Origin of the sequence: Polaribacter sp. Z014, from assembly GCF_023555435.1 — a bacterium.
Classification (GTDB): domain Bacteria; phylum Bacteroidota; class Bacteroidia; order Flavobacteriales; family Flavobacteriaceae; genus Polaribacter.
The window spans coordinates 1-57,671 of sequence record NZ_JALCZP010000020.1; the positions used below are offsets into that span (position 1 = coordinate 1).

Below are 57,671 nucleotides of genomic sequence, written 5' to 3' on the forward strand. Positions count from 1 at the left end.
TATTCAGTATTCAGTATTCAGTATTCAGTATTCAGTATTCAGTATTCAGTATTCAGTATTCAGTATTCAGTATTCAGTATTCGAAAATTAAAAAATGAACTTTTAATAACAACATTTATTCTTCTTTTTTTTAGTCATACGTCTTACGTCTAAATCTTTGTTTCTTCTTTCTTGTTTCTAAAAATTTAAAAAAATCAACACATAAAAACATAGATTTAGTCTTATGTCTTTTTTTTAGTCCTTAGTCCAACCACTTTAGTCTTGTCTCTTGTCTCTTGTCTCTAAAATAAAAACTTACGCTCTTAAACTTAAATCTTGCATTATTTTATTAAACTCTTCTGTGGTAGGTGTTAAATACACTTTATCGTCTACAAACAACGTTGGATATTTTGCAACGCCATCATACAATTCTTTACTATGTTCTCTTGCTTCTGTATCTTTAGAAATGTCTTTATAGATATAAGGAACATCGGTTGAATTTAGAAAATTTTTAAATGCTACGGTATAAGCGTGTCCTGCTCTTCCGTATAAAATTATTTTCATTCTTTATTGATTTACAGCGTTTTCAAATTGAGTTACTTGCTCTTTTAAGCCTGCTAATAATTCGGCATTTACAATTTTACCTTCTTTAAAATTATCGTAAAAACTAGGTAACGAGAAAGGGATTAATTCTTTTGCACCTTGCCACGAAAATCTAGAAAGTGCTGTTTCTAATACAGATTGTCCTCCTCTCGCTCCTGGTGAAGTTGCCATTAATAATACGGGCTTATCTCTAAATACTTTTGCTTCGATTCTAGAACTCCAATCGAAAATATTTTTAAAAGCTGCGGTATAACTTCCATTATGTTCTGCTAAAGAAAGTATAAAGCCATCGTAATTATCTAATAAAGCACTAAACTTAACTGCCTCTTCTGGAAAACCATTTTTTTCTTCATCCTCACTAAAAATCGGCAATGTATAATCTCTTAAATCGATGACATCAAAAGAAGTATTTTCTAAGTTTTCTGCAGCAAATGTTGCTAATTTTTTATTGATAGAAGTAGAACTTGTACTTCCTGCAAATGCTAATATTTTCTTCATATTTTTATTTTTTTACTGAATACGGCTAACTATTCTCGTTTCTCCTTTTATCATTCTTGCAACAGGACATTTGCCTGCAAAGACTAATAATTTTTTTCTTTGTTCTTCTGTAATTTCTTTTTCAAAGGATATTTCTTCCGTTAAATAAGGTCCGTTTTCATCTTTAAGCTCAGAAACGTTAACCGTTATTTCTCCAATATCCCAACCTCTTCTTTCTGCATACGTTCTTAAAGTCATTGAAACGCAACCGCCAATTGCGGTTAATAAATATTCTACAGGAGTTGCACCACTATCACCTCCACCTGCTTCAACAGATTGATCCATTGTAAGAAAGTGGTTTCTAATTTTTGCTTCCGCAAGAAAATTCTTGTTTGTTAAAACTACTTCGGCCTTTTTAACTTCTGACATTGGTTATTTTTTTATGCGTAATATAAGACGTAATTAAAAAGACCATGGCTGCAATAGAAGCTCCTTGTTCTCCATCTCCTATCATTACATGCGCAAAAAATGCAAAAATAAATGCGAAGAAAAAACCTGCATAGGCCCATTCTTTTATCGTTTTATTTGATAAAAACCATAAAGCCACTAAACCTAAAAGTTTTGCCGCTGCATAAGGGTAAATTATATAGGTTGGATACCCAAAATTGGTGAACATACCTGCTACTGCTTCATGATTAAAAATATACATTCCGGCAGAAAAAAGCATAATTAATGTTAATAATGCTGTGGAGATATAATATATAATTTTTGTCGTCTTCATCTTAAATGGTTTTTAAATTCTCGACAAAATTACAATAATTACTTTTATTTTCCAAGGAAAATAAATCCAAGGAAGTATTTTTAAATAAAACTACAACACTTATGAACCAATTAATTTAAAAAAAATTAATCATTGCCATATACAAGGTCTATAAATTCTGAATTTTCTAATTTCCCAAAATAATCTGCAATAGTTATATGATGTAGCTTCTTAGTGATTTTATTTTTATCATAAGGAACACCAATTAATAAGTTTTCAAGATCAACAACGGGTTGCCTACCAAAGAAATCTCCAAAAATTTTAAAATCAGAAATATGTCCTTTTTCAACAAAAATACGCACATCTATTTCTCCTATTGGAAAGCGTTTATTGCGTTGTATATTAAACTTTGGTGAGTTTCCAAAATTCCAATCCCACAAATCATATTTTGCTGCTTTTAATTCTTTTACAGCTTTCCACTCTGCTTCGGTTAATTTATGAATTTCAAAATCTTCTTTAGCTTCATACAAACCTGTTAGTAATTGCTTTTTAAAATGATCCATTGTAATAGGTTCTTTTAAAAATTCACTAATATTTGCCACACGACTTCTAACCGATTTATGTCCTTTAGATTTAATTTTACTCATTTTTACTTGAAGCGCTTTCCCTACTTCGCTCATATCTGTATCGAACAATAAAGTACCATGACTAATCATTCGTTTTCCTGTAGAAAATTGAGCTGTTCCAGAAATTTTCTTTTCATCAACTAGGATATCATTTCTACCTTTTAACTCGGCATGTACACCTAATTCATTTAAAACACGAATTACAGGTTCTGTAAACTTTTTAAAATTACTAATACTTTTTCCGTCGTGATTGGTAATAAAACTGAAGTTTAAATTTCCTAAATCATGATAGACAGCTCCTCCTCCAGAAATACGTCGAACTACTTTTATATCGTTTTTATCGATATATTCTTGGTTAATTTCTTCTAAAGTATTTTGATTACGACCAATAATAATGGATGGTGCATTAATATAAAACAATAAATAATCTGTAGAAGCATCAAAGTTTCTTAACGCATATTCTTCTAATGCTAAATTTAGTTTAGGATCTGTACAACCCTCATTATCAATAAAAATCATAGAATTAGTCTATTTATTAGGAATAATACCAAATAAACATCAAAATGATCGATTAAATTCGTTTCTTTTTCCTTAATATTTTAATATAAAATAGAACTATAACTAAGGCTATGATTAGATTTTCTATTTCATATTAAGAAAAAATAATTCAAATTTATCATCAATTATTTTAAAATTCATTTGGCATAACAAATATAAAGATTTTCTAAAACTGTTTTACATATTTTAAACCCTAAATAATACAGAAAAATCGTATTTCAGAATCAGAAAAAAGCCAACTTATATAAAAAAAACATTGTCTATTTTTTATATAAGTTGGCAAATATGTTTAGCCCCGATTGAATGGTATGTTTGAGCTCTTTTTTGTTTTTTCGACAAAAAAAGCGAGTAATGAAAGCGGGAAATAGCTACAAAAACTATTGATTATTCTTTATAGAATCTATTTGCTTTTGAAGTTTTTCTATTTCTAATCGTTTTTTATCTTTTGCTGAGATTAACTTAATAGAGTCTAAAATTTGCTGATTTTTATCTAGGTTAGAAATTAATTTAATAGAATCTAGAACTTGTTTATTCTGCTCTAAAATAGATTTCTCTTTTTCGAAATATACATTTTTTCCTTCGCTAGTTCTCCACGCTTCATTTAATTGGTTGTAAACCTCTTCATTCCAAGTACTTGGTTTTTTAGCGTTAATCCAAACTACGTCTCTGTATTCACTATCTACCAAAGCTAAATCTGGTGTTGCAGAACCATCGAATTGTTCTGGATTATCGTCGCTAATTGTAGAAACCGTACCTAAGAAAAACATGCGTTTTCTACCTGCAATATTTTTAATATAAGGTCTAAATTCTACGGGCGTATTTGAGCTCCAATCGTACTCTTTTTTAGATTCTTTCACCTTTAAAGGCATTGCAGAAACCCCTGCATATCCTTGTTTTTTTGAAGCATGGTCATAATAATACAACTTGTCTGTACCATCTGCCGGAATAAAAACACTGTAACTTAAACTGGTTCTTTCTTTACCCACAGGCTCTAAACCAAACCAGTGATACAAACCACTATAAGCTGGCGTTTTGGCATCTGAAAAATCGAAATCGGTAACATAAGGTTGTGCGTTTTGATCTTTTGGTGCTGTTGGAATTTTAACAGCACTTTCCATGTTCCAAGGTAATGGATCCGAAAATCCTGCTAAAAACTTTAAACTTTCTGCTTGTAAACGAGATACGCGTTCTGCTAATGTATTTTGTTTGGTTAAATAGGCATAATTTTTGGTTTCATCTGGCGAAATATAAGTTCCTTTACCAATGGTAATTCTTTCTAAATAATCGGCCATATCGTGTTCTCCGTTGTCTATGACCATTACGCCACCAAAAGTAGGATATGGAAAAAAGAATCCTTTCCATTTAATTAAACTAACCACTTCTACCCAAGCTCCTTTATCATTTTTCATGTAGTAAGTATCGCTTGGTTCGTAATTAAACAACATCCAAGGATTAAAACGCTGCACTACGGCATTGTAGGTATTTCTACTAAATTTTAAAGATTCTCCGATAGAAAAGGTAACCGGAATTCTATTTTCTGATGAAAAACGCGGAAAAGGTGTGGTACTAGACACAGAAAAAATTTCTTCTGTATTGTCTTTTAATCCTTGCCAGTAATACTTTTCTGTAGGCTGAATAGCCATTGTCCATTGGTTCTTTTCATCTACTCTTACCAAATGTGGTAAGGAAACATCTTTGGTTTCGCCAACAGACTCGTTTGCCATAGAAAAAATGTTTCTTAACGGCTGAATTCTTTCGTTTTGTGTTAGCGGTAAATCGTTAATTTCAATTTTATTTAAATCGTTAAATACGTTGTAGGTTTTCATATAATCGTAGAATTTCATGTTCCAACCTACATAGTATAGAATTCCGAAAAAGATGGATAAGAAAAATAAAATTCCGATTCTTTTTCCGACACCCACAGATTTTCTAAAACCTCGTAAACCTAAAAACAAGACTACAAAAGATAATAAAATGATGAAAATAAATTTTCTGACAAATATTAATCCTGGTTGATAATCGTCTCTAAAAAAGAACAATAATCCCAATAGTATTATAAAAAAGATAATGACTCTTTTCTTTTGCTTTGCTCCTTTACTCCAATAATTTTTAATCATAATTACACGTTTAAAGTATGAAGTTTGAAGCTGGAAGTTTCTTACTCATACTTACTATTTTATTCTAATTAATTTTTTGTTGTCATTGCGAGATTTTTGACAAAAAGTCGTGGCAATCTATTTATTTTTAATACCAATTTATAGATTACTTCGTCGTAAAAACTCCTCGTAATGACGAATCTTTACAATAATCCTTTATCTTTCAATCGTTCTCTTGCACTTTTCTCATTTACTTTAGGAGCTTCTTTTGTTACCTCTACTTCTTTGGCCTCCTTTGTTTTAAAATCTTCAATAAAATCTTTTCCTTTCTCTACAACTTCATGAAATTTTTCTTCTATAGAATCTGTTTGCTCCTCTATAATTTCTGATGATTTAAAAACGGCTCCTGCAATATACGTTCCTATCAAAGTTCCGACAATCATCGATGCAAACAATGAAATTGTTGCATAATTTATGGGAATTAAAAATTGCACAATTAAAATTCCGATCAGAAATAAAACAGCGATATATACAAATCTTAAAACAAAATTTTGTTGAAACACAAATCCTTTAGTATCGGTATCTTTCATTTGTAATTCTTCTGAATTCATTAACTTATTGAAAAACAAATAGATTTTATTAGTTCTAGATTCTCTCCAGTAAATAACAACTCCAAATAAAATTGCTGCGATAAATATGATAATTTCTAATGTCATTTTGTATAGATTTTTCCTGCAAGGTTTTTTTTAACCTTGCAGGTTTATTGACTAACTAGCACTTATTATACCTACAAGGTTTTTGAAACCTTGCAGGATTTAGTATTTAATTTATTTTTCCTTTATAAAAATACACAAATTTAAAACTATAAAGCCTAAAACCCACTCTTAACTGTTTCTATTACCCAATCTTGTGTTGAATTTTCTAAGGTTTTAAAAACTTTGTAAAACTGTTCTTTATCATACCAATACAAAAACAACACGTCTTTTGGCGCAATATTAACCAATAAATACCAAATTAAATCTTGATGATTAGGTCTTAATGATGAATGCGGTTTGTGCAGCGCAATATACATTTCTCCATCAATAATATCTTTCGGATTTGTGTTTTTTGAAATCTTCTGTTTTTCTAAATAGCGTTCTAATCCCATTACTTTTTTTCTTGATGAAATATCAATTTTATTTAAATAGCTTTTAAATAAAATAGGTTCTTGCAAAATATCTTTTATGGGATGTGCTGTATCTTTTAAATAAGATGAAAACATATATTTCTGAATCCTCTTATGTCTCTTTTTAGTTGTTTCTTCTATTAAATCTAACTCTAAAACATTATAACTGATTAATTTCTCAATCATTTCTGTGTGTGAGATATGATACATTAAAACATCATACGTAGTATCTTTTATGGCTTCTTTGTACGTTGCCTCATTTTCGAAAATAAGCACAGAAGTTACTAAATCTCTTAATAAATAAACGCCGCCAAAAGCTTTTGTATAAAAAGAGTCTGTTGTAAACGTAATTTCTTCGACACTAAGATTTCGTTCCCTTAAATCTCCATATTTTTTTGCTGATGTTAAAAGTTTTTTATGAATATCTTCATCAATAAAATTGTTGTCAGCATTAAATAAAGCTATTAACTTTAATTGTTCTTCCCTGGCTTTACTTAAGTTATCAATTAAATGAAACTTAATGGTAATGTCTTTATACCTTAAAACATCTAAAGGTTCGTAAAAAACATCTATTTTTTGATCAAACTCTACACAAATAGCCGAATCTCTTGTAATATCATTAATCGTTTTCTCGTGCTTTTTAAACACCGTTTTCATCAATTCTCTATCAAAAGAATTAAACGGATTATACACCGGTAATCCTTTTTGTCTTGGAGTAATAATTATAGCATACGTATTAGATTCTCCATTATTTAAATAAAAAGGTTCCTTTTTTTCTTCTGCTATTTCCGGACTCCAACCTACTCCATCTATCGTAAATGAAGTTAATTTCGTTTTTGTAAATCCAAGTTTTACCAGACATTTATTATAGCGTTCTACCAATTTTCCATTAACGGAAATGGATTCACTTCTATATAATTTAGCGTTTATTAGTTTTTGCATTTTTTAATTGTTACACAGAGTTTCACTGAGAAAGCACAGAGATACACGGAGTATTTTAATTTTTTACTTTTTATTATCCTAACAATTTATGAATAATAGCATATTGCAACAAAACAATGGTTCTTGTATCTACTATTTCTCCTTCATTTAGCATTCTTACAGCTTCCGTAAACGGAATTTCTAAAACTTCTATGTCTTCGGTTTCACTTTCTAAACCTCCACCTTCACTCACTTTCATATCGTCTGTATATTCACCTACAAAAAAGTGCATTTTTTCTGTTAATACACCTGGTGATGAATAACCTTCATATACTTTTATGACAGATTTTAAACGGATTCCAACTTCTTCTTCTGTTTCTCTTATGATACATTGTTCAGGATTGTCTAAATCTAATAAACCCGCAGGAATTTCAATTAAAAACCCATCTTTGTTATCATGTAAATAAGTAGGCAATCTGAATTGTTTGATTAAAACCACTGTTTTTTTGGTGGTATTGTACAACAAAACCCCTGCTCCATGTCCACGTTCATAGACTTCTCTCATTTGATGTACCCAACTTCCGTCGGACATTTGATAATCGAAATTAAATTTGTTTAACGTGTAATAATTATCTGATAATAACGTCTTTTTACTATTTTTTATTCTGATGTTACTCATTCTCAAAAGTTTTTCTTGCTTGCAAATCGATATTCATTTGGTTGACTCTCGAATCTACTTTTCTCTTAAAATCTGTATCTGCAATGGTGGCAACATTGTCTAAATAACGCACCACTTCTTGTCTTCTTATTTCAGAAAAATTAAGTCCTTTCATATTGCTTTTCATTAATTCTTGCAACATATTAAACTTGGTTTCATATTTCTGTTTGAAATAAATTTCAGGATTTTCAAACCAATCTTGTTCTAAATCGAAATCTGTTAATCGCAATGAAATTGCAGACTGAATATTACGCACATCTCTAGATGAAAAGAACGGAAATATCTTCTGAATTTCTTTGTATAAAATGGCAAAGAATAAATGCTCATTCGATCTATGGTTTTTCTCTGCTCTGTCATAAGCTTCTAAAACCCTTCCTTCAGATGGTTTTTCTATTGAACCCAAAATTTCCCCCATACTTTTTGTCAATCCTTGGTCTTTTAAAAATTGATAATTAGAGGGATCTTGCATGTTCACAAAATCGGGCATTGTTTTTTCAAATTTCTTCCACCAAATATAATCTTGGTCTAAAAAGTCGTGTTCTGTTCTTGCTCCATCAATTTTAAATCTTCCTTGTACACGAGAAATAACTGCCTTATCTAACATTTCTGGTAAATTAGTAAATAATCCGATAGATGAATTTCCATAATTTACAGCATAAGCGCCTTCTGTGTATCGTAAGAAAACACCGATTACTTCTTTTACACCAGCAGAAACTCCTTGAGTTGTTCTTTCTTGTAAATTGTTTTCTGCATCATCAATCGGCGCAAAAATTAATTTTGTTGGGTCTTGCATTGGCTTCATCCATTCTACCATTTTTTCTGCAGATCCTCCTTGAAAAGTAGAAATTAACGTGTCTGGCATTGGATGAAATAAAAACGGAATGTCTAAATTATCTGAATGTTCTTTTAGTCGGGTTGCAATAGCTGCAATTAACATGGATTTTCCCGTTCCTGGGATTCCATATCCCATAAAAACAGGCATAAAACCACCGAGTTCTTGAAACGGATTCTTCTTTGCTTCAAAATCGTAACTCAGCATTCTTTCTGTTAATCTACGTGCAAAATGTTTGGCATCTTTATTCCCTACAATTTGCTCGAACTGAATTTTATTGAACTCTATACTTTTAGCAGTTCCAGAAAATGCATTATCCCAACCAGAAACGGCAAAATCAGAATTTTCTAATTTATACGTTCTGTCGATAATGGTTTCTGTGTATTCTAAACTGCTTTTTCTAAGTTGAATTTCATCAATTAAAGCCTCGTAAAAAACCACCGTAAAATCAATCACATCCTTGTCCGATTTTACAATCTCTGGATGTCCTAAATATTTATCAAAATAAAACAAAGAACACGCTATTCCTTTTAAAGGTGATAAAAGCGAAACTTCTGGAATACCTGCAAACTTTTGCTTCATTACCGATAAATCATCTGAAGCATGTGGTTTTAAATCATGTAAAATTTTATAAGAAGTCGCAAATAATTGAAAAGCTGTTGCTGTTTGCATCTTACTTTCAAATTCTCTTTTTCCTTGAGAATCTAAAGCAGATTTTCGTTCATGTAAAGATGATAAACCAGATGAATCGTAATAATTATCTTTAATCCAAATACCTAAAGTGAGTCCTTCTTGCACTGCATACAAAGTCTGATTTAGATATACCGGAATTGCAATAGAATCTGGCAATAAACGCTTTTTTAGAGCTAAAATAGTTTTAGAAACTGAAGTAACTTCTACATTGCTTCCTGAATTAGCTCTTGACAAATACAATAAAATCGATTCGTCTTTTGCTTCTTTATCCTTATTTTTTGCTCTGTCACTTTGTTCCCATTGAATACTTTTTAAATAACCAGAAGCTTCATCTCGAAGCATGTCTAGTTCGTTCTGTTTTATTGGGAAAGTTGAATTATGATTCATGATTAAGTCTTCGGTAAGCAGTATTCAGTTGGCAGTACACTCTGCTTTTCTTATACTAGGTTATTTTTCTATTTCTAATTTTCATTTTTCAGACCTCACAGGTTTTTAAAACCTGTGAGGTCTTGGTCTTGTTTTTATTTTCAAACTCTATTTCACCTCAATTTTCAAACTCGCCAACTCAATCGGTGGTTTTGCCAATTTATCTAAAGTTCTTGGTGTTTGATTATACAATAATTGAATAATTCGGTGAGGCGCTAAAACGTATTTTTGCTGAATAACTTCACTCCATTTCTGCATGGTTTGCTTCGAGAAAAAACTTCCTTCTGTAAACGTATCACCAGAAAAAACCTCGTCTATTTTTAAGGATAAAGCATACGATTCTAAAGGAATTTCTTTCTTAGCAATTCCACCTAAAATAGTGTGTGTAATTTCGTTTTCGTCTTTTGCAAAGACATTATGAAAAGGTCCTAAATCTATTCTTTTTAGATGCTTTGGTTGAATATCCGGTAATTTTCGATCAATATTATATGCCATTGTATCTAAAGACATTTCTCTATCGGCACTTTCTTTTAAGACTTCGTAAATTTTTTCTTTGTTTATTTTACCATCGTAATCAAAGTATAAATAACATATAAAAGGTCGGTTATGACTTACATCGTAAAAACTCCAACTGGTCATATATTGATAATTATCTCCTTCCTTTGCTGTTGTAATTTTACCTTGTACAAAACGGTTGAAAATGTATTTTTTTTCTACGGATGTATAATAAACAATAGAAGAAGCTTTAAACAAATCTAATCTTCTGATAGGTTGTTTTTTCTGTAAAAGGGTATTTAAAAACTCTGCTTTTAGAATTTCTGTATCCTTTAAATTATCTACATAATCGTTTTTCAACTCTAAATCGTTGTACAAAAAACGAAATTCTAAATAATTAGGGAAACCTGAATCAGTTAAATCGACTTTCATATTATCTTCTTCGTCGTACATATATTTAATACGCATGGCTTCTATAGAGTATAAAAGTAAATCTGAATATTGCTTAAAAAGTAACAACTCTTGGTGTGTACATAATTGTTCTTGTTGTACACTTACAATGAGTTCTTTTAATACAAAATCTACCATTTTATGGTAAAAAACATATTGTTCTTTCGAGTCTAAAAGTGCAGAATCTAAAGGTGTTGTAATCATACTTATTTAAGTTTTCAGTATTCAGTTACAGTTTTCAGTTTGTTTCTAACTGTAAACTACTTCCGTAAACTTTTTACTATATTTTTAAAATTTTAATTTAATTAACAAACTAGCCTGCGTTAAGGATTGAAATGGTATCCTTTTTTCTTTTTCAGAAAAAAGATATAATGGAAAGCCTGACCCCAATTTTTCATTGGGGTAACGCCCAAATTATTTTTCTTAACAACAATTTTCATGCATAAGCTAACTGCTTACTGCAACAGAAAACTGCAAACTATTTTACCCTAACAAATCATCATTAGAAGTATCTGCTTTTGGTTTTGCTGCCGGAGCATCATCACCTTTTGGTGCAGTTGCATCTGCTTTGTAATAGTCTTCGAAAATTTCTTTCATGTCTATTCCGTAACGGTCTGCAAAGTTCTTTTGGATGTCGATATCTTTCTCTCTAATTTCATGCAAAGCCTCTGCGTAAGAGCTATAAACACCAGTCATCACTTTTTCATGCACCGGAATATTGTCCATCATTTCTTGACGTGCTCTAGCACTTGCAGAATGCATAGATGCTAACGTTTCTCCGATATGCTCATCTGTTTTTACACCTAAATGCTCTAAAATTGCGGCAAATTCTTGATCTGTTCTTGCTTTTAACGCAACCACATAACCATCGTAATACTTTAATCTTTCTTCAGTATCCGACTTTAATTTTGCTCTGTGGGTTTGTAAATTAGAACGTAAAGAAGTCAATACTTTAATAGTTAAATTATGCTTGTGCACAAAACTATCTTTACTTGCAGCTAAGGTTGTATAGGCATTTTTGAGACCTTCTAACTCTTCTACTTTTTGCTCTATAGTAGTCATTTTACCAATCGCTTCTGAATAAGCAGTAGATTGTTTGTCTGCAATTTCTTCTAATTCTTGACGAGATTGTTTTAACAGCGCATATTGTTCTTCTAATTGACCTTCTACTTCTTTCTTTTTTGCTAACGCTTTTGTATGGTTTTTAGAAGCCTCTACAATAGCATCCTTTAACTTCTCCTCTACTTCTTTAATTTCTACTTCTCTATTTTTAAGACGTGTAACGGCAGCTTGAGATTTGTAAGAAAGTTCACTTAATAAGGTTTGAATATCTGCACTTTCTATACGTTGCTGAAACAATGCTTTTGCTTTATTATCTGCTCCTGCACGTAATTTTTCTGCTGCAGCAAATTCTATTTCTTCTTTTTTAATCTTCGATTTTCTTCCCCAAAGATTATTCCACCAAGTATCTGCTTTATTTTGGGCATCTTCTAATTCTATTCTTGCTCTTTCTAATCCTTTTTGAGCATCGTCAATCACTTTTTGTTCTGATGGATTTAAGGCCGAAAATTTTTCGAACATAATACCAACTTCGTCTTGGTAATCTGTTAAGTCTTTAATAGCATCTAAGAGCGTACTTCTGTCTTTTTCTGCCATGTGCACAACATCATCTAAGGTTGCGTTCAATATTTTCTGACGAGATTCTGGATCGTCTTCTTGCGCCAATTTAGATTTCATGGTGTCAATTGCTTTTCCCCAATTTACATCTACTTTTTCAGTTTTTTTGTTAGCACTCGTTTCTAGTAAATCAAAATCATCAGACATAGTATTTTTATTTTTTTTAGTTGAATATTTTATTAGACAAGCAATTTCGTTAAAAATTTTGAAATAAAAACAAAATTACCTCTAAATATAGGTAGCTCAGATTCTTTATTTGTTACAATAAATTGAATATTTATTAAACATAACTGACTAACCCCCAATAAAACAAGCTATTTATATACATGTAGCACAACCAATTCACTTACTTTTTTTGAATAAAAAGCAGCTATTTAAAGAAGATTAAAACACTTTTTTATAAAGTATCCGTATTTTTACAACATGGAATTTAAATTGGTATCAGAATTTTCTCCTACGGGAGATCAACCACAAGCTATAAAAGAACTTACGGCAAGTATTAATGATGGCGAAAAATATCAAACGCTTTTAGGTGTAACCGGTTCTGGTAAGACGTTTACCGTTGCAAATGTGATAAAAAACGTAGATAAACCTACCTTAATTTTAGCACACAACAAAACATTGGCGGCACAGTTGTATTCTGAGTTTAAACAATTTTTCCCTAATAACGCCGTAGAATATTTTGTTTCTTACTACGATTATTATCAACCAGAAGCCTACATTCCTGTAACAGGAACTTTTATTGAAAAAGATTTATCTATTAATGATGATATAGAACGCTTGCGTTTAAGCACCACCTCTTCCCTACTTTCTGGTAGACGAGATGTTATTGTAATTGCTTCGGTTTCTTGTTTGTATGGTATTGGAAATCCTGTAGAATTTAAGAAAAACGTCATTCCTATTCATGTAGATCAGCAAATTGCCAGAACAAAATTCTTACATCAATTAGTACAAAGTTTGTATTCTAGAACCGAACACGAAATAAAAAGTGGAACCTTTAAAGTAAAAGGTGATGTGGTTACTATTTATCCGTCTTACGGAGATAATGGCTACAGAGTGCATTTTTTTGGTGATGAAATTGAAGAAATAGAATCCTTTGATTTAGAAAGCAACACTGTATTAGAAAGTTTTCAAGAACTGACCATTTATCCTGCAAACTTATTTGTTACCTCTCCGGATGTGTTACAAAATGCCATTCATCAAATTCAGGAAGATATGATGAAGCAAGTGGATTATTTTAAAGAAATAGGCAAGCATTTAGAAGCAAAACGTTTAAAAGAACGTACAGAATTCGACCTAGAAATGATTCGTGAATTAGGCTATTGTTCTGGTATTGAGAATTATTCTCGTTATTTAGACGGACGAGAACCAGGTACAAGACCGTTCTGTTTGTTAGATTATTTTCCGGATGATTATTTAATGGTCATTGATGAAAGCCACGTTACCATTCCGCAAACGCACGCTATGTATGGTGGTGATAGAAGTAGAAAAGAAAATTTAGTAGAATATGGTTTTCGTTTGCCTGCGGCGATGGACAATAGACCATTAAAATTTGAGGAGTTTGAAGAAATTCAGAATCAGGTAATTTATGTATCTGCAACGCCTGCAGATTACGAACTCGAAAAAACAGAAGGTGTTTTTGTTGAGCAAGTAATTAGACCTACAGGTTTGTTAGATCCGGTAATTGAAATTAGACCTAGTTTGAATCAGATTGATGATTTAATTGAAGAAATTCAACAAAGAGTAGAAAAAGACGAACGTACTTTGGTAACTACCTTAACCAAAAGAATGGCAGAAGAACTGACCAAATATTTGGCAAGAGTAGATATTCGTTGTCGTTACATTCATTCTGATGTAGATACTTTAGAGCGTGTAGAAATTATGCAAGATTTGCGTAAAGGTTTGTTTGATGTTTTAATTGGTGTCAACCTTTTGCGTGAAGGTTTAGATTTACCAGAAGTTTCTTTAGTCGCTATTTTAGATGCCGATAAAGAAGGTTTTTTACGTTCGCACCGTTCTATTACACAAACCGTTGGTAGAGCTGCAAGAAATGTAAATGGTTTGGCTATTTTATATGCTGACAAAATGACCAACAGCATGCAAAAAACCATTGACGAAACAGACCGAAGACGAGAAAAGCAAATTGCTTACAACACCAAACACGGCATCACTCCGACTCAGATTAACAAAAAAATTGATGATACTTTGTCTAAATCTGCCGTTTCTAGTTATCATTATGACAATGCAAAACAGGTTGCCGCAGAACAAGATTTACAGTATTTACCTAAAGAAGAAATAGAAAAACGTATTAGAGAAAAACGCAAGCACATGGAAGCTGCCGCTAAAGAACTAGATTTTATTGTTGCCGCTAAACTGCGTGATGAAATTGCGGTTTTGAGAGAGAAGTTGTAGTGGTTTGATTGTAAATAAGAAGCTTAGAAACTTTTTTTGTATTTTTGCTTAAAAGGATATACTATGCACACAATACAATTAAAAATCAGCGAAAAAGTTTATGACAAATTTATTTGGTTGTTAAGCAAGTTCAATAAAGACGAAGTTGAAATTATTAGTGAGAGCGCTGATTTTAATGGGACAAAAGATTATTTACAACAAGAATTAAATGAAATTGAAAGCGGAAAAGCTAATTTTATTTCTCAACAAGAATTTGAAGATCGGTTAAACGAAATAGCCTAACCTTCTTATGAATATTATTTATAAAGATACTTTTATCGAAAGGTTAGAAAAGCAATTAAAATACATTTCTAAAAATAGTCCGAATTCTGCTCAAAAATTAAAAAAAGAACTAATTCAAAGGATAAAGGACATCCCTAAATCTCCGTATTCATTCCGAAAATCAATTTATTTCGAAAACGACTCTATACGAGACTTAATATACAAAGGCTATACGATAGTCTTTAGAATTAATGAAAATCAAATTGAAGTATTTGGATTCACAAAATATCAAAATAAACCTATAGAATGAACATCATTATAAAAAAATACTTTAAAACGTTATTCAGAGACAGCAACTTTCTTATATAATGCCAAGTAACGCTAGAATAATGGGAGTAAATATGGCAGTAAACAATCCGTTTAAAATAAGCCCCATACTTGAATATGCTCCAAATCGTTGACTTATAGCCATCGCCTGAGCCGTTCCAAGCCCATGACTTGCGGTGCCCATTGAAAGACTTTTAGACATTGGATTACTTACTTTAAATAGTTGTAAAATTTTAAAACCTGCTACCGAACCAAAAATTCCTACCATAACAACCATTGATGCAGTAAGAGATGGAATCCCTCCTATTGACTGGGAAATATCAATAGCAAGCGGAGTCGTAACAGACTTAGGTGCTATCGAAATTATTACATCATTTGAAGCTCCTAACCACTTAGCAATAAGAACTCCCGAAATGATACCTACAATAGAACCTACTAATTGTGAAATAAAAATAGGGATCACTTGTTTTTTAATTTTACTTAATTGAAGATATAGAGGTACTCCTAATGCTACAATAGAAGGTTTTAGAAAAAACTCAATAAACTTACCTGCCTCATGGTAAGTCTCATAAGAAATACCAGCTAATTTTAAAATGCCTATTACAGCAATTATTGTTATTAATATAGGATTTAGTAGAACTGAGTTGATTTTATTTTGAAGATATTTTGTCAACCAATAAATACCTACAGTTATGGTTAATAACATATAAGGTTCTGAAATCAGTTTCATTTTTTATCTTTTGTTAGTTTCTTCAACCTTATTTTTCTCAACACTTGATGTGTAAAACTAGTGCTTAGTAAAACTAAAACAGTACTCCCCAGAATTGCTGCTAGTATTGGTACTAATTCTTTTGAAATTAAATCTAAATAACACATAATAGCTACGCCAGGTGGTATAAAAAAGAAGACCATGTTATCTAAAAGAAAATCAGCAACCTCCTGTATCCATTTAAGTTTAATGATTTTAAAATGAAGTCCTGCTGTTAATAACAACATCCCTATGATACTTGAGGGGATTTTAATTCCAGTGAAATAAACGATGATCTCACCTAGAGCAAGACACATGAGTATTATGAATAATTGTCTAATCATACTATTATTTTTCTACTACAAAAGTAGTGTTCTATCAAAAGATAGAGCTGATAATTCTCATGAAACAACAATATTATTTTCTGTAATATTTAATTAAAAAAGAAAGATTCATTAATAGAATTTAAGGATTAAGAAAATACTAACGGCATTAAAATAAAATTGACACCAAACTAATAATAATCCAATTTTATCATTTGTATTAAATCAACAACTTATTGAAGAAAAACCAAACAACCATCCCTCAAAATTAAACTTCAAAAAACTGAAGCATTTTTTTCACCATAGAATCCCCTATAAGAAACCTTCTGTTATATGTCATTAAAAATACATGCATACTAGTCACAAAAAATTAAAGTTTATCATAATTCCAAAACTATTACTTTTATTATATAAAACTAGCCCGTTTCTGTTTGAAAAAAAAAGTATTCTAACTCTTGAATTTTAACTTCTAAAAACTAACTTAGCTAACTTTGAATATAAAACATTGAAACATTGCGTATTCATATTATCATTAGGCACAAGGCGAAAAAAAATCGGAGAATAAAATATATAAAATGCAAAATCAATTAGTAAATCACTTAAGCAAGTTTGGAAAATTATCAGAAAAGGATAGTGACCTAATAGCTAATAATACAACTTTAGTGAATTTTAAAGCAGGAGAGATTTTTGTTGAAGCTGGTAAAAATGTAAATAAAGTTGGTTTTGTAGTGTCTGGTGTTTTTCGTTATTTTTTTTATGATAAAGAAGGCAACGAAATAACCTCTTTCTTTATGTCTGAAAACGATTTTGTAACCAATGTTAATAGTTTTTATGAATACACCCCAAGCTCAGGAACTATTATTGCCGAAACAGACTGCAGTGTAATTTTAATTTCAAGAGAAAATTGGGAATTGTTTTCAAAAGAAATTCCTAATTGGAATTCTATTTTACAAACAATAACCAACAAGACTTTATTATCAAAAACCAATTTCCAACGGAAATTAATAAGTCAGGATGCTACTTCTTCTTATCTCGATTTTTTAAAACAATATCCAACCATTACCCAAAGAGTTTCATTGATACACGTTGCTTCTTTTCTAGGCATTACAAAATTTTCTTTAAGTAGAATTCGTAAAAAAATAACGTTAGAATAGTATTTGTTGCCAATTGGCAATTTAAACCGAATTTATAGTTCCGATATTTGTATCATAATAATAGACAAAATAAAATATGAAAAAAATATTGAAAATAATTGGAGGTATTGTTGCCTTACTAGTTCTTACTGTAGGAATTATCTATTTCTTTTTTCCGAAAAAATTAGTAGATTTCACTAATTCTCAAAATGCAAGTGCTGCTAATTTAAAATTAAAAACTACTGAAGTTAATGGGTATCAAACACATTATTACACCAATGAAAATAGCGTAGCAAAAGACACCTTGGTATTGTTACACGGTTTGGGAGATGACAAAAACAGTTTTGTGCAGTCTGCTAAATTTTTAAGTGCTACTTATTATTTAATTCTTCCTGACCTTTTGGCTTCTGGAGAAAACAACAAAAAAGAAAATTTAGATTTAAGTATTAATGGACAAGTAGAATTTTTACATCAGTTTCTAAATCAAATAGGTGTAAAAACATTCAATTTAGCAGGAAATTCAATGGGTGGTCATGTTTCGGTTGCTTATACAATTGCGTATCCAAAAGAAGTAAAATCTTTAATTCTAATAAATGCACCTGGTTTAAAATTAGATAATCATGTAGTATACACAGGATTTGGCGAAGTTTTGAAAAATGAAGAAGACTTGAACAATGTTTTTTCTCGTGTATTTTACAAAGTTCCAGAAATGCCAAGTCCTTTTAAAAAAATGTTTATCACCCAAATAAATGAAAGTCGCGATTACTTAAACAACACAATTATTCCACAAATAAAAAACGGAAAATATTTCGATTTAAAAGAGCAAATAAACCAAATAAACAGTCCAACCCTTATTCTTTGGGGAAAACACGATAAGGTGGTAAAATTTAATGTAGCTGAACGTTTTAAAAGAGACATTCCAACATCAGAAATAAAAATTATAGAAAACGCATCGCATTCACCACAATTAGAAGTGCCTAATGAAGTAGCAATAAGTATAGATACATTTATTCAAAAATCTAAAAAGAAATGAAAAGGCTAACTACTAAAGACCAACATTTAGCTAAAGTTCAATTATACAGATGGTATCAATTGTATGAAAGAGAAATGACTACAGAAAGAGTAAATAATCAATTAGATATTTTAACAGATGATATTTATATGAAAACTTCGGCTGGAGAAATGAACGGAAAGCAAAATTACCCGGAAAGACTTACCGCTTACAAAGGTTGGCAAAACGCACATCATGTAGAAAGTGTGAAAGTTTCATCTTTAGTAAAAGACGTATTAATGTTGGAAGCAGACATTCGATATCAAAATATTCAGCCAAATGGCGAAAAGAAAAGTTACGCGATTCAGTACCATACAAAATTAACTAAAAGTAAAGAGTTGTTGCCTAAATTTTCTTCCATAGAAATTGCGCCAACAGGTGAAACAAACGAAACTTTTAAAGACGCATATCCAGAAAATAGAACAAAGTCTTTAATGTATTATTGGTTGGCTTCTATGGAAAGTTTAGATGGTAACGTAGCTCATTTTGTAGAAATGCTTGCAGATGATTTTACGCTAAATTTCTCAACAAGTAGTGAAATTAAATCGATTAAAGATTTAGAGACTTGGTTGAATGGCGCACCTTTGCAGCTCAAAGAAAGCAGCCATTATCCTGAAAATTTTTCGATTAAAACTATTATGGAAAACGAATATGAAGTTACTGTAGAGTTTGATTGGAAAGGCATTACAAAAGATAACAAACAGGTAAAAGCAAGAACAAAACACATTTGGTATGTAGTTAACAATCCGAACGAACGCTTTGCTAGAATTTTAAAAGCTGATGTTTCTCAAATAAAACCTTTAGAAATAATTAATTAAAAAATGAATAAATTGGACGTAATTTTAGCGTATTTATCAAGTGAAAGATCACTTTTTTTATCTGCAGGAATAATAGGTAGTGTTTCTTTGGTTGTTGGTTTACTTTTTTTAATGTTCTCAAATTACAAAAGTTTTGCGATTACAATGATTGTTCTTGGCATACTAGAAATGGCAGTAATGCTTCCAACTTATATTAAATATCAACAAAAAATAGACCTTAAAATTTCTACGTATGAAAGTGGAATTCCTGCATTCACAAAAGCGGAAATTATAAATACTGAAAAAGCTTTAAAATCTTTCTTTAGATTAAAATTATTCTACGGAATTTTAATAGTCTTACTTATCTTGACTATGTCTTTTTTAAGTTCAAAATCATTACTTTTTGGTATTTTTACGGCATTAATTATACACTTAGCATTTGCAATTACTATTGATAATTTTGGAGAAAAATATACTAATAAATATCTTACAGAACTACTTAAAAATTGAAATAGCAATAAAGTTTATTAAATATGAATTTTAAGCCAAAATAAAAACTTTCTGAACAAAAAAAACGCTACACCTAACACAACTAAAAACAGACACACTAACCACTTCACAAAGTTTTTACAGACTTTCTCAGGTAGTTTTTATTTATTAACTTTAGTGCTTCACTATGCAATTAATGATAAACAACAACGTCAGCAGCAATTAAAATGACAAAAAAAGAATCTTTAACTGAACAAACAGCATCAGAAGAAACGATATACATTGCAGGCGGCTGCCTTTGGGGAGTACAAGAATTTTTAAAGTACATACCTGGTGTACTTGAAACTGAAGCCGGAAGAGCTAATGGTATTACCAAATCTACTAAAACAGCCTATGATGGTTTTGCAGAATGTGTTAAAACAGTTTTTGATCCTAAGGTTATTTCTGTTGAAGATTTAATTCATCACTTATTAGAAATTATTGATCCTTATAGTATCAACCAACAAGGAAATGATATCGGAGAGAAATATCGCACAGGGATTTACAGTGATAATCAAAGTCACTTGTTACAGGCAAAAAAATGTATTCAAAAAGTAGAAGAAAAACTAAACCATAAAAATAAATCCATAAAAAAAATAGTTCTTGAAGTGCTTCCTTTAACAAATTTTATCCCGAGTGATGAAGAACATCAAGATAGATTAACTTTGCTTCCGAATGACCATTCTTATTGCCACATTCCTTTAGAGGTACTGCATAAGTATAAAAAAACAGCAACTAATAGTTAGCTAGAGTTCGTCAATACTGTAATTTAAACGAAGTATAGAAAAGAGAACCTTAATCAGCCTTTATACTTTTAATTAATAAGGATTTAGAGCGATTTCTTTTATTGAGGTATTCATTAAGCGCAAGAGAAGCGAAAATAAGACTTCCACCAATTAAAATCTTTTGAATATCTGCCTCTTTATTCCAAATAACAAGATTGACAATTAAACCTATTGGAACTAATGCATTATTCATAATTGCTAACGAGCCTGCATTTACCATGACAACACCTTTGTTCCAAAAAAAATAACCTACACCAGAAGCCACAGCTCCTAAATATATTAGTATTCCCCACTGAACGAATGTAGTTGGCAACTTTTCTGTTGAACCAAAAATGAAAAAAGCAATAAGCGCTACTATAAACGCACCAATAAAAAACAATCCAAAAATAGTATGCTTTGGGGTACTTTCTAATTCAGACGTAGCTTTTAATAAATGCTTGTAAGCAACTTGACCAACAGCAAAGCAAAGATTAGCTCCCTGCGTAATCATAAAACCTAAAAACACATTTTCGTTAATACTTGAGTATTGAATATAAGCTGCTCCTAAAACAGCAATTAAAGCAGTAAGTAAATGTCTTTTATGAAACCGCTTACTTAAAATATCATTTAATAAAGTAATGTAAATTGGTGTCAGCACACTAAAAAGTAATACTTCTGGCACCGTAAGAAATTGAAACGATTGAAAGTAAAAACAATACATTAACCCTAATTGCACCGATCCAATTGCGATAAGTTTTAAAATTGTGTCTACTTTAATTTTCTTCAGCTTTAAAAAAGGTAAAAATAACATTGTAGCGATACCAATACGCATCAATACAGAAAACCATGCATCTACATACCCAGAAAGATATACACCAATTAAGCTAAACGAAAAAGCCCAAATCATAGTAACGCCAAATAAATACTTCATAAATAAATCCTAGTTAAATAATAAATTAATCAGACATCTCTTAAAGCTACTCAATACTTTTTTCAAATAGCATTCCTACTTTATACATTCCTTTTAAAACAGGGCGAATATCGATTCCTAATTGTGTTAAACTATACTCTACCCTAGGAGGAACTTCCGGAAAAACCGTTCTAATAATTAAACCATCATTTTCTAACTCTTTCAGTTGTTTAGACATCATGCGTTCGCTAATATCCGGCATAAGCCGAACCAATTCACTATACCTTTTATCACCTTGAAAAAGATGCAAAATAATGGTACCTTTCCTTTTTCCTTTAATGGTATTTATAAAAGTATCTATAGGGCAATAACTTTTTTTCATTTTTTTTTTAGGCTTATACGCTATATAAACAGACAAAACAGCACAAAATGTTCGTTAGCGTACAATTTGTAAGTTCTTGTTTATCAGTTTAATTTAAACGAACTTTGATGTAAAAATAAGAATAATACACAAAAGAACAATATGGATAATCAATCGAATTACAAAGCTTTTAGAGTAGAAGAAAAAGATGGAAACTTTATTTCTTCCGTTAAAGAAATTGCCTTTACACCATTAGAACAAGGAGAAGTCTTAATAAAAGTACAATACAGTTCTTTAAACTATAAAGACGCTTTGTCTAGCATTGGAAATAAAGGCGTAACAAGAAACTATCCGCACACCCCAGGAATTGATGCTGCCGGAACAGTAGTTTCTTCAGAATCTACTAAATTTAAAGAATCGGACAATGTTATTGTCACTAGTTACGATTTAGGAATGAATACAGACGGAGGCTTTGCGGAATACGTTAAAGTCCCTGAAGATTGGGTTGTAAAGTTACCCGAAAATCTTTCTATGAAGGAAGCAATGACTATTGGAACTGCAGGATTAACCGCAGGTATGTCTGTATTAAAATTAACTGCATTGGTAAAACCAGCAGATGGCGCTATTGTTGTTTCTGGAGCTACAGGTGGCGTTGGATCTACAAGTATTGCTATCTTAAAAAAACTAGGTTACAAAACAATTGCCATTACAGGAAAAGAGTCTGAAATTGACTTTTTAAAGAAACTTGGTGCAGATGAAATTATGATGCGAAAAGATGTTGAAGACATGGCTAAAAGACCTCTTTTAAAACCTCTTTTTGCTGGAGGAATTGATACTGTTGGAGGCGTGATTCTTGAAAATATTATTAAAGCAACAGCGCCAATGGGTGTGATAACTTGTTGCGGAAATGTAGCTTCTCCAAAACTAGATTTAACTGTATTTCCTTTTATTTTAAGAGGAATTACATTGATAGGTATTGATTCTCAGAATTACCCAATGACATACAGAGAACAAGTTTGGAACAAACTAGCTAATGATTGGAAAAATGACGGTTTAACCGAGGCTTCTGCAGAAATTTCTTTGGATGAATTAAGTGATAAAATAGATTTAATGTTGCAAGGAAAACTGAAAGGAAGAACCTTAGTTAATTTAGATTTGTAAATGATATAAAGTTCCCCCAATGCAAAATTTAGAATAGGTTATTTACTTTAATACTATAACCTTTATATTTTGTAGAACTTAGAATGCCTCTTAAATGTGAGGCATTCTAAGTTTATTAAAATAATACACGAAAGACATATTGTTAATTTAAAACATATCGATCCCAAAATTTAGAATTGCTATCAGCCTTTGCTCCTAAATTAAAAATCCACCAATTTTCTACGCAATCAGAATAATCGACACCGTCATTATGAATGTAAGACCATTCATGCGGAAATCCATCAGGAAACATTTTTGTAATAATCGCATCCGCCTCTACCCATAATTTTCTTGCTTTTTTGTTAGGTGATGTTTTTGCTAACTTTATCCATTTAGCTTCTTTAGCTCTATACGCTGGAGTTTTATAAGGGCCTCGATTTCCCCATGCTTCTTCTTTATCAGCGTTTCCGTCATCCAAAGCAAAATAAGTCGCTTTCTCTTTTACATACTGTAAATCCAAAGCTTCTGTATGATCTTCATTCCATTTGCTATGCTGCACCACAATTACATTCGCCTTTACAATTTCTTCAGAAACCGTTTTAAGCACTTCAGCAATCCAATCTGCCGTAATATTTGATTGTCCTGCTTCTTGTACCCAAACTTTACCTCCTTTATTTAAAACTGTAATCGCTTTTTTGGTTATCTTTTTTACAGAACCCTCCCAGTCTGTATGTGCATTTGTCCATTTTCTACCAAATACCATCTTAAATAATTTATCTGAAGGAATAAATTTTCCTTTCTGAATGCCTACCGCCCCTGCAACGGCATAATATTTAACGCCTTTAAAATCTTTATGCAACAACAAACTACCTAAAGCTGCTTGCGCATGAATGTCATCTGGATCTGGTTTGCTATCAAACTGAGCAATCAAAAGGTCTTTATTTTTATCAAAAAACGGACGTTCAGTTGCTGAAATAAAATTATAAAAAAGGACAAACGTGATACATAATACGGCTTTTAATTTCATAATACTTTTAAAATAATTGTTAATTGTTTTCATAAAGATACTATGAACACCTTAATAAACCAAATTCTACAACCAAACAATTCACTATAAAAATTTCTTTTATAAACGTTCTAAAATAATTTTGGTGAAACAATCATTAATCGTAATATTGCAATGAATAAATAAAGATAAAATATGGGACTAGCAAAAACCGAAATGTTTACCGACCAACAAAATGAAATTGCCTTGTTTGCAAAAGTTTTTGGGCACCCAGCAAGAGTAACTATTTTACAACATTTGTTTAAAATTGATTCTTGTGTTTGTGGAGATTTAGTCAACGAAATCGGATTGGCGCAACCAACAATTTCTCAACATTTAAAAGAATTAAAACATTTAGGGTTGATAAAAGGAAACGTAGAAGGAACTCGCGTTTGCTACTGTATTCACAAAGAAAACTGGACTGCAATGAAAACAGTAATGTCAGAGTTTTTAGATCAAGATGTATCTCAAAAAACAGATTGCTGTTAAAAAAATTTACAAATATTAATCGCAAAATTGCAATAAACAAATATAACAATATGAAACTATCAGAAGTAAAAGTAGCTTTAAAAGCTTTAAAAACAATTGGTTTTCAATTACCAAACGGAGAATTAGTACCAAATCATTTTCATGTTACAGAAGTTGGTAAAATTACCAAAAATTTTATTGATTGCGGCGGAACCGTTAGAAACGAAGAAGTAGTAAACTTTCAACTTTGGAATGCAGATGATTATGACCACAGATTGCATCCAGAAAAATTATTAAACATTATAGAACTTTCTGAAAAGGTTTTAGGCATCGGAAATTTAGAAATTGAAGTGGAATACCAAGCAGAAACCATCGGTAAATTCGGATTAGATTTTGATGGAACAAACTTCTTATTAACGTCTAAACAAACAGATTGTTTGGCTAAAGACAATTGCGGAATTCCAGAAGAAAAACCAAAATTACAATTTTCAGACATACCAGTTGCAAACACTTGTACACCTGGAGGCGGTTGTTGCTAAAATAGAACCTGAGGTTCTATTAATTATAATACTCAAAAAAATCTGCGAACATCTGCGCAATCTGCGGGAAATAACCCCGCAAATTTCAAAGATTTAAGCAGAATAAAAACAACAATTTATTATTTATTAGTGTAGAAAAAACCATCTAACTAATTGATTTAAATCTCCGAAGTGTTTTACAGTACAAACAACAAAAATCAACTTAAAAAAAATGATCACAACACAAACTACCCTATTTTCAGAAATTGAAAAGGTAATTAAAGGTTTAAACTTTGCCTCGATTACAGAAGAACGTAAAACTGTTTTACAACCGTTAGCAGATTTTATTCAAGATAAGGTTTCTAATCAGCAAGAAATTAGAATCAACTTTATTTGTACCCACAATTCTAGAAGAAGCCATTTATCACAAGTTTGGGCACAAGCAATGGCTAGCTATTTTAATGTTAAAAATGTATTTTGTTATTCTGGAGGAACAGAAGCTACTGCTCTTTTCCCGATGGCTGCAGAAACGTTGAAAAATCAAGGTTTTCAGATTAAAACAATTGCTGAGGGTAAAAACCCTATTTATAGTATAAAATACGGAGAGAATGCACATCCTATAATTGGATTTTCTAAAAAATTAGATGACGATTTTAATCCGAAATCTGAGTTTGCAGCAATTATGACATGCTCTCAAGCAGATGGCGGTTGTCCGTTTATTGCTGGTGCAGAAAAACGCATTCCAATTACTTTTGAAGACCCAAAAGCATTTGACAATACACCTCAACAAGCAGAAAAATACCAAGAAAGAAGTTTGCAAATTGCAACGGAATTATTTTACGTTTTTTCACAAGTAAATTTATAAAAATGGCTTCAAAAAAATTAAGTTTTCTAGATAGTTATTTAACTTTATGGATATTTGTTGCCATGGCAATTGGAGTGAGTTTAGGGTATTTTATTCCTACTTTTCCAAACATTATAAATTCATTTAGTAGTGGAACCACCAATATTCCTATTGCCATTGGATTGATATTAATGATGTACCCGCCTTTAGCGAAAGTAAACTACGCACTTTTACCTAAGGTTTTTAAAAACACCAAAATCTTATCCATTTCACTAATTTTAAACTGGATCATTGGTCCTGTTTTAATGTTCATATTGGCAATTACATTTCTACGTGACTATCCAGAATACATGGTCGGACTTATTTTAATTGGTTTGGCGCGTTGTATTGCCATGGTGTTGGTTTGGAATGATTTGGCAGAAGGAAGTGCTGAATACGGAGCAGGATTAGTCGCTTTAAACAGCATATTTCAAGTTTTTGCATACAGTTTTTATGCGTGGCTATTTATCACCGTGCTTCCACCCTATTTTGGTTTTGAAGGTGCAATTGTAGATATTTCAGTTACAACCATTGCAGAGAGTGTGGCTATTTACTTAGGAGTTCCGTTTGTTCTGGGCATTTTAAGTCGACTTATTTTAGTAAAATTAAAAGGAGAAGATTGGTACACCAACAAATTTATTCCAACTATTTCTCCATTAACATTAATTGCATTGTTATTTACCATTGTAGTCATGTTTTCTTTAAAAGGAGAATTAATTGTAGAAATACCAATGGATGTTTTAATTATAGCCGTTCCATTATTAGTCTACTTTACCTTAATGTTTATCATTGGGTTTTTCTTTACAAAAGCTACCGGAGCAGAATATGATAAAACGGCAGCCGTTGCTTTTACTGCAGCAGGTAATAATTTTGAATTAGCAATAGCAGTTGCCATTGCCGTTTTCGGTTTAAACTCCGGACAAGCTTTTGCAGGAGTTATTGGGCCATTAGTAGAAGTACCTGCTTTAATATTATTAGTACGTGTTTCTTTTTGGTTGCGAAAAAAATACTATTTAAAAGCAGAAGGATAGCCAAATAATAAAATCAATTGATTCAAATAAAAATACATTCATAAAAAAAACGCCTCATTTTCATGAGGCGTTTTCAATATATGTAAAACTTCTTACTTAGAAGCTTCTAAAACTTCAGCAACTTTATCTGCAGCTTCTTGAAATTCTGTAGCAGAAATAATTTCCATTCCAGAATTGTCAATTAATTCTTTTGCTTCTTTAGCATTTGTTCCTTGTAAACGACAAATAATAGGTACATTAATTTTGTCTCCCATACTTTTATAAGCATCTACAACACCTTGTGCAACTCTATCACAACGTACAATACCTCCAAAAATATTTACTAAAATAGCTTTTACATTTGGGTCTTTTAAAATAATACCAAAAGCAGTTTCTACTCTAGCTGCATCTGCAGTACCACCAACGTCTAAAAAGTTAGCTGGCTCTCCTCCAGATTCTTTAATTAAATCCATAGTTCCCATTGCCAAACCAGCACCGTTTACCATACAACCAACGTTTCCATCTAAATCTACATAGTTTAAACCAGCAGCTTTTGCTTCCACTTCAATTGGATTTTCTTCACGTAAATCACGCATTGCTGCATAATCTCTATGTCTATATAATGCATTTTCATCTAAAGAAACTTTAGCATCAACTGCCATAATTTTAGAATCAGATGTTTTTAAAACCGGGTTAATTTCAAACATAGAAGAATCTGAACCTATGTAAGCTTTATATAAATTAGTAACAAATTTTGTCATTTCTTTAAAAGCAACACCAGATAAGCCTAAGTTAAAAGCAACTTTACGTGCTTGAAAAGGCATAATTCCTAATAAAGGATCTATTTCTTCTGTAAAGATTAAATGCGGAGTTTCTTCTGCAACAGTTTCAATATCCATTCCACCTTCTGTAGAATACATAATCATATTTTTACCAGTTGCTCTGTTTAATAAAACAGACATATAGTATTCATCTGGCTCAGAATCTCCAGGATAATATACATCCTCACAAATTAAAACTTGGTTTACTTTTTTACCTTCCGCAGAAGTTTGTGGCGTAATTAGCATCATTCCAATAATGTCATTGGCAATACTTTCTACCTCTGCTAAGTTTTTAGCCAACTTAACTCCTCCTCCTTTTCCACGCCCACCTGCATGAACTTGCGCTTTAATTACGTGCCATCCTGTACCAGTTTCTGCAGTTAATTGTTTTGCTGCATCTACAGCCTCTTTATGGTTGCTTGCAACAATTCCACGTTGAATTCTAACGCCAAAACTGCTCAAAATTTCTTTTCCTTGATATTCGTGTAAGTTCATTTGTAAAAATTTTATTATCGATTCAAAAATACAAATTCAATTATAAAAAGATGCATAGTTTTCATTAAAAAAAATTATCAATGCTATTTTGCCTTAATTTCATAAAAAAATAAAATTAAAAGTGTAACAATCTAAATTATGAAGCGTCTTTTAAATAGTTAAAACCCACTTTGATTTTCTCATTAAAAAATAGAATCAGTTTGTAATCTTAACACATAATCAACCAAAAATTATATGTTTAAAAAAACCATTTTATTGCTAATTGTCGTGTTGTCAATATTTCAACTATCCGCACAACAAAAAGAAAATCGTAAAACTATAAAAACCACAAGAGTAACAAATGCGCCTAAAATAGACGCCCTATTAAATGATGAAGCATGGAAAAACACTGAAACATTAACAGACTTTGTCATTTTAAGACCAGACAATGGCACACTTGTTCCAGAAGAATATCAATCTATTGTAAAAGTTATTTATGATGATGATGCCATTTACATTTCGGCACAAATGAATGATCCTGACCCAGAAGGAATTCCGAAAGAGTTTTCCACAAGAGATAATTTTAGTATTGCAGACTTCTTTTTGGTAACTATAAACCCTAATGATGATGGACAAAACCCTTTTGAATTTCTTGTTCAAGTTACCGGAAATCAAGGAGATGCTAAAGTGTCTAATGGCAATGAAGACTTTAACTGGAGTGCGGTTTGGGAAAGCGCCGCAAAAATTAATGAGAAAGGTTGGGCAGTAGAAATGAAAATCCCTTACCGAGCAATTCGATTTGCAAACAGACCTGTACAGTCTTGGGGATTTAATTTCCACCGAAGGTTAGAAAAACTAAACGCACAACATACTTGGACTCATATTGATAATTCAGTTGGAAGGTGGACGCAATACGACGGTTTAATTGAAAATTTTAGAGACATTAAACCACCTACAAGGTTAAATTTATATCCTTATGCCTCTGCAACAACTAATACTTTTGAAGGACATACAAAGTATGATTGGAGCATGGGAATGGATATTAAATATGGTTTGACAGACAATTTTACACTAGATGCTACTTTAATTCCAGATTTTAGTCAGGTTGGTTTTGACAATGTGGAATTAAATTTAGGTCCGTTTGAGCAGCAATTTACAGAACAAAGACAATTCTTTACAGAAGGAACAGAATTATTTAACAAAGCAAATCTTTTTTATTCTAGAAGAATTGGTAGTTCTCCTATAGATCAATTTGATGTAGAAAGCACTTTATCTGCCGATGAAGAGATTACAAATTATCCTGGTAAAGTAACGATGTTAAACGCTGTTAAAATTTCAGGAAGAACCAAAGGCGGATTGGGTATTGGCTTTTTTAACGCCATTACAGAAAAAACAGCAGCAACCATTAAAAATAATACTACCGGAAATACAAGAAAAGAAGTGATAGCACCATTTACCAACTATAACATTTTGGTGCTAGATCAACAATTTAATCAGAACTCTACCATAACTTTAATCAACACAAATGTTACAAGAGATGGCAAGTTTAGAGATGCCAATGTAACCGCTTTAGATTGGCATATAGAAACCAAAGACAGTAAATACAATGCCGACGGCTCTGTTAAAATGAGTAACATTTCTGATGATATTAACAACCCCAATACCGGCTATACTTTTGATAATAGCTTTGGATATAATTTGGGGCATTGGAATTGGGAATTAGGCTATAGTTTTGAAAACAAAGATTTTAATCCGAATGATCTAGGAATCCTTTTTAGTAATAATCAACAAGATATTTATGGTAACGCAGGTTGGGAAACTTTACAGCCTACCAAAAATTACAATTGGGTGAATTATAATTTTTACAACCAAGCTAATTTTCAACATTTCTCTGGCGTATACACAGGTTATAATGCAGGTTTTGGTGCAAGTGCCCAAACTAGAAAACGATTTACTTTTGGAGGTAATTTAAATTACAATTCAAAAGAAAAAGATTTCTTTGAACCTAGACAAGGTACCACAAGTGGTATTTATTTTTTACAACCAGAAAGTAGAAATATAAACGGATGGATTTCTACCAATTCACAAAAGAAATTAGAATTAAATGCAGATGCCTATTATACTGCCTATCGCAAAAACCCCAAATTAGGTTATGGTTTTAGTGTTGCTCCTCGTTATCGTTTTACCAATCAATTTTCTTTACAATATGAACTAGAGTATAACAAAACAAATAACGACCAAGGTTTTGTAGATGAAGAGGGAACAACTATAATTTTCGGCATGAGAGATCGTAAAAGCTACACCAATACCATTGCTGGTAAATATAGTTTTAGTACAAATTCTTCTTTATCTCTAAGTTTTAGACATTACTGGGGCTCTGTAGATTATAATGGATATCACAACTTAAACTCAAAAGGAAATTTAGACCCAAACACAACATACACCGGAGATAATGTAAACTTTAATAGCTGGAATTTAGATTTAAATTATATATGGCAATTTGCACCTGGGAGTCAATTAATTGCATTTTATAGAAATTCTATTTTTAATGAAGACACCAACTCTAATTTAAATTTCAGGGAAAATATAGATAATTTATTCAATCAATCTCAAAGACATACTTTTTCTATAAGACTTGTTTATTTTATTGATTATAATAAATTGAAAAACATATTTTAGCTACACCCTGCATCTCCTGCAAGGTTTTTCTAACCTTGTAGGTTTTTTTTACTCACTTTCTATACTTACGAGAGCTTTTTAAAACCTTGCAAGACAAACAAATTAATTAGCTTCAATTTAAATTAAGATTTATATTTTTCTGATTTCTTTTTTATACATTCGTTACAAAGTTTTTAAGTATGATAATTGGTAAAAACATTCACAAATATTATGGGGATGTAGAAGTTTTAAAAGGAGTAGATTTGCACATAAAAAAAGGAGAAATCGTTGCCATTGTTGGTCCTTCGGGAGCAGGAAAAACAACTTTGCTTCAAATTTTAGGCACTTTAGACAAACCTCAAAAAGAAAAAAACTACGAATTAAAACTAAACAGTGTTTCACTTAAAAACTTGGCAGATAAAGAACTCTCTGCTTTTAGAAACAAACACATTGGCTTTATTTTTCAATTTCATCAATTGTTACCAGAATTTACGGCTTTAGAAAATGTTTGTATTCCTGCGTTTATCGCTAAGAAAACAAAACAAGAAACGGAGACAAGAGCGAAGGAAATACTTGAATTTTTAGGTTTATCACACAGAATAAGCCACAAACCGAATGAACTTTCTGGAGGAGAACAACAAAGAGTTGCTGTTGCAAGAGCATTAATTAACAACCCTTCCGTTATTTTAGCTGATGAACCTAGTGGAAATTTAGATAGCGAATCTGCTAAAAACTTACACGAACTTTTTTTTAAATTACGTGATGAATTTGGACAAACCTTTGTAATTATTACTCATAATGAAGAGTTGGCAAATATGGCAGATAGAAAACTAACAATGATTGATGGTAAAATTATAGAATAACTTAACATTTATAAGTTTTATGCTACTTATGAATAAAGCTAACTGATGAAAGAAACATTTAATAATGTAATTACCTATATAAAAAATCCGGTTCCAGGAGCTGATACGAATAAGGATTCTGGGTATCGTATTAAAATTTTCTTTCACCTATTTATCATTAGTATCGCAACCAGCATTATAATAACTCCTTTATTCAGTTTAATTCAAGAGCTACAACTTGTAGATTTTGAAACTCATAAAATAGAAGAAATGTTTAAAGACATGTCTTTTATTCAAGTTTTATTATTGAGTTCTGTCGTTGCTCCTATTATAGAAGAAACACTATTTAGAGCTCCAATTACTATTTTTATAAAACCAAATTCATTTAAATATGCCTTCTATATTTTTACACTAATTTTTGGTTTTATACATATTAGCAATTTTAAAATTACCACAAACGTACTATTACTCTCCCCTCTTTTAATCCTACCTCAATTACTCGTTGGTGGTTATTTTGGCTATATTCGAGTTAAATTTGGGCTATTATGGTCTATTTTATTACATGGAAGCTATAATGGTTTTTTATTTTTAATGAGTTTTTTATTTGAATAAGTATGAAAAAATCTGAATTAAAAGAATTTTTAGACGAGAAGGTAGTTCTATATAACAACCCCAATTTTATTGAATCTGACCCAATTCAGATCCCTCATTTATTCACAAAAAAAGAAGATATTGAAATTGCAGGTTTTTTAACGGCAACTATTTCTTGGGGAAATAGAACGATGATTATCCGAAATGCAATTAAAATGATGGATCTTTTTGATAACGCTCCTTTTGATTTTGTGATGAATCATCAAGAAACTGATCTAAAATCTCTTGAAGGATTTGTACACAGAACTTTTAATGCAATCGATTTACAACAATTTATAACGTCTTTAAGACACATTTACACACATCACCAAGGACTAGAACATGTTTTATTGGTAGCTAAAAAACAGACCGATTACAAGAATGCAATTCACCATCTAAAACAAGTGTTTTTTGAAGTTCCACATCAAATAAGAACGCATAAACACATCTCTGATCCATTAAAAAATTCAGCGGCAAAAAGAATAAATATGTTCTTAAGATGGATGGTTAGAAACGATAATTCTGGTGTAGATTTTGGAATTTGGCACACACACAAACCAGCAAATTTATCGTGTCCGTTAGATGTCCATTCCGGAAATGTTGCACGTAAATTAAAACTACTTTTAAGAAAACAAAACGATTGGAAAGCACTTTCTGAATTAGATACAAACTTGCGAAAACTAGATCCAAATGATCCGGTAAAATATGATTTTGCATTGTTCGGTTTAGGTGTTTTTGAAAAATTCTAGAAGCCTTTTAATTTCATGTTTCAACTTTTCGAAGCACAATCTTTAAGAAAAATTCTGTGTAACAAATCTTAACTAAATCGTATAATTTTTCTTATTTTTGAAACTCATAGAAATACTAAATGCAATTTAAAAACCCAGCTGTTTTATACTTTTTAGCACTACTAATTATTCCGATTATAGTGCATCTTTTTCAACTACAAAAATTTGTAAAAGTTCCTTTTACAAACGTTGCATTTTTACAAAAAATAGTACAGCAAACACGTAAAAGTTCTCGTATAAAAAAGTGGCTCATATTAGCTACAAGAATGCTTCTTTTTTCAGCGATAATATTAGCTTTCTCTCAACCTTATTTAAGTGATAAAACATCCAACCAAAAACAACATAATTTTATCTATTTAGACAATTCTTTAAGCACAAATACAAAAGGAGAAAAAGGAAATTTACTACAAGTTGCTGCACAAGAACTTATAGAAAACGTATCAGAAAAAGACGAATATTCGCTACAGACAAATTCAGGTTTTTACGAGAATATTACCAAGGCAGAATTAAAAAAAGTCTTGTTACAAATTAAAGAAACTCCAAATAAAGTAGATCTTTCTACGATTTTACTTAAATTTACCTCACAAAAAAATGATAAAATCAAAAGTTCAAATAAGATAATACTAATATCTGATTTTCAGAATATTTACAAAAACGAGTTTACAAATGTAACACCCCCTTTTTCTGCTATAAAACTAGAACCTTCTATTAAAAATAACATTTCTATAGATAGTGTTTTTATCAGCAACATAAATACTACAAACTTTACGCTAAATGTACTTGTAAAGAACCAAGGCAAAGCAAAAGAAAATATTCCTATTGCAATTTACAACAATGCAAAACTGATTAGTAAGCTCTCCTCCTCTTTAAAAAAAGACGCTTTAAAAACAATACAATTTAAAATTCAGAATCAGGCTTCATTTAACGGAAAAATTGAACTCACCATTAGCGATACTTTCGCCTTTGATAACGTGTTTTATTTCACCTTAAAAAACGATCAAAAAATCAAAGTTTTATCCATAGGAAATAAGGCAGATTTTCTTACTAAAATTTACACCGAAAATGAATTTAATTTCACACAATCCACTGCCCAAAACACCAACTACAACTCCATCTTAAAACAACAATTAATTGTACTAAATGAAATAGAAAATATCTCTGAAATTTTATCAAAAAAAATTATAGAATTTTCTAAAAACGGAGGAAGCCTTGTGATCATCCCAAATGAAAACATGAATATCAACTCTTACAATTATTTGCTTCAAAATTTAAACATTGGAAAAATTCAACCTAAAAAAACAGATACTTTAAAGATTACAAATATCAATTATAAACACCCTCTTTTTAAAAATGTTTTTTCAAAAAAAGTAACTAATTTTCAATACCCAACCATACAAAGTTACTTCCCTATTTTATCTAAAAAGGCAAGTACAATTGTTTCATTTGAAAACGGCACTTCCTTTATTTCTCAAATTAAAAACAAAGAAAATAACACCTATTGGATTGCAAGTTCTTTAGACAGAAAAAATAGTAATTTCATAAACTCTCCTTTAATTGTTCCCGTGTTTTATAACTTCGGAAAGTTCAGTTTTAAACTCCCCAAATTATTCTACAGAATTGCTTCTAAAAATAATATTGACATAGAAACATCTATCGAAAAAGACAAGGTTTTAAGAATTACGAATTCAGAAAATTCTTTTATTCCTTTGCAACAGAAATTTCAAAACAAAGTAAGCATCACTACTAAAGAGCAACCTTTAAAAGCTGGTTTTTACAATGTACTAAAAGACACAGATACCATTCAAAAATTAGGCTACAATTATGCTAAAGAAGAAAGTTTATTAAACTTTATGGATTTAGATGAACTAAAAAAAATTAATAAAGGAATCACCGTTTCTACTTCAATTGCTAGTGTTTTTAAAGAAATCAACAAAAAAAATGAAGTTCATTGGCTTTGGAAATGGTTTTTATCGTTGGCAATTGTATCTTTGCTTTTAGAAATTTTGATTTTAAAATTCTATAAACCATGACCACGCTTTTAAAATCGGCAACGATTATAGACTCTTCAAGCCCATATCATCATCAACAAAAAGACATTTTAATTACCAACGGAATTATTGTTAAAATTGAAAACTCCATAGAAATAGAAAACGATTATCAAGTGGTAGCACTAGATAATTTACACGTTTCTTGTGGTTGGTTTGACACAAGTGTTTCTTTTGGAGAACCTGGTTTTGAAGAAAGAGAAAATATTAAAAACGGATTAAATGTTGCCGCGAAAAGCGGTTTTACGGCGGTTGCAGTAAATGCAAACTCAAACCCAGTAATAGACAATAAATCTGCCGTTGAATTTTTAATACATAAAGCAAACGGATTCGCCACCAACCTATACCCTATTGCTGCACTAACACAAAACAGCAAAGGTATTGACATGGCAGAATTATATGACATGCAACAATCTGGTGCTATTGCTTTTGCTGATTACAATAAACCAATTGCCAATGATAATTTAATGAAAATTGCACTTTTGTATGCTCAGAATTTTGATGGATTGGTTTTCAGTTTCCCTAAAAACAACTCCATTGCCGGAGAAGGAATTGCAAACGAAGGCATTAACAGCACTAAATTAGGATTAAAAGGAATTCCTGCTTTGGCAGAACACATACAAATTGCAAGAGATTTATATTTATTAGAATATACAGGCGGAAAATTACATATCCCAACCATTTCTACAACAAAATCTGTTGAGCTAATTAAAGAAGCAAAAAAGAAAGGATTGCAAGTTACCTGTAGTGTTTCTGTGCATCATTTAACTTTGTCTGACGATGAATTACAAGGTTTTGACAGCAACTATAAGGTAAACCCTCCTTTAAGAACAAAAGCAGACATTAAAGGCTTGCTAAAAGGAATTAAATCTGGCGTTATAGATGTTATTACATCTGACCATAACCCAATTGATATAGAACACAAAAAACTAGAGTTTAGTGAAGCAAAAGACGGAACCATTGGTTTAGAAAGTGCTTTTGGAGCCATCAATTCGGTTTTAAATCTAGAAGATTTTATAGACAATATTACCAGTAAACCAAAAGCTATTTTTGGTTTAGAAAACCATTCTATTCAAGAAAACAATAAAGCAGAAATCTCTTTATTTAATCCAGAACTTAATTACACTTTTACAAAAGAGGATATTTTATCAATATCAAAAAACAGTGCTTTTTTAAACAAGAAACTAAAAGGAAAAGCATATGGAATCTATGCTAACAATCAATTAATACTAAAATAATTATGGAAAATCAAACAGTAAACGAAGGAAAAACAATCGCAATTATCAGTTACATTACATTTATTGGAACTATTGTTGCTTATTTTATGAACAATACTAAAAAAAACACATTTGCTAGTTTTCATATTAGACAAATGATTGGCTTAGCTCTTTTAGGTTTAATAAATCAATACGCAATTACCGCAATAAACGGCACCATAGGTCTAATCATTGCTGTAGCACTTTTTGTTCTTTGGATAATTGGTATTATTGGAGCTTTTAAAGGTGAAGAAAAGGCAGTTCCTGTTATTGGAGATCAATTTCAAGAATGGTTTAAAAACGTTTAATCACAACAAAAAACAAAGCTTAAATGAGCGATTTAGAGTACTTGGTAAGACAGCCAAAAAAAGCAACTAAAAACCCGCCTTTATTAATTTTACTGCATGGTTACGGTAGTAATGAGCAAGATTTATTTTCTTTTGCAGAAGAATTGCCAGATGATTTTTTAATTATTAGCGCACAAGCACCAAATACCCTAGGTTTTGGAAGTTATGCTTGGTATGCCATTAATTTTGATGATATAAACGGTAAGTTTTCAGATTTAAAACAAGCCAAAGAATCTATAGATAAAATAGCTATTTTTATTGATGAAATAAAAGCAAAATTTAATACAGACCCGAATAAAACTTTTTTGTTAGGTTTTAGTCAAGGTTCCATATTAAGTTATTCTTTAAGTTTTTTCCACCCAAATAAAGTACAGCATGTAATTGCTTTAAGTGGTTATATTAATACAGAATTATTACCAGAATCTATTTCTAAAGAAATTAAAACAGATTACTACTGTTCTCATGGTTCGGTAGACCAAGTTCTACCTGTAGAATGGGCCAGAAAAACAAAGCCTTTTTTAGATAATCTAGGATTACAAAATGTTTATTCTGAATACCCAGTTGGTCATGGAGTTGCGCCACAAAATTTTCATAGTTTTAAAAAATGGATTGAAGAACGGTTATAGATTGTTTTAGAACATAAAAAAAACCATATAGAATCTAGTAAAAACAAAGAACAAAGCTTGATATTTATATTATAAAAATCTCAAACAAATGTTTGAGATTTTTTTATTCACAAACAACTCAAATTTAAGATTAGACAACAATATATTATATTCCTAAATTTGTAATACAAAAAAAGTACACCTATTTTAAATTATAAGGTATGAATACATTAATAAAAGTAATTGAAGCAGAAGAAATTTTGACTATAATTCCACTTTTAACAAAATTAAACTCAAAAACTCCTTTAGAATTATTAAAAGAAAGAGTTTTAGAAATATCTAAAAACACAAATTACGAATGTGTTGGGATATATATTGATGAAAAATTAGTGGGAATATCAGGACTCTGGTACTCCACAAGACACTATATTGGTAAATCTGTAGAGCCCGATCATGTAATTATTAATGAATCTATAAGAGGACAAGGGCTTGGTAAACAATTTTTTAGATGGATAGACAATCATGTTAAAAGTAAAGGTTGCGAAGCTATTGAATTAAACACCTATGCAAGTAATCCTAAATCTCATAAATTCTACTATAATGAAGGTTATAATATCTATGGCTTTCATTTTTTAAAGGTATTGAGAGAGGATAAAAAGTTTTATTAATTTTTTTTTAAAAAAAGGTTGCAGATATTAAAAAACGTATTATATTTGCAACCGCTTACCAATAATGCGAAAGTAGCTCAGTTGGTAGAGCGTCAGCCTTCCAAGCTGAATGTCGCCGGTTCGAACCCGGTCTTTCGCTCAAAAGTCGTCTAAAAATATTTAGGCGACTTTTTTATTTTACATAAGTTTTAAAACCATACTAAGAAAGGATCAAGTCAAAAAGTTGTGGGATTTAGAAATTAGGCATAAATATTTGAGAGTCTAAAAAAGCAAAAAACACATAGCCCTACCTCTTCTAAATTATACTCCAAAAGATTCCTCAGAAACACTTGTACTTCCAACTCTAATAATAGAACAGACATAAACCTAACAAGACTATTAAATCTCTTAATTAAGCTCACCATACCTTCTCATCACTCTTGCACGATCCTCAAAAAGAATAAATCCTATTAAAAGACAGATTAAGCCCAAAAGTTGTGATATTATAGAATTACGCATAACTACTTGTCAGTATAAAAAGGAAAGTTTCTATACCCCTAACCCCTCTAAATTCCGTTCTAAAAGATTCCACAGATGCGTTTGTACTACTAATGACTAAATTAATTGAATATATCATATAACGTAAAGACATGGTTCAAACAATACTATTAAAGCTCTTCAATTTAATTTATCTTAAATGCATATCACATTTACACGATTCTCAAAAAAAATAAATCACGTTAAAAATATGCTTAATTTAAAAAAGTATGGAAACAAAAAAAGCTTCTTATCTCTAAGAAGCTTTGTTTTTTGGGTGGAAGACGGGACTCGAACCCGCGACACTCGGTACCACAAACCGATACTCTAACCAACTGAGCTACAACCACCATATAATTGCGGGTGCAAATATAAAACTTTTTTCCGCTTCTAAAAAAGAAAATATTAAATTAATTTACTTAAATTTTCTACAGCCACGTAACGCTCTGTGGTAAAGCCTTCTGCAGATGCTACACCAATCAATCTTCCTAAATCTTTTGCTCTATAATCTACACTATCTGTAAAATTCTTACTTGTAATAGGTGTTTCTGGCTCATTACTAGCAGGATCATAGAACTGGGAAGCGTATGCTAACACCGATTTCTTTTTAAGATCCATAAATCCTGTAACATCAATTACAAAGTCTGGCACTATATTTTTCCATTGTATATAATGATAGACCAACTTTGGTCTCCACTTTTCTTGCAACTCCCCTTCTACTTCTGTCTCTATTTTTAATAACCCACTTAAAAAACATGCATCAGACACTAGACTACTTCCTTTAGGATGATCAATATGCCGATCGTCTACAGCATTACATAACACAATTTCTGGCTGATACTTACGTATCATTTTTATGACCTCTAATTGATGCTTTTTATCATTCACAAAAAAGCCATCTGCAAATCGAAGATTTTCTCTTACAGAAACCCCTAAAATTTGAGCTGAATTTGCTGCTTCAATATCGCGTAAATCAGCAGAACCTCGAGTACCTAATTCGCCTCTCGTTAGATCTACAATACCTACCTTTTTTCCTAAGGAAATTTCCTTTGCAATTGTGCCTCCACAACCTAATTCTACATCATCTGGATGGGCTCCAAAAGCCAAAATATCTAGTTTCATTATAATGTACGCATTTAATATATGTTATTTTTTTATCAGTTTTTATCATAAAAACCATTCTATTGCCCTAAAAAAAGACAACAAATTCGTCGTTTTACTAATTATTCTTTAATAAAACCATAAATTGAATCATCAAAAATAATCATTTTTTAAAGAAACATAATAAGAAATTATTTCTATTACGTTTTCGTATTTAATTTTATATAAAATTGACTTCTTTTTGTTGGGATTATCATAAAATTTTACTGTTCGTTACGGGTATGATATATGTCATATATCAACCTGTATAATGTGAGTAATTTTACAATATCAAAAAACAATAATATAAACGTCAAATATTTGACCATTATAATAATCATTAATTAATAACTATATAATTAAATTATGGAAACCAAAAGAAACATGGAAACCTACGGATTAAAAAACGTAACAGTAAATTGGAACTTACCTACTGAAGAACTTCAAAAAATTACTATTGAAAAAGGTATGGGTAGAGAAACCAAAAATGGAACTTTAGCTGTAAACACTGGTAAATTTACTGGTAGATCTCCTCAAGATAGATTTATAGTTAAAGATGATTATACAGCAGACAAAGTTTGGTGGGGAAAAACCAACAAACCTGTTTCTCAAGAAAATTTCGATAAATTAAAAAAGAACGTTACAGATTATTTATCTAATAAAGAAATATACGCTAAAGATGGTTATGTATGTGCAGACCCAACTTACAGAACAAATATTAGAACCGTAGCAGAATACCCATGGTCTATTTCTTTTGTTTACAATATGTTCTTAAGACCTACTGATGAAGAATTAGCTAATTTTGATGAAGACTGGTTAGTATTATGTGCTCCTGGTTATATTTGTGATGACCCAAAAGCATACGGAATCCGTCAAGGAAATTTCTCTATCATTAACTTTACAGATAAAATTGCTTTAATTGGTGGTTCTGGTTATACAGGAGAAATTAAAAAAGGTATATTTTCTGCATTAAATTTAATTTTACCAGTAGAAAAAGATGTTTTACCAATGCACTGTTCTGCAAATGTTGGTGAAGATGGAGATACAGCAATTTTCTTCGGATTATCTGGAACAGGAAAAACAACTTTATCTGCAGATCCTTCAAGAAAATTAATTGGTGATGATGAACATGGTTGGACTAAAGACAACAACATTTTTAACTTTGAAGGTGGATGTTATGCTAAAGTAATTGACTTATCAGAAGAAAAAGAACCAGATATTTTTAGAGCTATTAAGCCAGGTGCTTTATTAGAAAATGTAGTATTTAAAGAAGATGGAGAAGTAGATTATATGGATGGTTCTATTACACAAAACACACGTGTAAGTTACCCAATTTATAACATAGATAATATTGCAGTACCATCATACGCAAACAACCCTAAAAATATTTTCTTTTTAACTGCTGATGCTTTTGGTGTATTGCCTCCGGTTTCTAAATTAACTCCTGGACAAGCTGCATACCACTTTATCTCTGGATATACTGCAAAAGTAGCAGGAACAGAAGCAGGAATTACAGAGCCTGTACCATCTTTCTCTGCTTGTTTTGGTGAACCTTTTATGCCATTACACCCAACAAAATATGCTGAAATGTTAAGTAAAAAAATGACTGAAGCAGGTGTAAACGTTTGGTTGATTAACACAGGTTGGTCTGGAGGTCCTTACGGAACTGGTTCTCGTATTAAATTAAAATACACAAGAGCAATGATTGGAGAAATCTTAAAAGGAAGTTTAGATAATATCGAATTTGAACAACACCCTATTTTCGGATTATTTATGCCAAAATATTGTCCTAATGTTCCTACAGAAATGTTAAACCCAATGAATACTTGGATAAACAAAGGAGCTTATATTAGTAAAGCAATTCACTTAGCACATTTCTTCCACTTAAACTTCGAGAAATTTGCGAATGAAGCATCAGAACAAATCATTGAAGGTGGACCGTTAATTGACGAACACCACCAATTAGATCACATGTAAAATTCTAACAAATTTTCATTTTAAAAAGCAAAGAGTTTAACTCTTTGCTTTTTTTATTGCTTGTAATATATCTTCAATTAAGTCTTCTGATTCTTCAATACCTACAGAAAAACGAATTAATCCATCCTTAATTCCTCTTGCCAATCGTTCTTCCTCACTTAATAAAGCGTGTGTGGTTTGTGCTGGACTAACAGTTGTACTTTCTAAACCTGCTAAACTCATAGCCGGTTTTATCAATTGTAAATGATTCTGAAATTTCATAGCATCAATTCCTTCTTTTAACTCAAAAGATAGCATTGCACCAAAACCTTTCATTTGTTTTTTAGCCAACGCATACTGCGGATGACTTTTTAACCCAGGATAATACACGGTATCAATATCTGAATTACTTTCTAAAAATTCTGCCATTTTTTGCGCATTTTTAGTTTGTTCTTTTACACGTAAATTCAAGGTTTTTAAACTTCTTTCTAACAACCAAACGGTTTGATCACTTAAATTCCCTCCAAAATTGATAGCAGTTTTCCATATTTGCTCAATATGTTCTTTAGTTGCTGCAATGGCACCTGCAGAAATATCTGAATGTCCTCCCATATATTTAGTGGCAGAATGCAACATAATATCAATTCCGAAATCTATAGGATTCTGATTAATAGGCGATGCAAACGTATTGTCTATCATGGTTAAAATTCCGTTTTCTTTTGACAAATCAGCAATTGCTTTCATATCCGTAATACCTAATAACGGATTAGAAGGTGTTTCTATATATAAAACCTTCGTATTTTCTTTGATTAAAGGTTTAAAATCTGCTACTTTATCAGATTCTGTAAATGAATATTCTATTCCATATTTATCAAATTCTGATACAATAAAATTATAGGTTCCGCCATAAATTACTTGCTGCACAACTACATGATCTCCTTTTTGTAAAAAAGCAAATAAAGCGGCAGAAATAGCTGCCATGCCAGAACCAAAAATTAAAGCATCTTCCGTTTTCTCTAAAGCTGCAATCTTCTTGTGCAACATTTCTTGATTCGGTGTATTAAAATAACGCGGATATCGTTTCACATCAACGCCATCAAAAGCATAAGAAGTTGAAGGATAAATAGGAGAAACCGCTCCTTTATATTGTTCGTCTTTAACTTCGCCAACATGAACGCAGGTAGTATTTATTCCAAATTTCTTCGATTCTTTCATTTCTTTCGTTTTATGCTTGCTAATTTAATAAATCCTTGTACAATCCACTAAAAAAATTAATATCTTCGTTTTATGATATCAATACTACTTGTTGGAAATGGAAATGTTGCCACGCATTTATATACTGCTTTTTCAAAAGCTGATAGTATTGCAATTACACAAATTAGTTCTAGAAATTTAGAAAAAATTCCAAGTGCAGATCTTACAATTATTGCTGTTTCAGATGATGCAATTGCTGAAGTTTCTTCTAAAATCAACAATAAGTTTGTGGTTCACACCTCCGGTGGATGTGGTATTAGCGAGTTAAAAAACAAAAATAACAAAGGAGTTTTTTACATGTTACAAACTTTTTCAAAGGGAAAAGACTTCAATTTTAATGAAGTTCCTTTTTGCTTAGAAGCTACCACTAAAAAAGACCAACAATTACTTAGTGAAGTTGCAAAAGCAATAGGGCAAAAAATTTATACTATAAATTCTGAACAAAGAAAAGCATTGCATGTTGCAGCCGTCTTTGTAAACAACTTCACCAACCACCTTTATAAAATTGGAAACGATATTTGTATAGAACATAAAGTACCTTTTGAAGTTTTATTACCATTAATTAAAGAAACTGCTTCTAAAATAGCATCTTTATCCCCAGAAAAAGCACAAACAGGACCTGCGGTAAGAAAAGATAAAAAAACAATAAAAAATCATTTAGATTTGTTGGATACAAATCAACAAGAAATCTATCAACTTTTAACAAAATCAATTCAAAATTCGGTTGATTAAATTTATTTTAAACAAACAATACCACTTCTAACAACGTGTAGAAGTTTTAGAAAATATAAATATGGAAATTAGTTACAAACAATTATTACCACAAATAAATACCTTAATTTTTGATGTAGATGGTGTACTTACCAACGGAATGGTTACGATTATGCCTGACGGAGAATTAGTAAGACACATGAATATTAAAGATGGATACGCTTTAAAAACTGCCGTTGATAAAGGTTTAAATGTTTGTATTATTTCTGGAGGAAAAAACGAAGGAGTAAGAACACGTTTGGCTAACTTAGGAATAAAAGACATCTATTTAGGCGCTCATGATAAAATTAAACAATACAACGAATTGGTAGAGAAATACAATTTAAAACCAGAAAACGTGTTGTATATGGGAGATGATATTCCAGATTATCCTGTAATGAAATTAGTAGGAATGCCTTGTTGCCCAAATGATGCAGCACCAGAAATACAAGGTATCTCTAAATATATTTCTTATAAAAAAGGTGGCGAAGGCTGCGTAAGAGATGTAATTGAACAAATATTACGTGTTCAAGGAAAATGGGAAAATAACTTTAGTGCAAAATATGATTAAATGTTTATTCACTTCATTTAAAATTATATTTTAAAAACCAATTAAATAATTAAGACCTCTCTTATCGATGTCTTTATAAATCAAAAAAAACATGAAAAAATCACTTTTTACATTCGCACTTTTAATACTTGCAGTAACAGTAAATGCACAATCAATTTTAGGAAATTGGAAAACAGTAGATGATGAAACTGGCGAAACCAAATCGATAGTGAACCTATATGAAGAAAACGGTAAAGTTTACGGTAAAGTTGTTAAAGTACTTAATAAAGATCGTCAAGATGCTGTTTGTGATAAATGTGAGGGAGATAAGAAAGATAAGCTTATCTTAGGTATGATAATTATTGAAGGTATGAAAAAGAAAGGTGATGAATATAAAGGAGGTACAATTTTAGACCCTCAAAAAGGAAAAGAATATGGCTGTAAAATTTGGTTAGATGAAGACAACGCTAACAAGTTGAACGTACGAGGTTATATTGCCTTTTTATTTCGCACACAAAACTGGTATCGTGCAGTTGAATAGTTTTTCAATCTAATATAAATATTGCATTTAGTAAAAGCACAAACTAAAAGTACTTAGTTATATACATGTTACTTTAGTAAAAAAATAAGAAATCATTATGGAGAATATCCATTTTACAATTGAAAATAAAAGTCTTTCTTCTAAAAGTTCTTTGGTAGAAAACATTTTAAAAGGAATACATAGTTTCCCTAATTTAAAAAACAAAAAAGGACTTTTATTTTCACATTCTATTTTAGATAGATTTATAGACGAAGAAGCAAAACACAACACACAAACCTTAACAAGCAAAGAAAATAGAAGTATTAGAACCTTGTCTAGTGGAGAGCAAAAAAAGGCTTTGCTCAACTATTTGCTGCAACAAAAACCAGAATTTTTAATTTTAGACAGTCCGTTTGAAAGCTTAGACATTGCTTCTGTTTCTAATTTAAAAGAAGATCTTATTGCGTTATCCTCAGAAATTATTTTAATTCAGCTTTTTAATAGAAAAGAAGAAATTTTGCCAATAATAACACATGTTTTAGAAATTGAAAATGATGAGATTATTGAGAATGTTCCTATAGAAAAATACACATTTAAAGAGACTAACTTTAACTTTAAAGGAGAAGTTCCTAAACCGATTACATTCTACAAAAATATACCAAACCAACTTATAACCTTACAAAATGTAAATGTTGAATATGATGATAGATGTATTTTAAAAAACATTAATTGGACAATCAATAAAAATGAATTTTGGCATTTAATTGGCCCTAATGGATCTGGAAAAACTACTATTTTATCCATGATTTACGGGAATAATGTAAAAGCTTTTAGACAAGAAGTCTATTTGTTTGGTAAGAAAAAAGGATCTGGAGAAAGTGTTTGGGAAATAAAAGAAAAAATAGGGTATTTTAGTCCTGCTATTTTAGAATTATTTAAACGAAGAATTACGGTTGCACAAATGGTGCTTTCAGGTTTTTATGATAGCGTAGGCTTATACCAAACACCAACTACTCTTCAAATTAAAACAGCAGATGATTGGCTTGAATTATTAAATTTAAAAAGCAAAAGTAACACTTCTTTTCAAGACCTAACTGCCGCAACTCAAAGGTTGGTTTTAATAGCAAGAGCTATGATAAAGCATCCGCCATTATTAATTTTAGATGAACCACTCATTAATTTAGACAACCAAGGAACTGCAATTGTGGTTGCTTTAATTAATAAAATTGTAAAAGAAAGTGACACCACTATCCTTTTTGTTTCTCATAGAGAAGTAGAAAACTTAAATCCTAATTTTATTTATGAACTAACACCTACAGAAAAAGGTTCACTTGGAAACATCAAGCACTAAAAATAAGGATTTAAACAAAACTTAAACCTTTAAAACATCCAACTTTGAACTTTCAAACCTTTAAAACTTGAAACACTAATTTTTTTCTTCTAACATGGGTACAAAAGCAAAATCTCCTAATTCATGTTTTTCGAATTCTGTAGCAGATTTTCTAATAAACAACGTCATTATTTGTGTTTTGTCTCCAACCGGAATCAACAACCTACCTCCTACTTTTAATTGAGATAATAACGGTTTAGGTACAAAAGGAGCTCCTGCGGTTACGATAATTTTATCGAAAGGTGCCTGTTCTTTTAATCCTATATATCCATCTCCAAAAATAAATCTTTTGGGTTTATACCCCAGTTTTGGTAAAAAAAGAGAGGTTTTTTTAAACAACTCTCGTTGTCTTTCTATCGAGTACACTTCTGCCTTTAATTCTAATAAAACAGCCGTTTGATACCCAGAACCTGTGCCAATTTCTAATACTTTATCACCAGGCTTTACCTCTAAAGTTTGAGACTGAAAAGCCACAGTGTAAGGCATAGAAATAGTTTGATCTGCTGCAATAGGAAAAGCTTTGTCTTGATAGGCATGAGACTCAAAACTACTATCAATAAATAGGTGTCGCGGAATTCTACGTACTGCATTCAATACATTTTCATCGATAATCCCTTTTGCTTTTAATACTTTAGCTAACTGGTTTCTAAGTCCTTGGTGTTTAGAAGTGTCTTTCAAATTTTATAAATTTCTGGACTCTAAAAATAGTAATTAATCTATATACATAAGCATAAAATTGTATCTTTGTTTTTGGCTGATTTTTAAAGTCAGAAAAACGAAACTAATGTCTTTATAATGAACGTTTCTGCTACAACGCAAGAAATCATAAAATAACCGATTCACTAAAAGGTTTGTTTTACTTTGTTCAGAAAGACTTAAAACATTTTATATGCTTAAAGTAGGAGTATTAGGTGCTGGCCACTTAGGAAAAATTCATTTACGATTATTACAACAATCAGACAAATACAACTTAGTTGGTTTTTACGATCCCTCTAAGGAAAACGCAAAAAATGTTGCCGAAGAATTTGGTTATACCTCTTTTGATTCTGTAAAGGAATTAATACATGCTGTTGAAGTTATAGATATTGTAACACCTACTTTATCTCATTTTGATTGCGCTAAATTAGCCATCGAAAGAGGACGTCATATTTTTATTGAGAAACCAATTACTAAAACCGTTTTAGAAGCAGAAGCTTTAAAAACATTGGCTAGTCAATTTCATGTTTTAGGACAAGTTGGGCATGTAGAACGCTTTAACCCTGCTTTTACAGCTGTTAAAGATAAAATAGAAAACCCAATGTTTATCGAATGCCATCGTTTGGCAGAATTTAACCCAAGAGGTACAGATGTACCTGTAGTGTTAGATTTGATGATTCATGATATTGATATTATTCTTTCTGTTGTAAAATCTCAAGTTAAAAATGTTCATGCAAGTGGTGTTGCTGTTATTTCTGATACTCCTGATATTGCAAATGCAAGAATTGAGTTTGAAAACGGTTGTGTCGCTAATTTAACTGCTAGTAGAATTTCTATGAAAAACATGCGTAAATCTCGCTTTTTTCAAAAGGATGCCTATATTTCTGTTAATTTTTTAAGCAAGGAATCTGAAGTTGTTAGAATGAAAGACGTCCCTGCAAATCCTGATGAGTTTGCAATGATTTTACAAAATGCTGAAGGTGTTAAAAAACAGATTTACTTTGAAAATCCTGAAGTAGAAAATAACAATGCTATTTTAGACGAATTAGAGTCTTTTGCGCATTCAATTAAAAACAACACATCTCCAGTAGTAAGTTTAAGACAAGGTACGGAAGCGCTAAAAGTAGCACAAATGATTATTGATTGTTTTTAATCGAAGAGTGATAACCAAGTGTTTTATTCTATCCAATTTTGGCTTAATATAAAAATATTTATATAAGAAGCATACCTTGTTCCTTTTGGAGTTAGATTGTCGATTTAAAAAGAACAAGGCACTTATTTTCACTTTTAAAAGAGTGAATATTTTTTGAATAAATAGTGAGGTTTGTAAATAATTGCGTTAGGGATAGAGCGGTTTGTTTGAGCTCTTTTGAGGTACGAAAAAAGCGAGTAGCGAAAGCCCGTTAAAACGCCCAAATAAAATAGAATACATGAAAAATATAGCTATTATTGGTGCTGGAACCATGGGAAATGGAATTGCACATACCTTTGCTCAGTTTAATTATAAGGTAAGTTTAATAGACATTTCTGAAGCTTCTTTAGAAAAAGGAATGAACACCATTGCTAGAAATCTAGATAGAATGGTGGCCAAAGAAAAAATTTCTGAAGCAGATAAAACCAAGACTTTAAATAACATTAGCACGTTTACCTCTATTAAGGAAGGGGTTAAAGACGCACATTTAGTTGTGGAAGCTGCCACCGAAAACGCTGTTTTAAAAGGGAAAATTTTTAAAGAATTAGACAAAGTTTGTAATGAAAACACCGTTTTAGCAACCAATACTTCTTCTATTTCTATAACTCAAATTGCTGCTGCAACTAGTAGACCCGATAAGGTTATTGGAATGCATTTTATGAATCCAGTACCTATTATGAAATTAGTAGAGATTATTAGAGGTTACAATACTTCTAATGAGGTAATGGAAACCATTGTTGCGCTTTCTAAAAAGGTTGGTAAAATTCCGGTGGAAGTAAATGATTATCCTGGTTTTGTGGCTAACAGAATTTTAATGCCCATGATTAACGAATCTATAGAAACTTTGTATAATAATGTTGCTGGTGTAGAAGAAATAGATACCGTAATGAAACTTGGTATGGCACACCCAATGGGGCCTTTACAATTGGCAGATTTTATTGGTTTAGATGTTTGTTTGTCTATTATGAATGTTTTATACGATGGTTTTAAAAACCCTAAATATGCTCCTTGTCCATTATTAGTAAACATGGTTATGGCTGGTAAATTAGGCATAAAATCTGGCGAAGGTTTTTATGATTACTCTACAAGTAGAAAGGCAGAAAAAGTAGCTAAAATGTTTTCTTAATCTCCCTTAATTAAGAGCCGTAATTTTTAAATAAATGTCTAAAAAACAAATTCTATTTTTTTTAATTTTAGCCCTCACCTATACTTTAAATGCTCAAGAAAAGAAAAAAGGGATTCTAAATATTAAAAAAGTTGGTTTTCTTTACAATAATGTAAATGCTAAAAACTTTGTTTTTGAAGATAAGGATTACACGTACTCCTCAAACATACTGAAACTACAAGCTTTTTACGACTTAGGTAAATGGAAATCCTTTGATATAGAACTCATCGTTCAACCAGAAATACAGGTTATAAAACACCAATTATTAAATGAGCAATTTGTTTTGCCTTCAGAAAATAATTATCAAGATTTAAGATTAGAATTTACAACACCTAAAACCATGCATTTATATGCTTTTGAACTAGGTTTTGCTCTGAAGAGAGAAATTATTAAAAACTTAGACTTTAAAGCCACCATTGGTTTAGGGTTAGCAACTATAGACACTAGAACAGAACGATTGGCAAAAGGATTTACTTTTATAGAAAACGGATCTTTGGGTTTTTCTTATAAAACTAGTAAAAAGACATCCCTGTATTTAGGAAGTAATATAGGACATGTTTCTAACTTTGATACTAAAACACCCAATAATGGTTATAGTTTTCTTGGCTTAGAAATTGGCGTTTATTATTTACTTAAATAAAAACTATATTTAAAATAAAATTCCTATTAGATCTAAATTTTATTTTAAGATCTTAATAGGAATTTATTATTTTAGTAATAAGATGCTGAACCAAGTTCAACGTGATACGTTTCTATTTTTTTTTAATTATTTACCCAACCAAGAATTTAACATCCAAATTGTTTTTTCTTGCTCTGCAATAAAATCACTCATCATAGAATTGGTACCTTCATCATTTGCTTCATCTGAAGAGTCTAATATACTTCTTTCAATTTTTAATAATTCAGAAAGTGAGGTTACAACCAACTCCACTGCTTCTACATCATTAGAAATATTTTTTCCTACAGGTACTATTGCTAAATTAATATAATCTGTAAAAGTATGCAAAGGCTTGCCTTGTAAGGTTAAAATACGTTCTGCAATGTCATCTATCTTTACTTGAGAATCTGTATAAAACTCCTCAAACTTAACATGTAATTGAAAAAAATTTTTCCCTTTAATATTCCAGTGTAGACCTCTTAAACTTTGATAATAAATTTGAAAATTTGCTAATAAACCATTTAATTCATCGACTAAATTAGCTGTTTCTTTTTTGTCTAATCCTAATATTGTTTTGTTCATTTTGTAATATTTTTTATTGATACACAAATTTAAGAAAAATTTAAGCTCATAAAGTATAATTATAATTGATAGTTTTAATATCTTTATCAAAAAATTTGATACACAATGACCATTACCCAATTAAAATACGTTTTATCTGTTGCAGAATACCAGAATTTCACGGTTGCTGCAGAGCATAGCTTTGTTACTCAACCTACATTGAGTATGCAAATTCAAAAATTGGAAGACGAATTAGGTGTTAAGATATTTAACCGTTCTAAAAAGCCAATTGAATTAACAGAAGTAGGAAAAAAAATAGTAGAACAAGCAAAAGTTATCGTAGATGAAAGTAATAGAATTTTAGACATTGTTCATCAACAAAAAGGATATATAGGTGGTGAATTTAAACTAGGGATTATTCCTACAGTTATGCCCACTTTATTACCGATGTTTCTACAAAATTTCACTAAAAAATATCCGAAAGTAAAGTTAATTATCGAAGAATTAACTACCGAAGAAATTATAAGAAAATTAACTGACGGTCATATAGATGCAGGTCTTGCTGCAACTCCTTTAGAAAATGAAGCGATAAAAGAAAGACCTTTATATTATGAACCTTTTGTTGGTTTAATTCCTCAAAACCATAGACTATCTAAAAACAAAACCATCACTGCTGAGGAGTTAGAAATGGAAGATATTCTGTTATTAGAGGATGGGCATTGTTTTAAAGACAGCGTTATTAATTTATGTAGCACTCGTAAAGTAGATAATAAAAAAGGGTTTCAATTAGAAAGTGGAAGTTTTGATACTTTAATAAAACTGTCTAAAGAAGGTTTGGGAATGACGTTGCTACCTTATTTACATACTTTAGATTTAAATGATGCCGATAAAAGCCATTTACGTGAATTTACAAATCCTCCACCAGCAAGAGAAGTGAGTTTAATTTATCATAAATCACAATTAAAAATGCAATTGATTGAAGCCTTAAAGAAAACGATAGATGGTGTTGTTAGAGGTGCTATTTCTTTTTCTGATGTTAAAATTATTAGCCCTTTACAGAAAAAATAAAAAGACACGTGTTTCACAGATTACACATAATATTTATGGCATCAAAGACACTCTTTCATCCCATTCAATATTCTTGAAAATTTAATCTAAAGAACAAAAAAAGACCCACAAATTTTTAAAATTTGTGGGTCTTTTTTTGTTAAAGTATTGAATATTTGTAAAATCTGTGTCTTTTAAAACTAAGAATACATTTTATCCCTTAATTCTTTAATTTTTGGATCTGATAAATAATCATCAAAAGTAGTATATCTATCGATTACTCCTTTTGGAGTTAACTCAATAACTCTGTTGGCAACCGTTTGTGCAAACTCATGATCATGCGTTGTAAACAATATAGTTCCTTTAAAATTGATTAATGAATTATTTAAAGCTTGTATAGATTCTAGATCTAAGTGATTTGTTGGCTCATCTAAAACTAAGACATTTCCTCTCTTCATCATCATTCTAGACAACATACAACGTACTTTTTCTCCCCCAGAAAGCACGTTACTTTTCTTTAAAGCTTCTTCTCCAGAAAAAATCATTTTCCCCAAGAAACCTCTTAAAAAAACTTCTTCACGCTCTTCTTCTGTTTGTGCATACTGTCTTAACCAATCTACTAAATTTAATTCTCCATCTTGGAAAAAAGAAGAATTGTCTAGCGGTAAGTATGATTGTGTAGTTGTAACACCCCAATCAAATTTACCAGCATCGGCCTTTTCATTATTCGTTATAATTTGATAAAAAGCAGTTACCGCTCTAGAGTTTCTAGAAATAACAGCAATTTTATCTCCTTTATTTAAATTGATATGTACATTATCAAATAATTTTTCTCCTTCAAATTCTTTCGATAATTCTTCTACATTTAAAATCTGATCACCAGCCTCTCTATCTCTGTCAAAAATAATAGCAGGGTAACGTCTACTAGAAGGTTTAATTTCTTCAACATTTAACTTATCAATCATTTTTTTACGAGAAGTGGCTTGTTTAGACTTAGCCATATTTGCAGAAAAACGACGGATAAACTCTTCTAATTCCTTCTTCTTTTCTTCAGCTTTCTTATTTTGTTGTGCTCTTTGTCTTGTTGCTAACTGGCTAGACTCATACCAGAAAGTATAATTACCAGAATAATTATTTATTTTACTATAATCAATATCAGAAATATGTGTACAAACCGCATCTAAAAAGTGTCTATCATGCGATACTACAATAACACAGTTATCAAAATTTGCAATAAAATTCTCTAACCAAGCAATAGTTTCGAAATCTAAATCGTTGGTAGGCTCATCCATTATTAATACATCTGGATTTCCAAAAAGCGCTTGTGCAATTAATACACGTACTTTTTGTTTACCATCTAAATCTTTCATTAATGAATAATGCAACTCTTCAGAAATACCTAAATTAGATAACATTGCTGCAGCATCAGAATCTGCATTCCAACCATTCATTTCTTCAAATTTTATTTGAAGTTCACCAATTTTTTCTGCGTTTTCATCAGTATAGTCAGCGTATAAATCATCTATTTGCTTTTTAATTTTAAAAAGATCCTTGTTACCCATTACTACGGTTTCTAATACTGGGAATTCATCAAAAGCATAATGATCTTGTGTTAATACAGACATTCTTTTACCTTTTTCTAAATGCACCTGACCAGAAGTTGGTTCTTGAACACCTGAAATAATTTTTAAGAAAGTGGATTTTCCTGCTCCGTTTGCACCAATAATTCCATAACAATTTCCTGTTTGAAATTTTGTATTAACATCATCAAACAAAATTCGTTTTCCGAATTGTACAGATAAATTAGAAACTGATAACATACTCTATATTTTTTTAATTTTTGCAAAAGTACAAATTTCATTTATCTTTTACCCCCACATTTCAAACGGTTTTCAATAAATTATACTTCCGTTTTTATAACTATTTTAACAATGAATTAACAACGATAGCTCCTATGAATACCTAACTTTGTTATAAGGTAAAGACCCCTAATGTGTATGATTAAATATCTTCTTCATTTAATTTTATTAATTATGATTACTGCTTTTGTGGGCTGTAGTTCTAATTCTAAAAATACAGCAACTTATTTTGGCGGTAAAATTATAAACCCAAAATCTAAATATGTTGTTTTATTCTCTATGGATAAAGTAATAGATACATTGTATTTAGGTAAAGATCATAAATTTTTAGGAAAATTAGAAAACGCCAATGAAGGTTTGTACTATTTTACGCATGGAAATGAAAACCAATATATATACTTAGAACCTAAAGATAGTTTAATGTTGCGTTTAAACACTTGGGATTTTGATGAATCTATCGTTTTTGCAGGAAAAGGTGCCGAAAGAAATAATATTTTAATAGACTGCTTTTTAGAAGAGGAAAAAGATAATAAAATGTTTTATGAATTTAACAAATTATCACCTAACCAATTTCTTAGAAAAACAGATTCTTTACTTTCTTTAAAAGAGAAAACTTATAAAGAATACACAAAAGATCATACAGAAGAAACAAAAGGTTTTAATAACGTTTTAAAAGTGGCACTTACCTACCCTATTTTTGCTAGAATAGAAAGATACCCAATTGCCAATGTAAAATACAATCATAAAACAGAATTTAGTACCATTAATAATACTTTTTATAAGCATAGAGCGTCTGTAAATATAAATAACGACTCTTTAATGTACTACCAACCTTACTCTAAATATGTAAGGAATTTTCTATACAATATCACCTATTCTTTGGGACATAAACCAATGACCAATGAGTATTCGTCTAGTTTTACAGTAGATTTATTAAAAACAATAAAAAATAAGATAAAATCTGAAGCCTCAAAAAATGCTTTTTTAAAGCAAACAGTTGTCAGTCATTTTTATGAAAAATCTAGCTGCAACGCAAACAAAGAAGCTTTTGAAACTTATTTTAATTTAAGCACAAGTGCAAAAGACAAGGCTCACGTTAGGCAATTACTTTTAGATAGTAAAGTACTAAATAAAGGTCTAAAAATGGTTGATTTTACCATAAATGATTTAACAAACGGAACACACTCTATAAAAAAACTCATAAAAAATAAAAACACTTTTTTATTATTTTGGAATCCAGAGAATACGACACCTATGTATATCTCGTCTAGAATTAATTATTTAAGAAGACAATTTCCTGATGTACAATTTATTCAAATAAAAATTGATGGAAGCGTGCATGACAGAATAAAACACCTAGATATTAAAAGTCAATATTTTATTACTGCCAATAGCCAGGCAAACAATTTCTTAACAAGTAAAATGACAAGATCTATTATTATTAACAAACAAGGAATAATAACAAACGGTTTTGCTTCAATTTCTTCTAAAAAATTGTATTCAGATTTAAAACAATTAAGTATTCCAAAATAATTCATCTTAATTAAAATATTAGTTGTACATTTGCACGATTTTTATTCTGAGTCTAACTCATTAATAATCAGGTCGAATTTATAATCGGGTTTGCAGGTGGGCGTTCTGTGAATCCAAAAAAACACAGTAATGTCAACATTTTTAGAATTAGGTTTAAAAGAACCGATTAACAGAGCATTGACGGATTTAGGTTACGAAAAACCTACCGTAATTCAGGAAAAAGCAATTCCACAAATTATTTCATCTACAGACGATTTAAAAGCATTTGCACAAACAGGTACAGGTAAAACTGCTGCTTTTAGTTTGCCAATATTAGAGCTTTTAGATACAGATAGTAAAAACGTACAAGCAATTATTTTATCACCAACAAGAGAACTTGCAGTTCAAATTGGTAATAACATAAAAGACTTTTGTAAATATTTACCAGATGTTAAAGTAGCTACCGTTTATGGTGGTTCTAGTATGGAAGATCAAATTAGATCTTTAAAAAGAGGTGCACAAATAGTAGTTGGAACTCCAGGTAGAACTGTAGATTTAATTAACAGAAGAGCTTTAAAATTAGGAAACGTTCAATGGCTAGTCTTAGACGAAGCTGATGAAATGTTAAACATGGGTTTTAAAGACGAATTAGATAAAGTCTTAGAAGCTACTCCAGAAACAAAACAAACTTTATTGTTTTCTGCAACTTTTCCTAGAGAAGTTGAGTCTATTGCAAGAAACTACATGACCAAACCAGTAGAAATCACTTCTGGTGAGAAAAATTCTGGTTCAGAAAATGTAAGTCATGAATATTATTCAGTTACAGAAAGAACTCGTTACCCTGCATTAAAAAGAATAGCAGATTTAAACCCTGATATTTATGCAATTATCTTTTGTAGAACTCGTAGAGAAACACAAGAAGTTGCAGACAACCTAATAAAAGATGGTTATAGTGCAGATGCTTTGCATGGAGATTTATCTCAAGGGCAAAGAGATTCTGTAATGGGTAAATTCCGTAAAAAGACAATTCAAATATTAGTAGCTACAGATGTTGCTGCTCGTGGATTGGATGTTACTGAATTAACACACGTAATAAACCACAAATTACCAGACCAAATAGAAAACTATACTCATAGAAGTGGTAGAACTGGTAGAGCTGGTAATAAAGGTATTTCTATTGTTTTAGTAAATGGAAAAGAAAAGGGGAAATTACGTCAGATTGAAAGAATCATTAAAAAGAAATTTGAAGAAGGTAAAGTTCCTTCTGGAAAAGAAATTGTTCAGAATCAATTAATGAATTTAATTGATAAGGTTCAAAATACGGAAGTAAATGAATCTGAAATGGAGGAATTTTTACCAAGTATTTATGAAAAACTAGAATCATTAGATAGAGAAGAATTAATCAAAAAATTTGTTTCTTTAGAATTTAATACAATGTTAAAGTATTACGAAAACTCTAAAGACTTAAATGATTTATCTTCTAGAGAAAACTCTAGAGCGAGAACGGTTAATGAAAACATGACCCGTTTCTTTATCAACATTGGTAGAAAAGATAACTTAAACCCAGGTAAATTAATAGGTTTAATTAACGACCAAAATATTGGTGATAAAATAGAAATAGGTTCTATAGATATCTTAGATACTTTTTCTTTCTTTGAACTTGATAAAAATTTCGAAGACCAAACATTAGAAGCTTTTGCTAGCAATCAACCAGATTTTGATGGACGCTCTGTAAACATAGAGATTACTAAAAAAGAACGTTCTGGTGGTGGACGAAGAGGTGGTAAAAAACCTTTCGGTAAAAAAGATGGAGGTTTTGGAAGACGTAGAAGTTCTGACAGCCCTTCTTCTAGAGGAAAATCAGATAGGAGCTCTTCTGATAGAGCAGATAGAAATACAGGTGGTGGAGACAGAAAATCTGGCGGATTCGGAAGAAGACGTAGAGAACGTTAATCAATACCTAAATTAAATATAAAACCTCATCATTGCAAAATGGTGAGGTTTTTTTTTATCCTAATTAAGCTGTAGTCTTTAATATTTACGAATAAATTAAACCTAATAATTACGAAACCGATTTCTTTATTTTTTTTTAAAATATGACCAAAGTTATAGAAATGCTTTTCATTCTTCTCTTACATTTGTAGTTGAAATCAATCATTACAAAACAATAAAAAAAATGAAAAAGTTTATAGTTACATTCCTAATTTTTACTCTTGTTACTATTACATCTTGTAATTCAGATAAAAAAGAGAAAAAAAATCACCAAGAAGAAAACCATGCCCATTGGACTTATAATGGTGAAACGTCTCCAGAGCACTGGGCAGAAATAGAAAAAAACTCAGATTGTGATGGCAAAAAGCAATCTCCTATTAACATTATAGATATTAACACGAAACCTGTACAACAGAAAGAAAATTCGTTAGATATTTTATATTCGCCTACTACCAAAATAAAACAAGTTATCAATAACGGACATTCCATTCAGTTTAATTTTGAAGCAGGAGATTCTATTCAATATCATGGAGATACTTATTTTTTATCACAAGTCCATTTTCATGAACCATCAGAACACACCCTAAATGGAGTACGTTTTCCTTTAGAAATTCACTTAGTTCA

General features: G+C 30.8%; 57 protein-coding genes and 2 tRNA genes (1 of these 59 running past the window's edge). 35 read left to right on the top strand and 24 right to left on the bottom strand.

Annotated features, from left to right (window positions below; translation table 11 throughout):
• Nucleotides 1–294 precede the first annotated feature (294 nt).
• The 12 genes from MPF19_RS15735 to MPF19_RS15790 form a co-directional block, all read right to left on the bottom strand.
• Complete coding sequence (locus MPF19_RS15735) at nt 295–543, bottom strand: glutaredoxin family protein (protein ID WP_249989129.1); 249 nt, start codon at nt 541–543, stop codon at nt 295–297.
• Between the two features lie 3 nt (nt 544–546).
• The gene (locus MPF19_RS15740) at nt 547–1,080 is read right to left on the bottom strand and encodes an NADPH-dependent FMN reductase (protein ID WP_249989130.1); all 534 of its coding nucleotides are present in this window, start codon (nt 1,078–1,080) and stop codon (nt 547–549) included.
• A 12-nt stretch (nt 1,081–1,092) separates the two neighbouring features.
• Nucleotides 1,093–1,488 carry an OsmC family protein gene (locus MPF19_RS15745; protein ID WP_203394638.1) on the bottom strand — a complete coding sequence of 132 codons (396 nt, stop codon included), beginning with the start codon at nt 1,486–1,488 and terminating at the stop codon, nt 1,093–1,095.
• On the bottom strand, nt 1,475–1,840 hold the full coding sequence (locus MPF19_RS15750; protein WP_203394637.1) for a DoxX family protein: 366 nt from the start codon (nt 1,838–1,840) through the stop codon (nt 1,475–1,477). The genes MPF19_RS15745 and MPF19_RS15750 overlap by 14 nt, the downstream gene beginning before the upstream one ends.
• 125 nt (nt 1,841–1,965) lie before the next feature.
• On the bottom strand, nt 1,966–2,964 hold the full coding sequence (gene lplA, locus MPF19_RS15755) for a lipoate--protein ligase (protein WP_249989132.1): 999 nt from the start codon (nt 2,962–2,964) through the stop codon (nt 1,966–1,968).
• 416 nt (nt 2,965–3,380) lie between these two features.
• On the bottom strand, nt 3,381–5,120 hold the full coding sequence (locus MPF19_RS15760) for a hypothetical protein (RefSeq protein WP_249989134.1): 1,740 nt from the start codon (nt 5,118–5,120) through the stop codon (nt 3,381–3,383).
• Nucleotides 5,121–5,302: 182 nt separating this feature from the next.
• Nucleotides 5,303–5,815, bottom strand: coding sequence for a hypothetical protein (locus MPF19_RS15765; protein WP_249989136.1), 513 nt, complete (start codon nt 5,813–5,815; stop codon nt 5,303–5,305).
• 155 nt (nt 5,816–5,970) lie between these two features.
• Nucleotides 5,971–7,206, bottom strand: a complete 1,236-nt coding sequence (locus MPF19_RS15770; protein WP_249989138.1) for a DUF6638 family protein — start codon at nt 7,204–7,206, stop codon at nt 5,971–5,973.
• 73 nt (nt 7,207–7,279) lie between these two features.
• The gene (locus MPF19_RS15775; RefSeq protein WP_249989145.1) at nt 7,280–7,864 is read right to left on the bottom strand and encodes an NUDIX domain-containing protein; all 585 of its coding nucleotides are present in this window, start codon (nt 7,862–7,864) and stop codon (nt 7,280–7,282) included.
• Entirely contained in the window at nt 7,857–9,815 is a 1,959-nt protein-coding gene (locus MPF19_RS15780; protein ID WP_249989147.1) for an AAA family ATPase, read from the bottom strand. The genes MPF19_RS15775 and MPF19_RS15780 overlap by 8 nt, the downstream gene beginning before the upstream one ends.
• 147 nt (nt 9,816–9,962) lie before the next feature.
• Nucleotides 9,963–11,003 (bottom strand): hypothetical protein, encoded by a 1,041-nt coding sequence (locus MPF19_RS15785; protein WP_249989155.1) that lies wholly within the window; start codon nt 11,001–11,003, stop codon nt 9,963–9,965.
• Between the two features lie 279 nt (nt 11,004–11,282).
• Nucleotides 11,283–12,623: a microtubule-binding protein gene (locus MPF19_RS15790; protein WP_249989157.1), complete on the bottom strand. Its 1,341-nt coding sequence runs from the start codon at nt 12,621–12,623 to the stop codon at nt 11,283–11,285.
• A gap of 276 nt (nt 12,624–12,899) precedes the next feature.
• On the opposite strand from MPF19_RS15790, the gene uvrB reads away from it, so the two are divergent.
• The 3 genes from uvrB (at nt 12,900) to MPF19_RS15805 (ending at nt 15,459) form a co-directional block, all read left to right on the top strand.
• Nucleotides 12,900–14,888 (top strand): excinuclease ABC subunit UvrB, encoded by a 1,989-nt coding sequence (uvrB, locus tag MPF19_RS15795; RefSeq protein WP_203394627.1) that lies wholly within the window; start codon nt 12,900–12,902, stop codon nt 14,886–14,888.
• Between the two features lie 63 nt (nt 14,889–14,951).
• Nucleotides 14,952–15,170 carry a tRNA pseudouridine synthase A gene (locus MPF19_RS15800; protein WP_249989159.1) on the top strand — a complete coding sequence of 73 codons (219 nt, stop codon included), beginning with the start codon at nt 14,952–14,954 and terminating at the stop codon, nt 15,168–15,170.
• Between the two features lie 7 nt (nt 15,171–15,177).
• Nucleotides 15,178–15,459: a type II toxin-antitoxin system RelE/ParE family toxin gene (locus tag MPF19_RS15805; RefSeq protein WP_249989161.1), complete on the top strand. Its 282-nt coding sequence runs from the start codon at nt 15,178–15,180 to the stop codon at nt 15,457–15,459.
• Nucleotides 15,460–15,510: 51 nt separating this feature from the next.
• Here the strand turns inward: MPF19_RS15805 and MPF19_RS15810 are convergent, their stop codons facing one another.
• A complete protein-coding gene (locus MPF19_RS15810) occupies nt 15,511–16,206 on the bottom strand; it encodes an LrgB family protein (protein WP_249989163.1) in 696 nt (231 codons plus the stop codon).
• The gene (locus MPF19_RS15815) at nt 16,203–16,568 is read right to left on the bottom strand and encodes a CidA/LrgA family protein (protein WP_249989164.1); all 366 of its coding nucleotides are present in this window, start codon (nt 16,566–16,568) and stop codon (nt 16,203–16,205) included. Before MPF19_RS15815 ends, MPF19_RS15810 begins: the two co-directional genes overlap by 4 nt.
• 554 nt (nt 16,569–17,122) lie before the next feature.
• Between MPF19_RS15815 and MPF19_RS15820 the strand changes: the two genes are divergently transcribed.
• The 5 genes from MPF19_RS15820 (at nt 17,123) to MPF19_RS15840 (ending at nt 20,802) form a co-directional block, all read left to right on the top strand.
• Nucleotides 17,123–17,701 carry a Crp/Fnr family transcriptional regulator gene (locus tag MPF19_RS15820; RefSeq protein WP_249989166.1) on the top strand — a complete coding sequence of 193 codons (579 nt, stop codon included), beginning with the start codon at nt 17,123–17,125 and terminating at the stop codon, nt 17,699–17,701.
• 76 nt (nt 17,702–17,777) lie between these two features.
• Nucleotides 17,778–18,713: an alpha/beta fold hydrolase gene (locus tag MPF19_RS15825; RefSeq protein WP_249989168.1), complete on the top strand. Its 936-nt coding sequence runs from the start codon at nt 17,778–17,780 to the stop codon at nt 18,711–18,713.
• The gene (locus MPF19_RS15830; RefSeq protein ID WP_249989170.1) at nt 18,710–19,549 is read left to right on the top strand and encodes a hypothetical protein; all 840 of its coding nucleotides are present in this window, start codon (nt 18,710–18,712) and stop codon (nt 19,547–19,549) included. Before MPF19_RS15825 ends, MPF19_RS15830 begins: the two co-directional genes overlap by 4 nt.
• 3 nt (nt 19,550–19,552) lie before the next feature.
• The gene (locus MPF19_RS15835; protein ID WP_249989172.1) at nt 19,553–20,038 is read left to right on the top strand and encodes a hypothetical protein; all 486 of its coding nucleotides are present in this window, start codon (nt 19,553–19,555) and stop codon (nt 20,036–20,038) included.
• A gap of 206 nt (nt 20,039–20,244) precedes the next feature.
• Complete coding sequence (locus MPF19_RS15840) at nt 20,245–20,802, top strand: peptide-methionine (S)-S-oxide reductase (RefSeq protein WP_249989174.1); 558 nt, start codon at nt 20,245–20,247, stop codon at nt 20,800–20,802.
• A 49-nt stretch (nt 20,803–20,851) separates the two neighbouring features.
• On the opposite strand, the gene MPF19_RS15845 is transcribed toward MPF19_RS15840, so the two are convergent.
• Both MPF19_RS15845 and MPF19_RS15850 read right to left on the bottom strand, forming a co-directional pair.
• Nucleotides 20,852–21,751: an EamA family transporter gene (locus tag MPF19_RS15845; protein ID WP_249989176.1), complete on the bottom strand. Its 900-nt coding sequence runs from the start codon at nt 21,749–21,751 to the stop codon at nt 20,852–20,854.
• A gap of 46 nt (nt 21,752–21,797) precedes the next feature.
• Nucleotides 21,798–22,112, bottom strand: a complete 315-nt coding sequence (locus tag MPF19_RS15850) for a winged helix-turn-helix transcriptional regulator (RefSeq protein WP_249989178.1) — start codon at nt 22,110–22,112, stop codon at nt 21,798–21,800.
• Nucleotides 22,113–22,253: 141 nt separating this feature from the next.
• Here MPF19_RS15850 and MPF19_RS15855 point away from each other — a divergent pair, with 141 nt between their 5' ends.
• A complete protein-coding gene (locus tag MPF19_RS15855; RefSeq protein ID WP_249989180.1) occupies nt 22,254–23,252 on the top strand; it encodes a YhdH/YhfP family quinone oxidoreductase in 999 nt (332 codons plus the stop codon).
• A 142-nt stretch (nt 23,253–23,394) separates the two neighbouring features.
• On the opposite strand, the gene MPF19_RS15860 is transcribed toward MPF19_RS15855, so the two are convergent.
• Nucleotides 23,395–24,291: a hypothetical protein gene (locus MPF19_RS15860; RefSeq protein ID WP_249989182.1), complete on the bottom strand. Its 897-nt coding sequence runs from the start codon at nt 24,289–24,291 to the stop codon at nt 23,395–23,397.
• A 141-nt stretch (nt 24,292–24,432) separates the two neighbouring features.
• Here MPF19_RS15860 and MPF19_RS15865 point away from each other — a divergent pair, with 141 nt between their 5' ends.
• The 4 genes from MPF19_RS15865 (at nt 24,433) to arsB (ending at nt 27,176) form a co-directional block, all read left to right on the top strand.
• Nucleotides 24,433–24,765, top strand: a complete 333-nt coding sequence (locus MPF19_RS15865) for an ArsR/SmtB family transcription factor (RefSeq protein ID WP_249989184.1) — start codon at nt 24,433–24,435, stop codon at nt 24,763–24,765.
• 50 nt (nt 24,766–24,815) lie between these two features.
• Complete coding sequence (locus MPF19_RS15870) at nt 24,816–25,283, top strand: DUF6428 family protein (protein ID WP_249989186.1); 468 nt, start codon at nt 24,816–24,818, stop codon at nt 25,281–25,283.
• 211 nt (nt 25,284–25,494) lie between these two features.
• Nucleotides 25,495–26,127, top strand: a complete 633-nt coding sequence (locus MPF19_RS15875) for an arsenate-mycothiol transferase ArsC (RefSeq protein WP_249989188.1) — start codon at nt 25,495–25,497, stop codon at nt 26,125–26,127.
• 2 nt (nt 26,128–26,129) lie between these two features.
• The gene (gene arsB, locus MPF19_RS15880; RefSeq protein ID WP_249989190.1) at nt 26,130–27,176 is read left to right on the top strand and encodes an ACR3 family arsenite efflux transporter; all 1,047 of its coding nucleotides are present in this window, start codon (nt 26,130–26,132) and stop codon (nt 27,174–27,176) included.
• Nucleotides 27,177–27,268: 92 nt separating this feature from the next.
• On the opposite strand, the gene sucC is transcribed toward arsB, so the two are convergent.
• Complete coding sequence (sucC, locus tag MPF19_RS15885; protein WP_249989192.1) at nt 27,269–28,471, bottom strand: ADP-forming succinate--CoA ligase subunit beta; 1,203 nt, start codon at nt 28,469–28,471, stop codon at nt 27,269–27,271.
• 234 nt (nt 28,472–28,705) lie between these two features.
• Between sucC and MPF19_RS15890 the strand changes: the two genes are divergently transcribed.
• From MPF19_RS15890 to MPF19_RS15935, 10 genes are all read left to right on the top strand, one after another.
• Nucleotides 28,706–31,129 (top strand): DUF5916 domain-containing protein, encoded by a 2,424-nt coding sequence (locus MPF19_RS15890; RefSeq protein ID WP_249989201.1) that lies wholly within the window; start codon nt 28,706–28,708, stop codon nt 31,127–31,129.
• Between the two features lie 179 nt (nt 31,130–31,308).
• Entirely contained in the window at nt 31,309–31,971 is a 663-nt protein-coding gene (locus MPF19_RS15895; RefSeq protein WP_203394608.1) for an ABC transporter ATP-binding protein, read from the top strand.
• Nucleotides 31,972–32,016: 45 nt separating this feature from the next.
• Complete coding sequence (locus MPF19_RS15900) at nt 32,017–32,562, top strand: CPBP family intramembrane glutamic endopeptidase (RefSeq protein WP_249989203.1); 546 nt, start codon at nt 32,017–32,019, stop codon at nt 32,560–32,562.
• 2 nt (nt 32,563–32,564) lie between these two features.
• A complete protein-coding gene (locus MPF19_RS15905; RefSeq protein ID WP_249989205.1) occupies nt 32,565–33,329 on the top strand; it encodes a TIGR02757 family protein in 765 nt (254 codons plus the stop codon).
• Nucleotides 33,330–33,448: 119 nt separating this feature from the next.
• Complete coding sequence (locus tag MPF19_RS15910) at nt 33,449–35,398, top strand: BatA domain-containing protein (RefSeq protein ID WP_249989207.1); 1,950 nt, start codon at nt 33,449–33,451, stop codon at nt 35,396–35,398.
• Entirely contained in the window at nt 35,395–36,651 is a 1,257-nt protein-coding gene (locus MPF19_RS15915) for a dihydroorotase (protein WP_249989209.1), read from the top strand. The genes MPF19_RS15910 and MPF19_RS15915 overlap by 4 nt, the downstream gene beginning before the upstream one ends.
• 2 nt (nt 36,652–36,653) lie before the next feature.
• The gene (locus MPF19_RS15920) at nt 36,654–36,977 is read left to right on the top strand and encodes a DUF4870 domain-containing protein (RefSeq protein ID WP_249989211.1); all 324 of its coding nucleotides are present in this window, start codon (nt 36,654–36,656) and stop codon (nt 36,975–36,977) included.
• Between the two features lie 23 nt (nt 36,978–37,000).
• Nucleotides 37,001–37,642 (top strand): alpha/beta hydrolase, encoded by a 642-nt coding sequence (locus MPF19_RS15925; RefSeq protein WP_249989213.1) that lies wholly within the window; start codon nt 37,001–37,003, stop codon nt 37,640–37,642.
• Between the two features lie 200 nt (nt 37,643–37,842).
• Complete coding sequence (locus tag MPF19_RS15930) at nt 37,843–38,289, top strand: GNAT family N-acetyltransferase (RefSeq protein ID WP_249989215.1); 447 nt, start codon at nt 37,843–37,845, stop codon at nt 38,287–38,289.
• 66 nt (nt 38,290–38,355) lie between these two features.
• A tRNA-Gly gene (locus MPF19_RS15935) sits at nt 38,356–38,428 on the top strand.
• Between the two features lie 652 nt (nt 38,429–39,080).
• Here the strand turns inward: MPF19_RS15935 and MPF19_RS15940 are convergent.
• Both MPF19_RS15940 and bshB1 read right to left on the bottom strand, forming a co-directional pair.
• Nucleotides 39,081–39,156, bottom strand: a tRNA-His gene (locus MPF19_RS15940).
• 54 nt (nt 39,157–39,210) lie between these two features.
• Nucleotides 39,211–39,927, bottom strand: coding sequence for a bacillithiol biosynthesis deacetylase BshB1 (gene bshB1, locus MPF19_RS15945; protein ID WP_203394600.1), 717 nt, complete (start codon nt 39,925–39,927; stop codon nt 39,211–39,213).
• A 384-nt stretch (nt 39,928–40,311) separates the two neighbouring features.
• Between bshB1 and pckA the strand changes: the two genes are divergently transcribed.
• A complete protein-coding gene (pckA, locus tag MPF19_RS15950; protein ID WP_249989217.1) occupies nt 40,312–41,922 on the top strand; it encodes a phosphoenolpyruvate carboxykinase (ATP) in 1,611 nt (536 codons plus the stop codon).
• Nucleotides 41,923–41,958: 36 nt separating this feature from the next.
• On the opposite strand, the gene MPF19_RS15955 is transcribed toward pckA, so the two are convergent.
• On the bottom strand, nt 41,959–43,116 hold the full coding sequence (locus tag MPF19_RS15955) for a trans-sulfuration enzyme family protein (RefSeq protein WP_249989219.1): 1,158 nt from the start codon (nt 43,114–43,116) through the stop codon (nt 41,959–41,961).
• A 72-nt stretch (nt 43,117–43,188) separates the two neighbouring features.
• On the opposite strand from MPF19_RS15955, the gene MPF19_RS15960 reads away from it, so the two are divergent.
• The 4 genes from MPF19_RS15960 to MPF19_RS15975 all read left to right on the top strand — a co-directional run bounded on the left by MPF19_RS15960 (nt 43,189) and on the right by MPF19_RS15975 (nt 46,326).
• A complete protein-coding gene (locus MPF19_RS15960) occupies nt 43,189–43,887 on the top strand; it encodes a Rossmann-like and DUF2520 domain-containing protein (RefSeq protein WP_249989223.1) in 699 nt (232 codons plus the stop codon).
• Nucleotides 43,888–43,948: 61 nt separating this feature from the next.
• Nucleotides 43,949–44,476 carry a KdsC family phosphatase gene (locus tag MPF19_RS15965; RefSeq protein WP_249989224.1) on the top strand — a complete coding sequence of 176 codons (528 nt, stop codon included), beginning with the start codon at nt 43,949–43,951 and terminating at the stop codon, nt 44,474–44,476.
• 91 nt (nt 44,477–44,567) lie between these two features.
• The gene (locus MPF19_RS15970; RefSeq protein WP_203394595.1) at nt 44,568–44,996 is read left to right on the top strand and encodes a DUF2147 domain-containing protein; all 429 of its coding nucleotides are present in this window, start codon (nt 44,568–44,570) and stop codon (nt 44,994–44,996) included.
• A gap of 97 nt (nt 44,997–45,093) precedes the next feature.
• Nucleotides 45,094–46,326, top strand: coding sequence for an ATP-binding cassette domain-containing protein (locus tag MPF19_RS15975; protein ID WP_249989232.1), 1,233 nt, complete (start codon nt 45,094–45,096; stop codon nt 46,324–46,326).
• A gap of 75 nt (nt 46,327–46,401) precedes the next feature.
• On the opposite strand, the gene MPF19_RS15980 is transcribed toward MPF19_RS15975, so the two are convergent.
• A complete protein-coding gene (locus MPF19_RS15980; protein WP_249989234.1) occupies nt 46,402–47,043 on the bottom strand; it encodes a protein-L-isoaspartate(D-aspartate) O-methyltransferase in 642 nt (213 codons plus the stop codon).
• 211 nt (nt 47,044–47,254) lie between these two features.
• Here MPF19_RS15980 and MPF19_RS15985 point away from each other — a divergent pair, with 211 nt between their 5' ends.
• The 3 genes from MPF19_RS15985 (at nt 47,255) to MPF19_RS15995 (ending at nt 50,058) form a co-directional block, all read left to right on the top strand.
• On the top strand, nt 47,255–48,214 hold the full coding sequence (locus MPF19_RS15985) for a Gfo/Idh/MocA family oxidoreductase (protein WP_203394592.1): 960 nt from the start codon (nt 47,255–47,257) through the stop codon (nt 48,212–48,214).
• A 277-nt stretch (nt 48,215–48,491) separates the two neighbouring features.
• Nucleotides 48,492–49,379 (top strand): 3-hydroxybutyryl-CoA dehydrogenase, encoded by an 888-nt coding sequence (locus tag MPF19_RS15990; protein ID WP_249989236.1) that lies wholly within the window; start codon nt 48,492–48,494, stop codon nt 49,377–49,379.
• 34 nt (nt 49,380–49,413) lie between these two features.
• Nucleotides 49,414–50,058 carry an acyloxyacyl hydrolase gene (locus MPF19_RS15995; RefSeq protein ID WP_249989238.1) on the top strand — a complete coding sequence of 215 codons (645 nt, stop codon included), beginning with the start codon at nt 49,414–49,416 and terminating at the stop codon, nt 50,056–50,058.
• A 126-nt stretch (nt 50,059–50,184) separates the two neighbouring features.
• Here the strand turns inward: MPF19_RS15995 and MPF19_RS16000 are convergent, their stop codons facing one another.
• Nucleotides 50,185–50,658 carry a Dps family protein gene (locus MPF19_RS16000; protein WP_203394590.1) on the bottom strand — a complete coding sequence of 158 codons (474 nt, stop codon included), beginning with the start codon at nt 50,656–50,658 and terminating at the stop codon, nt 50,185–50,187.
• A 105-nt stretch (nt 50,659–50,763) separates the two neighbouring features.
• On the opposite strand from MPF19_RS16000, the gene MPF19_RS16005 reads away from it, so the two are divergent.
• Complete coding sequence (locus tag MPF19_RS16005; protein WP_249989239.1) at nt 50,764–51,705, top strand: hydrogen peroxide-inducible genes activator; 942 nt, start codon at nt 50,764–50,766, stop codon at nt 51,703–51,705.
• A 179-nt stretch (nt 51,706–51,884) separates the two neighbouring features.
• Here the strand turns inward: MPF19_RS16005 and MPF19_RS16010 are convergent, their stop codons facing one another.
• Nucleotides 51,885–53,504, bottom strand: a complete 1,620-nt coding sequence (locus tag MPF19_RS16010) for an ABC-F family ATP-binding cassette domain-containing protein (RefSeq protein ID WP_249989240.1) — start codon at nt 53,502–53,504, stop codon at nt 51,885–51,887.
• Nucleotides 53,505–53,681: 177 nt separating this feature from the next.
• Between MPF19_RS16010 and MPF19_RS16015 the strand changes: the two genes are divergently transcribed.
• From MPF19_RS16015 to MPF19_RS16025, 3 genes are all read left to right on the top strand, one after another.
• Nucleotides 53,682–55,076, top strand: coding sequence for a hypothetical protein (locus MPF19_RS16015; protein WP_249989241.1), 1,395 nt, complete (start codon nt 53,682–53,684; stop codon nt 55,074–55,076).
• Between the two features lie 129 nt (nt 55,077–55,205).
• Complete coding sequence (locus MPF19_RS16020; RefSeq protein WP_249989242.1) at nt 55,206–57,008, top strand: DEAD/DEAH box helicase; 1,803 nt, start codon at nt 55,206–55,208, stop codon at nt 57,006–57,008.
• Between the two features lie 223 nt (nt 57,009–57,231).
• Nucleotides 57,232–57,671: the 5' portion of a carbonic anhydrase gene (locus MPF19_RS16025; protein ID WP_249989243.1), read on the top strand. The gene runs 355 nt beyond the window's last position; 440 of the gene's 795 nt are visible here — the first part of the coding sequence; the start codon lies at nt 57,232–57,234; its stop codon lies beyond the right edge, outside the window.

Coding starts and splice junctions, on each gene's coding strand:
- MPF19_RS15735 (WP_249989129.1), bottom strand. CDS start 543: ATGAAAATAATTTTATACGGAAGAGCAGGACACGCTTATACCGTAGCA.
- MPF19_RS15740 (WP_249989130.1), bottom strand. CDS start 1,080: ATGAAGAAAATATTAGCATTTGCAGGAAGTACAAGTTCTACTTCTATC.
- MPF19_RS15745 (WP_203394638.1), bottom strand. CDS start 1,488: ATGTCAGAAGTTAAAAAGGCCGAAGTAGTTTTAACAAACAAGAATTTT.
- MPF19_RS15750 (WP_203394637.1), bottom strand. CDS start 1,840: ATGAAGACGACAAAAATTATATATTATATCTCCACAGCATTATTAACA.
- lplA (WP_249989132.1), bottom strand. CDS start 2,964: ATGATTTTTATTGATAATGAGGGTTGTACAGATCCTAAACTAAATTTA.
- MPF19_RS15760 (WP_249989134.1), bottom strand. CDS start 5,120: ATGATTAAAAATTATTGGAGTAAAGGAGCAAAGCAAAAGAAAAGAGTC.
- MPF19_RS15765 (WP_249989136.1), bottom strand. CDS start 5,815: ATGACATTAGAAATTATCATATTTATCGCAGCAATTTTATTTGGAGTT.
- MPF19_RS15770 (WP_249989138.1), bottom strand. CDS start 7,206: ATGCAAAAACTAATAAACGCTAAATTATATAGAAGTGAATCCATTTCC.
- MPF19_RS15775 (WP_249989145.1), bottom strand. CDS start 7,864: ATGAGTAACATCAGAATAAAAAATAGTAAAAAGACGTTATTATCAGAT.
- MPF19_RS15780 (WP_249989147.1), bottom strand. CDS start 9,815: ATGAATCATAATTCAACTTTCCCAATAAAACAGAACGAACTAGACATG.
- MPF19_RS15785 (WP_249989155.1), bottom strand. CDS start 11,003: ATGATTACAACACCTTTAGATTCTGCACTTTTAGACTCGAAAGAACAA.
- MPF19_RS15790 (WP_249989157.1), bottom strand. CDS start 12,623: ATGTCTGATGATTTTGATTTACTAGAAACGAGTGCTAACAAAAAAACT.
- uvrB (WP_203394627.1), top strand. CDS start 12,900: ATGGAATTTAAATTGGTATCAGAATTTTCTCCTACGGGAGATCAACCA.
- MPF19_RS15800 (WP_249989159.1), top strand. CDS start 14,952: ATGCACACAATACAATTAAAAATCAGCGAAAAAGTTTATGACAAATTT.
- MPF19_RS15805 (WP_249989161.1), top strand. CDS start 15,178: ATGAATATTATTTATAAAGATACTTTTATCGAAAGGTTAGAAAAGCAA.
- MPF19_RS15810 (WP_249989163.1), bottom strand. CDS start 16,206: ATGAAACTGATTTCAGAACCTTATATGTTATTAACCATAACTGTAGGT.
- MPF19_RS15815 (WP_249989164.1), bottom strand. CDS start 16,568: ATGATTAGACAATTATTCATAATACTCATGTGTCTTGCTCTAGGTGAG.
- MPF19_RS15820 (WP_249989166.1), top strand. CDS start 17,123: ATGCAAAATCAATTAGTAAATCACTTAAGCAAGTTTGGAAAATTATCA.
- MPF19_RS15825 (WP_249989168.1), top strand. CDS start 17,778: ATGAAAAAAATATTGAAAATAATTGGAGGTATTGTTGCCTTACTAGTT.
- MPF19_RS15830 (WP_249989170.1), top strand. CDS start 18,710: ATGAAAAGGCTAACTACTAAAGACCAACATTTAGCTAAAGTTCAATTA.
- MPF19_RS15835 (WP_249989172.1), top strand. CDS start 19,553: ATGAATAAATTGGACGTAATTTTAGCGTATTTATCAAGTGAAAGATCA.
- MPF19_RS15840 (WP_249989174.1), top strand. CDS start 20,245: ATGACAAAAAAAGAATCTTTAACTGAACAAACAGCATCAGAAGAAACG.
- MPF19_RS15845 (WP_249989176.1), bottom strand. CDS start 21,751: ATGAAGTATTTATTTGGCGTTACTATGATTTGGGCTTTTTCGTTTAGC.
- MPF19_RS15850 (WP_249989178.1), bottom strand. CDS start 22,112: ATGAAAAAAAGTTATTGCCCTATAGATACTTTTATAAATACCATTAAA.
- MPF19_RS15855 (WP_249989180.1), top strand. CDS start 22,254: ATGGATAATCAATCGAATTACAAAGCTTTTAGAGTAGAAGAAAAAGAT.
- MPF19_RS15860 (WP_249989182.1), bottom strand. CDS start 24,291: ATGAAAACAATTAACAATTATTTTAAAAGTATTATGAAATTAAAAGCC.
- MPF19_RS15865 (WP_249989184.1), top strand. CDS start 24,433: ATGGGACTAGCAAAAACCGAAATGTTTACCGACCAACAAAATGAAATT.
- MPF19_RS15870 (WP_249989186.1), top strand. CDS start 24,816: ATGAAACTATCAGAAGTAAAAGTAGCTTTAAAAGCTTTAAAAACAATT.
- MPF19_RS15875 (WP_249989188.1), top strand. CDS start 25,495: ATGATCACAACACAAACTACCCTATTTTCAGAAATTGAAAAGGTAATT.
- arsB (WP_249989190.1), top strand. CDS start 26,130: ATGGCTTCAAAAAAATTAAGTTTTCTAGATAGTTATTTAACTTTATGG.
- sucC (WP_249989192.1), bottom strand. CDS start 28,471: ATGAACTTACACGAATATCAAGGAAAAGAAATTTTGAGCAGTTTTGGC.
- MPF19_RS15890 (WP_249989201.1), top strand. CDS start 28,706: ATGTTTAAAAAAACCATTTTATTGCTAATTGTCGTGTTGTCAATATTT.
- MPF19_RS15895 (WP_203394608.1), top strand. CDS start 31,309: ATGATAATTGGTAAAAACATTCACAAATATTATGGGGATGTAGAAGTT.
- MPF19_RS15900 (WP_249989203.1), top strand. CDS start 32,017: ATGAAAGAAACATTTAATAATGTAATTACCTATATAAAAAATCCGGTT.
- MPF19_RS15905 (WP_249989205.1), top strand. CDS start 32,565: ATGAAAAAATCTGAATTAAAAGAATTTTTAGACGAGAAGGTAGTTCTA.
- MPF19_RS15910 (WP_249989207.1), top strand. CDS start 33,449: ATGCAATTTAAAAACCCAGCTGTTTTATACTTTTTAGCACTACTAATT.
- MPF19_RS15915 (WP_249989209.1), top strand. CDS start 35,395: ATGACCACGCTTTTAAAATCGGCAACGATTATAGACTCTTCAAGCCCA.
- MPF19_RS15920 (WP_249989211.1), top strand. CDS start 36,654: ATGGAAAATCAAACAGTAAACGAAGGAAAAACAATCGCAATTATCAGT.
- MPF19_RS15925 (WP_249989213.1), top strand. CDS start 37,001: ATGAGCGATTTAGAGTACTTGGTAAGACAGCCAAAAAAAGCAACTAAA.
- MPF19_RS15930 (WP_249989215.1), top strand. CDS start 37,843: ATGAATACATTAATAAAAGTAATTGAAGCAGAAGAAATTTTGACTATA.
- bshB1 (WP_203394600.1), bottom strand. CDS start 39,927: ATGAAACTAGATATTTTGGCTTTTGGAGCCCATCCAGATGATGTAGAA.
- pckA (WP_249989217.1), top strand. CDS start 40,312: ATGGAAACCAAAAGAAACATGGAAACCTACGGATTAAAAAACGTAACA.
- MPF19_RS15955 (WP_249989219.1), bottom strand. CDS start 43,116: ATGAAAGAATCGAAGAAATTTGGAATAAATACTACCTGCGTTCATGTT.
- MPF19_RS15960 (WP_249989223.1), top strand. CDS start 43,189: ATGATATCAATACTACTTGTTGGAAATGGAAATGTTGCCACGCATTTA.
- MPF19_RS15965 (WP_249989224.1), top strand. CDS start 43,949: ATGGAAATTAGTTACAAACAATTATTACCACAAATAAATACCTTAATT.
- MPF19_RS15970 (WP_203394595.1), top strand. CDS start 44,568: ATGAAAAAATCACTTTTTACATTCGCACTTTTAATACTTGCAGTAACA.
- MPF19_RS15975 (WP_249989232.1), top strand. CDS start 45,094: ATGGAGAATATCCATTTTACAATTGAAAATAAAAGTCTTTCTTCTAAA.
- MPF19_RS15985 (WP_203394592.1), top strand. CDS start 47,255: ATGCTTAAAGTAGGAGTATTAGGTGCTGGCCACTTAGGAAAAATTCAT.
- MPF19_RS15990 (WP_249989236.1), top strand. CDS start 48,492: ATGAAAAATATAGCTATTATTGGTGCTGGAACCATGGGAAATGGAATT.
- MPF19_RS15995 (WP_249989238.1), top strand. CDS start 49,414: ATGTCTAAAAAACAAATTCTATTTTTTTTAATTTTAGCCCTCACCTAT.
- MPF19_RS16000 (WP_203394590.1), bottom strand. CDS start 50,658: ATGAACAAAACAATATTAGGATTAGACAAAAAAGAAACAGCTAATTTA.
- MPF19_RS16005 (WP_249989239.1), top strand. CDS start 50,764: ATGACCATTACCCAATTAAAATACGTTTTATCTGTTGCAGAATACCAG.
- MPF19_RS16010 (WP_249989240.1), bottom strand. CDS start 53,504: ATGTTATCAGTTTCTAATTTATCTGTACAATTCGGAAAACGAATTTTG.
- MPF19_RS16015 (WP_249989241.1), top strand. CDS start 53,682: ATGATTAAATATCTTCTTCATTTAATTTTATTAATTATGATTACTGCT.
- MPF19_RS16020 (WP_249989242.1), top strand. CDS start 55,206: ATGTCAACATTTTTAGAATTAGGTTTAAAAGAACCGATTAACAGAGCA.